Raw genomic sequence first — 57,671 nt, 5'->3', positions numbered from 1 at the left:
TGACAGGCAGTCAGACGCAAAAATAATCTTTACAATGTCTTCTTTTTTACATCCCATTCCTTTTGAAAGCGCGGTAGAGCTGCCGCGCTTTCAAACCAAAAACGGTGAGCAGGCCATTGAACTCAACCGTATCCTATACCTCAGTGCGCAGGGAAATTACACCCGTTTTCACCTTGACGGCGGCGAGACGGTCGTTACCTCGCATTCGCTCAGCATCTACGCCCGGCTGCTGGAACAGCGGGGCTTTGTGCGGGTGCACAAATCGCACCTGCTCAACCGTGAGTTTCTCAAACACTGCCGCATTCAAAAGTCGCAGTGGCTGGTGCTGCCCGACCGGCAAACCCTCGAAATTGCCCGAAGAAGAAGGGCCAAGCTCAAAAAAACCGTCGCCGCGCTGTAAGAAAAACGCCTACCTTTGGGTATGCGTCACATCATCAATCTGATCGGGCCACCCGTTTCGGGCAAAAGCACCATCATCCGGGAATTGAAAACCCTGCTCCCTGTTTATCACGTACTGGCCATTAATGATTTTCGGCGGCGGCAGGAGGAAACCACTCCCGACCGAGAAACCACCGCCTGGAATCAACTGTGGCTGGAGGCGCTTAAATCTGAATATTGCATTATTGAAAGCACCGGCACCTCCCCCCACCTTGGCATGATTCTGGACCGCCTTTGGCGCGCACCGGGCACCAACATCCTTACCGTTGCTCTGAAGGCAACGCCCCGTATCCGGCGACAGCGCGAAGAGCAGCGCCGGTGGAGCGACTACCAACAACTTCCGCACTACGAAGCCCCCTCGGGCCGACCTTGGCGACCCGTTTCGGGTATGTCTATCGCCATCAGTGTAGACACGGGCAAGTTGCTTCCCGCCCAAACGGCCGCCCTGCTTTTCGAACAATTACCGGCTGATTTTTTGGAATGATTTCAACACCTTCATCGACTCAACGTTAGAAAAGCCAGTAGAAACGGATACCAACGGCATTTATACTTACGTTAATTAACCTTCAATGCAATGAACCGTTTTTACATAATCACCTTTCTATTCTTTGTTCTTGTCATGTCTTTTTCACCTGCCAACAGCCAAACGGCCGACGCGCCCAAACTGATTGCCGAAGGAGCCACGCTTCAGTTGGTTTCTGACCAATTTTCTTTTACTGAAGGCCCTACCGTTGATAAGAAGGGGAATATTTTTTTTACCGACCAACCCAACGATAAAATCTGGAAGTATGATATTGATGGCAAATTGTCCCTTTTTATGGACAAAACGGGGCGCTCTAATGGTTTGTTTTTTGATAAAAAAGGCAACCTGATCTCTTGTGCCGACGAAAAGAATCAGCTTTGGTCGATCAGTCCGAAAGGCAAAATTACTGTTTTATTGGATGGCTATCAAGGCCTTAAATTTAACGGTCCCAACGACTTATGGCTCGACTCAAAAGGAGGTATCTATTTTACCGACCCTTATTACCAACGTGATTATTGGGAACGTAAAAAACCGGAAATAGAAGGTCAGAAGGTGTATTATCTGCCCAAAGGCAAAAAGGAAGCGGTTATTGTCGATGATGCGCTGATGCAACCCAACGGAATTGTGGGAACCCCCGACGGCAACTACCTGTACGTAGCCGATATCCGAGCGAGCAAAACCTATAAATACAAAATCAACGACGACGGCACGCTCTCCGATCGTCAGCTGTTCATTTCCCAAGGTTCTGACGGCATGACGTTGGATAGCCGAGGTAATCTCTATATTTCCGGAAAGGGAGTGACCGTCTATGATCCTTCAGGCAAAAAGATTGAAACAATTCCCGTACCTTCGGGTTGGACAGGTAACCTTTGTTTTGGCGGCAAAAATCGTGATCTACTGCTAATTACGGCCTCCAAATCTGTTTTTACCTTGCAAATGCAGGTAAAAGGGGTGGAATAGAAGTCTTTCTCTCATTCAGGAAAGAACTGTTTTTCGGAAAAATTCCCTGTCGACTAAATTCATGGCGGCCGCAAAAGTATTTGCCACGTTGAAACCACTTTAAGAAGAGTAATACTACTAAACTGCGGCGTCAGTCGCTTGAAAACCCTTAATTTCTAATGGATAATTTTCAAATCAATCGTCGTCGCTTCTTACTGGGAACTTCGGCGTCTCTGGCTCTTACGGCGTTCAGTGCCAAAGGGTTGAATAATCTTAAATTGGCAAAAACCTATCGAGTAGCATTGATCGGAACGGGTTGGTACGGCAAAAGCGATCTTTTCCGCCTTATTCAGGTAGCATCTGTCGATGTCATTGCCCTCTGTGATGTAGATAAAAACATGCTCGAAGCGGCCGGCAAACTCGTGAGCCAGCGGCAAAAATCCGGCAAAGTGCCCAAACTTTACGGAGATTATAAAAAACTGCTGGCTGAAAACCAATTAGACATTGTGATTATCGGGACGCCTGACCACTGGCATTCATTGATGATGATAGATGCCGTAAAAGCCGGAGCACACGTTTATGTGCAAAAGCCTATCAGCGTGGATGTTATTGAAGGAGAAGCCATGGTAGCCGCCGCCCGTAAGTACAACAAAGTAGTTCAGGTAGGTACCCAACGCAAAAGCACGCCTCACCTTATTGAGGCCAAAAAGAACATTGTTGAGGCCGGACTGTTGGGCAAAATATCACACGTGGAAATGTGCTGCTACTATTCCATGCGCAACAACGGCAATCCACCCACGGAACCTGTTCCCGCTTTTCTGGATTATGAAATGTGGACAGGACCCGCTCCCCTGCGCCCCTACGATGGTCTACCGCACATCCGTTGGTGGCGTACGTTTATGGAGTACGGCAACGGCATTACGGGCGACATGTGCGTACACATGTTTGATACAGTACGTTGGATGCTGAAACTTGGCTGGCCTACCAAAATATCTTCTCAGGGCGGCATTTATGTGCAGAAAGAAGGAAAGTCGAATATTTCAGATACACAGTCGGCGGTCTTTGAATATCCTGAACTGAACTGTGTTTGGCAGCATCGTACGTGGGGGACTCCCAATAATCCCGCTTATCCTTGGTCGTTTACGCTTTATGGTGAAAAAGGGACTCTGTGGGCAAGCACTATGGCATACGATTTTATCCCACAGGGCAAGGGAGAAAAAATCCACATGGATGTAGTCTATGAAAAAGAGAAATACCCCGAAGACGTGAACGAGGAGCGCATTGAATTGAACGCCGCTCCTGCCACACGTCTGCATATGCTTGATTTTATAGCAGCAATAGAAAACGGAGGCCGCCCGGTAGCCGATATTGAAGAAGGTCATATTTCAACGGCAAGTTGTATATTGGCTAATATCTCAATGAAATTAGGTCGCCCCGTTGTATATGATTCTAAAAAGCGGGAAATTGTTGGAGACAAAGAAGCCACCGGTCTGCTGCAACGGTCTTACCGCCAACCTTACAAACATCCGGACCCGGCAAAAGTATAGGAATTGGTATCTTTAAATAGTTAAACGAAGGGTGAGGCAATGCCTCACCCTTCGTTTATCAGGACAATCTCGTTGATGAGTTTTTTAACGAGAAGAATTTCATCTTGTGTTTTCAGCAGCAGATCGGCCACTTTTTCAGGATCAAAATTATCTAAATGCTCAATTTTTTTTGCAAACGTTGCTAACTCCATCGTTCCCGCCGTCACGGCAGTTCCGTACAATTTATGCCCCAAGGCCTTCAACGCTGTAAAATCTTTTTCTTCGGCTTTTTCAAGCAACGCGTAATATGATTTTTCCAATTCAGTGATGGTCAATAACAAAAACTCATTCAGGATCTCTTCATCGTCGCCCACGTAGGTTTTCATCGTCTCAATGTTAAAATGGCTACTGACATCATTGAACGATTGGCCGGATTCCCTTGGGTCTTTCACCTGTTTTCCGCCGATCCATTTTTCAAACAGCTCAATAATGGCCCCTTCCACAAACGGCTTGGCAATAAAATCATCCATGCCCGCCTCCAGACATTTCTCCTTTTCCCCTTTCAGGTTCCCCGCCGTCAGCGCGATGATCGGAATATGAATTTCGTCCTGTAACTCCCTGATCTTCTCCGTGGCTTCGTACCCATTCATTTCGGGCATCTGCACATCCATCAGGATGATATCCGGCAATTGCCACTGACATACCTTCAGCGCTTCCAGACCATTCAACGCTTCCAGAATCACCGCATTCGGCGCCACCCGGCGAATGATCGTTTTGGCTAACAGCATGTTCACCGGATTGTCTTCCGCGATCAATACCCGAATCGGAGCCGATTCTGTTTTATTTTCAACCGATAAGCTGACAACTGACAGTGCTTCGCCTTTGCGATTCAACCGCGAAAGGGCTTCGTACATTTCCTGCATTTTGATCGGCTTCACCAACCGCTGATTGACCTTCAATTCCTCACATCCTTTGATGATGGTGCCGTCGTCCGAGGAGCTGTGCAACAGGATCACCGGCTGCTCTTCGGGCAATTTGTTGAAACTGCTGCGGATCTTCTTGATCGTCTCCAAACCATCCATGTAAGGCATGTGATAATCCATCATGATCACATCGTAGCGATTACCTGTTGCCAGGAATTGTAATGCCTCAAAGCCATTTTTGGCTTCTTCCGAAACGATCTGTTTTAACAACAGCATCTGCCGCAGGATCATCCGATTATTGTCGTTATCATCTACAATAAGCGCTTTTTTGATCAGGTCGATATTTTTCCAACTGACCGATTCTCCGACTTCGGTTTTGAGCGTCAGATCAAAATAGAACGTGCAACCCTGCCCGGGCACACTGATCAATTGCAGTTTGCTGCCCATCAATCCCAACAATTTATTGGAAATGGCCAACCCCAGACCCGTTCCGCCGTATTTTTTGGTGGTGGAAACATCTTCCTGCGCGAAGGCCTCAAAGATCTTCTCCTGCTTGTCGGGCTGAATGCCGATACCGGTATCACGCACTTCAAAACGCAGCGTGATGACTTCCTGCGTCGTGTCGGTCAATGGCTCGACCTTCAACTCAATTTCCCCCTCTTTGGTAAATTTGATGGCATTGCTTAAGAGATTGACCAACACCTGCTTGAGGCGCACTTCGTCGGTCCAAATGAAACGGGGCAGGTCCAGGGAAATGTTCAATAACATTTCCAATCCTTTGCTTTGGGCCTGATAGGTGATGATGTCGGCTGCCTGGCTTCCCAGTTCAAAGAGGTCACATTTATCAATGTCCAGTTCGAGTTTGCCGGCTTCGATCTTGGAAAAATCAAGGATGTCGTTGATGATCGTCAGCAGGGAATTGGCCGATTGGTTGACGATAGAAAGGTATTGTTGCTGAGTTTCGTTGAGGGAGGTTTTCAGTAACAGGTCCGTAAACCCGATCACGCCGTTGAGGGGTGTTCGGATCTCGTGGCTCATGTTGGCGACAAACTCGGATTTTGCCACGCTGGCCTGTTCGGCCTGCAGTTTGGCTTTTTTGAGTTCTTCGCGTTGCAGGCACATTTCGGTGATGTCCTGGGTGAACATCATGATGCCGCCGATGGAGCCGTCGAATTGATACCAGGGGCGTACTTCCCAGCGCAAAAACTGATCGTGGTCCCAGCCTTCGGGGCGCCAGCGGTCTTCGTCATTCTTTTCCACGGCTCCCAACAGGCATCGTGAATGGATGTCTTTCCATTCTTGCGAGACATTCGGAAAAACTTCATAATGGCTCAACCCCAGAATATTCCTTCCTTTCAGTTGGTATTCTTCCATCCAGCGATTACTTATTGCAATATATTTAATATCGCTGTCAAACATTGCCACCGCAGCGGGAGCGTGTTCCACAAACGCCATCAGGCGCGCACGCTCGGTAGTCAATGCCTGCTCCGTTTTTTTGCGGGCTGAAATATCGGTAGCAATACCCAGAAAGCCCGTTATGACATCTTCACTGTTTTTGATTGGGTGCAAAACCAACGATACCATAAAACGCGACCCGTCTTTACGGACATAGGTCCACTCCCGTTGATCAAACCCATTGCGCTCAGCCGGATATACCATGGTCTGGGAAAGAGGAATGAATTCATCATATTCCTTCTTAAGTTCTTCGTTACGCAGAAGCATCTCTTCGGGAGCATGAATAATAGCCGGTGTTTGATGACCGATCATTTCTTCGGCGGTATAGCCCAACATCTGTTCGGCACCGCTGTTGAAAAGGGTAATGAGTCCATTGGCATCGGTAGAAATAATGATTACTTCATACGCCGACTGGAGTACATCGTTGAGTAATTTTCGGGAATTGTTGACTTCAATGAGCGCTTTTTTCTGAACATCAATATCCTGAAAGGTGCCATAAACCCTCTTGCATTTACCTTTTGCAAACTCAACATTTCCCCTTGCCCTTACCCAACGCTCATTGCCTTTGGCGGTAACAATGAGCAATTCCAGATCCCAAGGTTGTTGGTTCTCTATGGCATTTTTAACGGCCGCGGTAATTTTAGCGCGACTGTCACCCTCTTTGTAAAACGAAATTGCCGTTGATAATTCCGGCTCAAAGTCAGGCGCAACCTCGTGAATATCTCTGGTAATTTCCGACCAAAAAATCTTTTTAGTGCTCCAATCCATTTCCCAACCACCAACACAGGCGATCTGGTTGGTTTGCTCGAGCATTTCTTTGGTTTTCTTTAGATCTTCCTCCAGTTGATGTCTTTTGGTAATATCCAACGAATTACCGATCACATAGTATTCTCCATCCGGTCCTTTCTCACAAATGTTGTTAAATATCCATATCCGCAGCGAGCCGTTTTTATCCAACGTATGCATCAATCCGCTGGATCGGCCTTCCTTTGTGATGTTTTTCAGGTAACGTCCCAACGAATCATGAGAACTTTTGGGCACGATATCGTAGAGGCTCATACCCAAAATTTCGTCTACTGTGTATCCTATAATACCGGCCCCCGCCTCATTGACCGACAGAAAATTCCCCTGCAAATCGTGCGTACACATCAACCCCTGCGAATTCTCAAAAAACCCTCTGAACCGATCTTCACTGAGTTTCAGTTGCCGTTCTCTTTCTTTTTCCACCGAAATATCTCTGGCAATGGCAAAAACAGTCCCGGTAGATTTTTCGAGCGTAGACACCCACTGCAAATATTTATACGAGCCATTCGGAATTCGGAAGCGATAATTAACGCTGCCGGGCTCTCCGCCTTCTCGCAACACGACCATCCGTTGTTGGCTTATTTCGAAGTCATCGGGATGGAGAAAATCAGACAAGGGGGTTTCCAGCAGCGTTTTTTCTTCCCACCCAAGTACTTTCTGAAACGCAGGGTTGATCCGTTTGAAATAACCATCCGTTCCTGCCACACAGATCAGGTCATTGGATGAGTTAAATAAATTTTCAAAATACTTTTGTTCTTCCCGCTGTCTGCGTTCTACAATTAAAGCAACGGCAGCCTCTCCCAACAATCGTAGAGCACGTTGCTGTTGTTCCGACAGTCTGCGTGGTTTATCACCAATCACACAAATAGTGCCCAACGCATAGCCATTGGGGTCAATCAGCGGATAGCCGGCATAAAAACGGATAAAAGGATCTGAGAGAACAAATGAATTATCTTTGAATCGTTCATCTTTGGTGGCATCTTCCACTTCCAGAATCTCCGTATCCATGATGGTATATTGACAAAAAGTCAGACTTCTGTCTTCTTCAGTTATATCAAGTCCTATTTTAGCTTTAAGCCACTGTCTGTGTTCTTCGATCAAAGAAACATGTGAGATGGGAGTACCACATATTATAGACGCAAGTTCGGCTAGCCGGTCAAATTCAGCCTCAGGTAACGTGTCTACAATTTGGTAATTTAATAATGCTTTTAATCTCTCTTTCTCATTTAGGGGTATTGGCAGTTGTTTTTCCATCACGGGTTATGTCAATTCTCAAAACGTTAAATAAAGCCATTAGCTCGGGCTATCTTTCCTACAAAACCGGTAGTATTCTCAGAAAGAATTTCAACTAAAAAAGAACCGCTTTGAAACTTTCTGAAAAAGGGGAAAAACACGCACTAATAGCCCTCAAATACCTATTGGTATTAGGCAAATGTAGCGACAACACGATAGATTTCAGAGGAATTTATAGAAAAATTTGTAAAATATTTCTTGCATTAAAAACTGCTTTGCCACATTTAGTAGCAAGCAAAAATTGTGCCTGAAAGTCAGAAAACGGCTATACTGAATTATCTTTTTAAAATACAAGCCCCGTTCAGTTACATAATTATAGAGCTGCGGCCTAAAATGCTGACAGTAAGGCTTTTTTTATTGATTAACAACTAAAAAGGCTACTCAAAACAAATAATACATCTGCTGTTCAGCTGTTTATTGTATGTATCAACATTTCATCAGGCTGACCTTCTAAAACAGTTGCCATTATCACTTTACGCTATCAAAATGCTTACAAATGATGCCTTACACGATATTCTGATTTACTCTCCCCAATGAATCATGTGCCATACGTCACACTAGACATGTTCATCTAAATTATATCAGGAGAATCTACTCAATTGTCTGCATTTTCGCCCAATTCATTCGCCGGAATCAGTTGCATGACGCCGCTGTTTTCGCAGGGTGTTCTCTAAATTGTTTTTAGCTTATTACCTTATCGGTTTAATTGTATTGACCTGTCAGAAAGGCCTTGATTTCCGGATTTCGGCCGGCCGGTTCTGACAGGAACTGTTTTTCCAATAAGCAACTCACACCCTCAAAAGCTTGCTTCCCTTCCTCGATAACTTGATACGCCAGTATTTTGTTTTGGCGGTCTTCCAATATCCAAACTGCTGTACCGGAAACAATACCACGACCTATAAAATAGCCTCCATACTTCATCAAATCTGAAATGGAAATACATATAAATTCACTTTTCATAACAAATAATGCTGTTGGTAGAATTAAGTGTAGCAAAAAAACAGGAAAATAACTTAGGTTAATTAGCTCAATCTAACTCTTTTCATATGATTATTTACAAAAACAAAACAAAATAAACAGTTTTCTCTTGAAGACGAACAGCCGTTTGCACATATAAGGCTACTTTAATTGATAATTTTTTCCGGTTTTTACCGGATAGGCTGTCCGAAATTGTAGACAATATAATTGATTTAGCCTTTAAATGCTTCAACTTTTTCACTCGGAACATATTGATTTTCAAAAATCTATGAAATACTCACTATCACAGTGATACCTATTCCGATTACAATTTCAAAACCGATGTATACCACTCAATAACATTGGTCCATGAAAAGGGAGTTCTCTAACTCTACATTATATACGTTACCTGATATGTATATTTTATTTTTATCAAGGCAACTGCCTGATTGCTTCATTTCAAACCGTAAGAATAGCTATAATTACTTGATCGTACCTTTTTCCAAATCAAACTTCATGCCTGTTTTGTTTAGAAGGAAGAGCACAAAAAACCCCGTAGTGTCAAGAAACTACGGGGTTTTCAACTAATTGTACATAGACAAGAAGTAAACTCAAGTCATGCGGTACTAACGTTGTATATTTTGCTTTCTTGCCCAAATGGCATTAAAATTGAGTTTTTAGCTAAAAAGTTCTTTCAAAATGCCATTGTTGACATGGGGCTACCGGCCTGTTTGATGGCATTCAGGTCTTTTTTGCTTACTTTTGCGTCGATAAGTGCTTTTTCGGCTACCGGTAGAATTATGTTGCTGATGCACCCGGGAAGCGAGTTGCGGGACAACATTATCCTATTTTTGATGAATCATCTGTGTAGCTACAATGTTGGAGCGCAGTTGACCGTTAGAAATTACAGCCGCCCACACAAAAGATTATATGGCTACTATAGTTGTCGTTTCGATTTAAATTTTGTTAATTGTTATTTGTTACGGGTTAAGTGTGAATGAGTTATTCACTAAAACATTTAACTGACTATTCGCCAAGCGGCCATGAAGCGTTTTCTCTGGTACATAGGCAATGCCATCTTTATCCTGCTTGTCGCGGTTATGCTGCTGACAGAAGTAGTGATATTGGGCATTCAGTTTCCGGCGATACAAACTGAAGTTGTCAACCGGGTGGCAAAGTGGCTCTCTCATGAATTACAACATCCTACCTCGGTTGGGCGCGTAAATGTCCAGTGGTTTGATGCGGTTTCGTTGGAAAATGTCACCATTCTGGACCGAAACGGTCGCCCAATGATCGATGTAGCGCGTATTGATATTAACCACGATTTTTGGTCACTTATATTCAACAATGACACGAAGAGTTTTGGGACAACCCTGGACGAAGCCACACTTTACAAACCTTCCGTTTGGCTCGTCAAAAATCCTAAAACGGGCGAATTGAATCTGGACGCATTTATTGAACGGATTGAAGAGCTTACGGCCAATCCCAATGCTCCCGGCAAAAAAGATCAAAACGTTCCGTTTGTCATCAAACAGGTGCATCTCATTGATGGTTCGTTCCGTTGGGACGATCCTCGGGAGAAACGGATGCACGGAAAAACCTTTGACTATAATCACTTCACCCTTAAAAGCATCAATGGCGAAGCCAAAAACTTTTTGGTTCTGGGGGATACTATCGCGCTCAATGTCAGAGGCCTTCGCACTTTTGATAAGCGCACCAATCTAACCATCAAGAAGTTAGACAGTAAAGTATTGTACTGTCGCACCAAACTTGAACTGGCAAATCTGAACGCGCACATCGGCAGTTCAGTAATTGGCAATTATATTTCCTTCAACTATGATTCGCCCGCTGCCTTCGGCGATTTTAACGAAAAAGTATTGATGCGGGCACATTTGGACAGCACGCGCGTACGCTCCGAAGATCTGGGTTGGTTTGCCGATTATCTTTTTACGCTTGATGAAACGTGGCACGCAAACGGCAATTTTGTGGGGACGGTCAATCATTTCAAATTGTCAGAAACCAATTTACGGTTTGGGAAAAACAGCGTTTTACGCGGTGACATTGCCTTTAAGGGCGTTACCGAATTTGAAACGTCGGTCATGGCATTTGACCTTAAAAATACCCGAGTAGACGCCGCCGATCTACGGCAATATTATCCCGAAAAGGCATTCAATGATTTGGTTCAAAAATTTGGCGTCGTTGATTTCTCCGGTAAATACAACGGTACCATTGACCGTTTTAAGCTCAACGGTGACTTCAAAACCGCGCTGGGGCAGGTCAATGTAAAAGAGCTTCAAATGAATTTGGCGGCCAAAACGCCTACTTATACCGCTGACATCAGTACACAGGATTTTGATCTGGGTAAGTTGGTGGACGATGATGATTATTCAAAATTAGACCTCAACGGAAAAATCAGCGGCAAAGGGTTTTCACTTAAAACCGCCTCTCTTAATCTCAACGGTCTTCTGCCCCGCTTCCGATACAATGGCTACGATTATCGAAACGTATATTTGAACGGCAACCTTCAGAACAAATTTTTCAAAGGATCGGTCATTGTCAAAGATTCCAACCTTATTGCAGATGTGGATGGAGCTTTTGACTTTTCGAAAGATAAGTATGCTTACCACGCCGAGGGATTCATCCAACGCGCCGATCTGCGCGCGCTCAAATTCGTCAAAGATTCGTTGCTGATACACACCGAATTGAATGTTGATATGGAAGGCAACACCATGGATGAGATCGTAGGGAAAGCCAAATTTCTAAACAGTTACGCTACCCTCAAAAAACGCAATATCGTCGTTGACACACTATTAGTGGACTCGCGTCTGGCGAATGGACTTCGTCGCCTCTTTATTTCATCTGAGTTTTTCGACTTTCAGGCAAACGGAGTATTCCAACCCACCAAAGCGGTCAAAGATCTGGCTCAATTATTTGATGAATATCAGATGTATTTCTTCGGTGATGAAGGAACTCGGGTGCAATATTACGAAGACAAAAAAGCCAAGAAACCCTTTTGGCAGCGATACAGCATTGATTACCACATTCGTACCAAGAAGATGAATCGGTTGCTGGCCTTCCTGTATCCTGATGGTTACGTATCAGAAGGCGCAACGGCCGAAGGAGTATTTACCGTTGATAATACGTCCATTTTTTCCATGAGCGGCCAATTTGATACGCTCAAAATCGGCAACAATTCATTTTATAAATCCGAACTTGACCTCAATACGTCTAAATTCACCAATAGCCCGGAGGTTTTGGCATCAGCCATCATTAACTCGGAAAAACAGCAGTTGGTAGGGATCGCTCCCACCGAAAAACTGGGCATTGAAGCCGCTTGGGAAACAGACCATATCAATTTCAGAAGCAATCTGCGCCAACAAAAAATGACTAACCGAGCTACCTTAAACGGTGAACTTCGGTTTGTGGGCGATTACCTTTATTTACAATTTAAGAAATCAAAACTCCGCCTGTTGGAAGAAGATTGGAATGTGGATGCCGACAATCTTATTACCATCACCGGTCCCAACGTAATTTTCAGCAACGTCAATTTAAAACCAAGCGGGAAAGACCAACTTATTGCCCTCAACGGCGAGATCTCAACTGACTCAGCGCGAACCCTTACGTTTGAAACCCGTAATTTCGAACTCGCCACGCTAACGCCTCTTATCAATATCAATTTGGCAGGAACCGCCAACGGCAGCGTAACAATGCGGGACCTCTATCGTACATTGATCTTTGACAGCAAAGCTGATGTCCAAAAATTAACGTACAATAACTTCCTGATGGGCAACCTGACCGGCAACGGCGAATGGGACCCTATCGACAAGCACTTGCACGTCGATATTCACCTGGACTCAAAAGCCAAACGCGAGCTTTCCATTAAAGGCACCTACACGCCCAATTTGGCAAATAATGAGTTGGATTTGAAAGCCGGTTTCAACGAAACGAATCTGCAACTATTGGAGCCTTTTGCCCGTGGCTTGGTGTCCAATCTGAGTGGCCGTGCATTGGGAACCGTTTCCATTACAGGCCCCGCCACAGCACCTGTGCTGGACGGAACGGTGGATGTAAAACAGGGACGTCTTACCTTTGATTATCTTAAAGCCGTATTTTCATTCGAAGACAAAGTGTATTTTGGAGAAAGCGATATTCGCGTCCGAAATTTACGCCTGACCGACCCCGAAGGCAATACCGCCACGTTGCGGGGCGGTGTGTATCATGACAGTTTCAATAAGTTCTCCATTGGCTTTGATGCCGACATGCGTAACTTCAAAATCCTGAACACCAACATTCGGGACAATGAATTGTTTTATGGAAGTGCTTACGCTACGGGTAAAATGGAAGTGTTCGGGCCTATCAATAATCTCAAGATCAATGCTGATCTGACGAGCAATCGCGGAACCAAGATATACATTCCACTCGACGGCGCGGCCGAAGTAGCTTCCGAAGACTTTGTTCAATTTGTTTCTTCTTCGCCCGATACCGCCAACAAACAAATAGCCGGCAAAGACAAAATCGTTCCGGCCGAAGAAAGCATCATCAAAATGGATTTTCGGTTAAACATGACCCCTGACGCTTACTGCGAGATCCAGTTTGACCGCCAAACCGGCGATGCCATCAAAGCCTACGGGCGTGGTTTGATCAATCTTAAGATCGATACGCGCGGCGATTTCAACATGAGCGGAGCGTACGAGATTCAGAACGGAGACTACCTCTTTACGTTGCAAAACGTTATAAACAAGAAGTTTCAGATACAGAAAGGAAGCCGAATTTCGTGGACAGGTGATCCCTATGGTGCGGCACTTGACGTGAAAGCAAGCTATACATCCAACGTGTTGCTGGGTCCGCTGCTGCAAACAGGTACTACAGGCACCACCAATGAACTTGCCTCCAGACGCTATCCGGTAGAAGTAACGATTGCATTGAATGAAAAAATGCTCGCGCCGCAGATCTCTTATTCGCTCAAATTTAAAGAATATCCTTCCAACTATTCGTTATCGATTACAGCCGTTGAAGAGCGCCTCAAGCGTGATGAACAGTTCTTATCGCAGCAGGTTAGCAGCATGTTACTGTTTGGGCAATTGATTTCCGATCAGAACAATATTTTGTTGCAATCGGCTTCCGGGCTCTCCAACAGTCTCAGCGAAATGGTGACGAGTCAGTTGAGCAAATGGGGATCTTCCATCAATGAAAATTTGGAATTGGGGGTTTCGGGATTGAACTTCAATTTTAACGAAACCAACCCCAACGCTATTAATAACCTTCAATTACGTTTCTCGTACCGGTTCCTCAACGACCGCTTCCGCATCACCCGCGACGGCCGACTTTCGTACGGCCAAAACCAATACGACGCCACAAGCTTATTGCTGGATTGGACCCTTGAATATTGGCTCACCGACGACGGCAGCCAACGCCTCCGCATGTATAATCGAAACATTCAGAACCAATTCAACTCCACTACAGGCACGCCCAATGCCATTTCATACGGTGCCAGTTATCTGTTTACGCGCAGCTTTAACAATTTCCGATTCTTCGGCCCGAAAGCTTCTCGTCCCGAAACCACGCCGATCCAAACCCCTAAGACCAATTCAGGGCGGTTGACAACCTATCGTAATTTGGAAGAAACGAAGAATTAGGCATAATTGCTTTTGCTTTTATTTCCTGCACTATTCAGCTTCTTATACCGACTATTTTAAGTAGCCGAGCAAAAGTTTTCGGGTTTTTTCAAGGTAATATTACGGACGGGTCGGCCGTTGCCGTTGCTCACAACCCGACTCGTCCGCTCGAAGAATGGCCTACTGTTTCAAATACTCTAAAATTTATGCTCAAGTACTTAAAAGCTACGACTTCCGGAAAAGATTATACCCATGCTCAACACCTATTGAATTTTATTTTACACTTTGCGTCGTTTAGTACTTTTTTGATTTCCGGCGCATGGAAAAAATAACTTACGGAGAAAAGCGTTTTTGATTCATAAAAACTATCCTTAGTTAAGAATTACAATCAGGCAAAAACCGTACAGCAGCAATATTTTTTAATCCGACGATTATACCTTTGCCTCTTGCGACTTTGCGTGATTAAATCAACCTTACATGTCGTCACTCATTTTCTGGAAAAACTGGAATCCCGGTCAACGTTTTTTATACATTACTTCACTTGGCCTGCTTGGGTTAGGGTTAGTTGCTTTGCTGTTCTTTCACTATCGAGGCATTGAAAATACCGTCCGTTGGGAAGTATTGAGCGAACTGGACGAAATTCCGATGCCGTTGGATACGCTAAAGTTATCCGGAAGTGCGGAACAGGCAACCGTCGGACCGGATACAACTCAGGCGCAGTCAAAAATCATTCTTCCGGGAAAAGGTTATTTGCTTAAAGAGCAATTTGTTCCTGTTCGGTCAGATATCCCTGAGTGGCTTGTATTTGGCTACTGGGGCATTGTATTAGCAGGGCTGGTGTTACTTTTGAGTGCCGTTACGGTGCTGTCGCGCTGGTGGTACATCGGCGTAATGATGGTTTTTATCGGAGTGTTGGCTACTTCTCATTTAGAAGTTTTACAGCTTTTCGGTTCCGATAAAGCCCTTGGGTTTGGTATTGCAGCCGCGCTGCTCGGCAGCGTCAGCTACTATTTACACGCTTTCAGAGATGACATCACCATTGAGCGACGTATATTTATCTTTACAGTTTTGGTGATAGGAGTCTGCGTATTTTTCTCATTTTTCTCCAAAATACAGTTTGTCGCGCTTACGGTTACCTCTTATTCTTTATTACCGGTAGTAATTATTGCCATTGGATTTATCGGATGGTTGTCCATTGAGATCATTGCCGGTTTTGTCTACGTTGTTACTCATCCACGTACCGGTTTTGGCAAGAACAGCCTACTCAATTTTCTGTTTATCACCGGCTTATACTTGTTTAGCCTACTGTTATTATACTTCAAGATCACCCGGCAAACTGACAGCAGCTTATTGTACCTCAGTCCTTTTGTGCTATATGTTGTGAGTGTTACAGTGGGAATTTGGAGTTTGGCCAAACGAACCGAAAACAGTCTGCCTTTTCGCGAAGCTGCCGTCTGGCTGTATGCGGGATTAGGATTGGTCACAACGGGTGTAATGGCATTTGTGCTGTTTACCGACAACAATCCATTGATCGAGGTCTTTGAAGATGCCATTATCTATTCACAATTGGCCATAGGAACCGTGTTTACCGGATACATCGGTCTCAATTTTTGGCCATTGTTCAAACAGGGCAAAGCAGTCTATAAAGTCATTTATAAGCCCATGCGCATTGTTCAGTCGCAGGTTTGGCTGATCGGGGGTATGGGGGTAGTTACATTGATATCCCTCAATCGTTTTCATAGTATAGATCAGGCACAGGCAGGGCATTATAATGGATTAGGAGATCTGCACACCGCCACACAGGAATACGTGATTGCCGAGCAATATTACCAATTGGCGCTTGATATGGATTTTCAAAACCATAAATCAGGTTTTTCGTTGGCTTCGCTGGCGTTGCGTCAGGGCGATCGCCTCAGCGCGGGAGCTTACTTCCAACAGGCATTACACAAAGACCCTACCCCGCAGGCTTACGCAGGGCTGAGTCAGGCACTGTTAAATGAGAATCTGTTTTTTGATGCTGTCTTTAATTTGCGAAAAGGCATCGATCAATTTTCGAAAAGCGGCGAGTTGCAAAACAACCTCGGTTATCTTTATACTCGAACGGCTATTGCCGACTCTGCTTATTATTATTTTGAACTGGCCCGTCAGAATTCCATCAACATTGCTGTACCCGAAACAAACCTGTTGGCATTTTGGGGGAAAGCATTGGCGGCGGTCGATTCTGCCAACTCCCTGTCGGCGCTTGGCCTTACAAAAGCAGAATTTAAAGAAACGAAACTGCTGGAAAGTAGTAAAATTTCACTTTCACACGAAGCCAATCGAATTGCATTGGCACAACTCACGGGCGAAAGAACACAGGTCGAAAAAGTAGCCCTTGCTCTTTCCAGTGATTCGACCCTAAGTGTAAATAACTTTGCTTATTTATATAACGTAGATCAATATACGCAAGATACAACATTGGCGCCTTTATTGAGGCAATTGATCAATACAGGGAACAACGGGAATTTTTACAATGAACTGCAACTCGCCCACGCTTACGCTGAATACAATCGTGATAAAATAAGCGCTTTTGATATATTGGCCGCCCAAACCGTGGCTGATACCTCGCAAAAAGTTGCCTTGGCACGCCAAACACTGCAATTTTGGTTATTGAAAGAACGTACTGAAGAACCTGCCGCCACCGCTTCAGTCGCTTCTTTGAAATCTGAATCAGATTTCAAAGAAGCCCTTCGCAGACACCCTTTCAGTATACCTACCCTGCAGAAAGTAACGGCCTATTTTAACCAACGGAATCAGCCCAAAACGGCTTACCAATTCATTTTAAATGCGCTCCGATTTCGGCGCGATTCTCCTGAATTACAAAAAATGTATATCCTTCAATGTCTTCATCTGCGCCTGACAGAGTTTGCCGAAGATGGACTTCGAGACTTGTTCTCCCTGACCTCTTTTACCGACTATCAAGCATTTCTGAAAATCTATCAGGCACAACGCGCACTCATCGAAAAAGAACGTGAAAGTTTTAGATGATTATCGTACTTTTACTTATTCATTTTGCCCTATAACTCTTTTCTACCATCATAAAAAAATAACCACTCTTTATGTGGAAAGTACTGGCCACTGGCTTAGGAATCTTAGCTGTATTATTCAGTTGTGTGTTTGCTTACTTTTACTTTAAATATTTGCGTTATGAACAGGACTTTGTAGCTGAATACTTGCTTAAAAACCCTAAAAAGTGCGCAATATATTGGGTACGTAATGATTCCCTGTTGGTCAACCATCGTGCGGACACACTCATGCCATTGGCCAGCACAGTCAAGATCATAGTTGCTATTGAGTTTGCTCAACAGGCAGCGGAAGGAAAAATCAATGTTGAGGAACGTGTTCCGATAAGCGAGCCGGGACGGTTCTATATTCCGGATACCGATGGCGGTGCGCATCCAGCCTGGTTGGAAAGTTTGAAAAAGGAAAAATTGTTGATCAAGAATACTGTTTCATTGCTGGAGATTGCCAAAGGCATGATGCAGTTCAGCAGTAATGCCAATACGGAATATCTGATGTGGAAATTGGGGCTCAATAATATCAACGCCAATCTTCCAAAGCTTGGACTTGTTAAGCATCAATTGCTGTATCCGTTTGTATCAGCCCTTTATGTATGCTCGGACGAACACTCAGCTACCGGATTAAAAAAAATGCCTATGTCGCTGTATCTCCAACGTACCAATAAGTACTTTGAGCTGATGAAAGTGGATACCGGCGCCAAAGCCACCTTTAACATGGCGAATGTTCCGCTTCCCGTACAGCGGATTTGGTCGGATAGATTGCCAAGTTCAACGGTGCAGGAATACGCCGGGTTGATGAAAAAAATAAACAGTCGCACGTATTTTAACCGAAATACGCAAGCTGTTTTGGATCAGTTGATGGAGTGGCCAATGCGGTTCGATCCTGCCAACAAAAAACGGTTTGTACATTTTGGGGCAAAAGGAGGGTCAACGGCATTTGTTCTGAACTATGCACTTTACGCTACCGACAAGCAGGGAAACAAGACTGAAATGGTCATATTTACCAATAATCTCGGTGTTTTTGAACAAACGCTGTTACAGGCAGAATTTCAAGTCTTTATCCAAAAAATACTGATCAACAATCCGGACAACAAAGCCATATTATCTATTTTGAAACAACTCAACTAACATGTCATCATTACCGGGCAAACTTAAATGGGTCAATGCCGCTTTCAGCCGCATTACTCAAATCATTGACAATGAAAATGTGATCGGCGAAATGAAACGGGAGCTTTTCAGCTCTGATGTGACGGCTCACCTCAATCAGACTACCCTGCGCTTTGATGTTCACGGTTTTTTGACAAAACAAGTCAATGTGCATGACCGAAACGATACCATTATTGCAACGATCGAACTGCATTTTGGCAGAAAAGCAACGCTGCATTTAAACGGAGAAACCTACCTTTTCAAGAAAAATGGGTTTTTATCCCGTGAGTGGTCGCTTATTCATGACCTTCCCGGTACGGACCAAGACCCTGAAATAATCCATTATACAACGGTTCGTACTTTTTTCAAAAAAGAAGGTGAACTTACTGTTTTGGAATCGTCTCCCCAAAATGATATATTGATCCTGACGGGGTTGTTTTTACGTAATTATTTTGTACGGCGTCAAGCCAAAAAAGCGGCAGTGATCGCTGCTGCCGGATAATACACTAATCCTTTATTTATATTCATAGACATCTATTCATTCAGGAGAAATATAATCAGTCATGAAAATCATTGAAACCTCCCACATTGCCAAACGCTACGTAATGGGTAGCGAAGTAATTGAAGCGCTCAAAGACGTAACAATATCGGTCAATAAAGGTGAGTATGTTGCTTTTATGGGACCGTCAGGTTCGGGCAAATCTACCCTAATGAACATTATTGGTTGCTTAGATACGCCAACTTCGGGAAAATATGTTTTGAATAATAAGGACGTAAGTGATATGAGCGAGAACGAACTCGCCGAAGTACGTAACAAGGAAATCGGGTTTGTGTTTCAGACCTTTAATCTTCTTCCACGCATGACTTCGCTCGAAAACGTGGCACTTCCCCTGATCTATGCAGGTTTTACCAAGGCTCAACGAACCGAAAAAGCCATGCTTGCTCTTAAGAACGTAGGTCTGGAAAACCGCGCCGGACACCGCCCTAACGAGCTTTCCGGGGGGCAGCGCCAACGCGTTGCGGTAGCCCGGGCGTTGGTCAATGATCCCAGTATTTTGTTGGCCGATGAGCCAACAGGGAACTTGGACTCAAAAACATCCTACGAGATCATGGATCTGTTTGAACAACTTCATACCAAAGGCAATACTATTGTGGTTGTTACGCACGAAGACGATATCGCCAACTATGCTCACCGCGTGGTTCGCCTCCGTGATGGTTTGGTAGAAACCGATACGATCAATAAAAATCCAACAAAAGCGCGATTAATGGCGCAGGGGTTGGGAAGTCATTAAATTGAAAAGGCATGGCCTTTTAAGAAAAATATACGCAAACGGTCGGGTTGTGAGCAACCCTCTGCACGGATAAGGTGTAGAGGGTTGCTCACAACCCGACCATCCATTTATGCTTAAGCCCTTAATAAACGTTGATCTCTTTACTTCAAAAAGGGCTTATCTACCACCATTTCGGTTTCGATCAGCGAAGGCGCAATTTTAAGGCGGTCGCTGTCCGGTGTTTCTGAAACAGCTCTACGGGCACTTCGATTGCCCGTGATTTGAAAATAGGCTTCCGACAAAAGCGGCTCCCTCAAATCGCCAAAGGCGTAAAATGGTACGCTTAAATCTTCTTTAATTTGAACATTTGGCTTAAAACCTGCCGTATAATCCGACTGTCCGGCCGAATTGAAAACTTTGATCACAATAGGCATCATGCCTTGTGCGAATCGGTTTTTACTGTCTTTGATCAGAATAGACCCTACGTTTTTTCCAACAGTCACATCACCAATTAAAAATACATCCATAAAAGGCTTTAATCCATTGATAACCAGTTCGCTGGCTGAAGCAGTACGGCTACTGACCAAAACATAGACGCGCTGTAAGTTTGCGCCAATATTTTCCGTTTTGGGTTGGAAATAATTGAGATTAAATTCTTTTCCTTGGTTTTTCTCAAGGTCAGGCGTCGCTTTTGAGTTGTATTCATCGCGCGAGAAAACGGTCTTATCCGTTACGCCTTTGGCAATAAAACTTCCCAATGTTCTGGCCGTGGAAGTATATCCACCGCCATTATACCGCAGATCCAGAATAAATTCGTTGATTCCTGCGGCTTTGTACTTTCCGAAAATGGTAGCCATTTTTTGGTCATACAAAGGCTGATCGCTGTTATTAGGTTTTGAATAGAACCGATTATAGACCAAATAACCGATTTTTTTCGTGCCTTTGGTGTACACAGTATCCAGCAACATCGGATCTTCCTGCAACGCCTGCGCAACAACCGTTTTGGTTTGATCGGCAGATACAAACGCCTTGTTTTCATAACGTCCCACGGTGTATATATAGTTGGTACCTTCGGCAAAAAGCGCGGTATAATTGTCAACCGTAGCCAATTGTCCATCCACTGTGACTTTAGCAAAAATATCTCCGCGTTTGATGCCTGCCTTTGCCGCAGGAGAGCCTGGAAATACGTACATGACAAAGCCCGCAATGGTGTTATTACTGTTGTATAAAGCCATTCTCGCGCCTGTCGTTTTGCTTTCTCCCGATAAGGAAGATTCGGTTTCCTGTGCATTTGACAGGAAACGTGAAAAACGGTCGCCGTCAGGGCGGGCCGTTGCATCGAAAGTATAAAGCAGTGAGTTAAAATAGGTCTCGGGTGCCAATGTCTTATTGTCTAACGCACCTGCGGGAATTTTGTCTCGCCAATAGTACCAATAATCCATGTTGACCGAGAGAAAGTCATTCACTAAAGCATCTCCCGACGATACATCTCCCTGTTTACACGCATTCAACCCGGTCAACAAGGCAACGATGCCGAAAAGGAATGTTTTTGAAATTAATTTTTGCATATTTGTTGAGAAGGTTTCGACGTACAAAAACGTGATAAACTCAAATTTATTTTAAATAGCCTGCTATCCCAAACTTTACGCTGCTTTTTACTATTTACGACAAAATACCCACTCAAATGTTTCTACGCATTGTTATTTTTTCCACACTCCTTCTTCCTTCTCTTTTGCTTGCCCAATGGCTTCCGCAAACAAGCGGTACAGAATCTCATTTCCGCTCTATTTCGGCCATCAATGAAAAAGTCCTCTGGGCCGGCGGCACCAAAGGTACGGTTTTGTACACCGTAAATGGCGGCGAAAATTGGACAGTTTTACAGGTAATCGGTGCCGAAAAACTGGACTTTAGGGGAATTAAAGGGTTGAACGAAAAAACCGCCGTTGCCGTCAGCGCAGGGCTGGCCGAGGAAGGGCAAGCACGTATTTATCGGACCGAAGACGCCGGCAAAACGTGGCAACAGGTATGGGCAACTGACCAAAAGGGCGTTTTTCTGGACGGAATTGCTTTTTGGGATAAAAAAAACGGTCTCATTTTCGGTGATCCTATTGATAATCATTTATATCTGCTCAAAACAGCCGACGGCGGCAAAACGTGGGAACGTCTCTCCCCTACTGCACTTCCCGCCAACTTGCCTAATGAAGCGTCCTTTGCCGCCAGTAATTCGACCATGGTGGTACAGGGCAGCAAAAATGTTTGGGTAGGAACGGGCGGTGCCGATCATGCTCGTGTATTCCGCTCTAATGATCGCGGCGCTACGTGGCAGGTAACCGATGCACCCATGAAAGCCAATGCTTCTTCGGGTATTTTTGGCTTACACTTTTGGGGCGCTATGCACGGCATAGCAGTGGGCGGTGATTACAAAGCCGACAAGGAAGCCTTTGAAAATGTTATCCTGACACAGGATGGCGGTAAAACGTGGCAAAACAGTACTCCTACAAACCCCGCAGGGCTCAAAGAAGCCGTTTATAAATTAAAGAACGGCACACTGATTGCCGTAGGTCCTGCAGGAAGCTGTATTTCAAAAGACAATGCGAAAACGTGGCAACCACTTTCCGGAGCACCCAATGGGCTGCACGCTATGGCTTGTGCGGGCAATACCTGCTGGGCCATTGGTTCGAAAGGGCAAATTGTAAAACTGTCAAATTAATCTTTACATTTGCACTAAAATAATGGCATCGGGGTGCCTCCTGTGAGGCTGAGATCATACCCGTGAACCTGAACCGGTTAGTACCGGCGTAGGAAATGCATCATACTGAAATCATTCATATCATCCATAGCCACATTTCCCTTTTTCGGGGAGATGTGGCTTTTTTTATGCTTCAACTATGAGCTTTGAAATCGTCAAAAAAGACCTGACCAACTGGCAAAACCGCAAGGAGTGGTTTTTTAATCGGGAGTTTACCGATACCTACGAGCAATGGTACGAGGGGCCTTACAAACGAGCCGAAGTGTGGCAAAAGAAAGTCATTGAGCAACTTGTAAAAAAAGATCCCCGCATCAAAACCCTGCTGGAATTTGGGTGTGGTACCACTCGTTTTACCCGATGGTGGCATCAAATAGACATTGAAGCTTCCGGCGGCGACATTTCGCCTTTTATGTTGGCGCAGGCAGTGCATTTGTTCAAGGGCGATCTGGTCATGGCCGACTCCCATTTCATGCCGTTCAAAGACCACACCTTCGACGCCGTGGCATTTATTACGACCTTTGAATACTACCGCGACCCGGTAAAGGTAATTCGTGAAGCGGCTCGGGTGGGCAAAAACGGCATTATATTTGGCATGATGAACCGCAATTCTCCCAAGGTAGTCCGCCGCCGCATTCAGCAGGCTTTCGGAAAAAATCCCTTTTACGTTACGGCTACGTTCTACACCCCCAATCACCTCATTTCTGTCATTGATGAAGCACTCAAAGGCCGCGAATACAGTATTGAATGGACGTGTACAGGCCTGCCAAAGTGGTTCCCGGTACAGCAATGGAGCGTTCCGTACGGCGATTTTTTTGGGTTGTACGTAAAGCTGTTGTAAGGGCTGAAAAGTTTAGCCCGGCATAATTTCCAAGTTTAAAAGCATCCTAAAACAGAAGTTATGAAAAACAATGAGACAGGTAAAATCACGGACGAAGATTTCAAGAATCTCATTTACCCTTTCTGCGGAACTACTCGCAAAGAGGTAAAAGTCGGTCCCGGTTTTGGCACCGACATTTCCATTATTGATTTACCCAACGGGTTTGAGATGGCTCTTACCAGCGACCCGCTTTCTTACATTCCGAGCCTTGGATTGGAAGAATCAGCTTGGTTGTCGGTGCATCTCATGGCCAATGATATGGCCACTACCGGCATTGCACCTCACTACGCTCAGTTCATATTAAATCTTCCCAATCACGTTTCGGAGGCCGATTTTCAGACGTATTGGCAACACATTCACACTTTTTGCCAAACCATCGGCGTAGCCATTACGGGAGGACATACGGGTCGGTTTAAAGGAATTGATTCGACCATAGCCGGAGGCGGTACAATGATAGCAGTGGCCGAGAAAGGCAAGATGCTGTGCAGCCGATTTGCCCAACCGGGCAACGACATCGTCGTGACCAAACAAGCCGCGCTGATTGCCACATCCATTTTGGCAAGAAGCTTTCCAAATACGGTAAAGAATAAATGCGGAACAGAAGTTTTTCAACAAGCCATTGAATTATTTTACCAAACGAGCAGTCTCAAAGAAGGGTTGACTGCCGCCGCATTTAATGAAAACGAAGGACCGGCTGTTACGGCCATGCACGACGTAACCGAGGGCGGAATTTTGGGTGCTCTATATGAAATGGCCGTAGCGTCTCAATGTGGGTTGGAAGTAAACGCTGATTTGCTGCCCATTGGAGACGCTGCAAAAAGCGTTTGTGCACTTTTCAACATCGCCCCCTTCTACTCTGTTGGAGCAGGCTCCATGATCATTGCAGTAAAGCCTGATAAAACGGCCGGATTGCTTCGAAAATTAAATGAAGAAGGAATTTCAGCGACCAAGGTCGGCAGCTTTACATCCATTGAGAAAGGCATTCAAATCCATGATCACGGAACGTTTTCTCCCCTTATTCCACCGCCAACTGACCCCTACTGGGCGGCCTTTTTTGACGGATTAACCAAAGGATTGACATGAAAAATACCAAGAAAATAACGGGCGGGGTGTATTTGGTCATTGACCCAAGTTGGGATCCATCGTTTACATTGCCCCGCTTGACCCAAGCTCTCAGCGCAGGGATCAGTTCGATACAGATTTGGGACAACTGGCCTATCCGGTCAAACAAAATTGGTTTTATAAACGAAATCATGGCCTTAGCCGGGCCCTTTCATGTTCCCGTTTTGATCAATAATGACTGGAAGTTGTTAAAAGAAACAATGTTGGACGGAGTACATTTTGATAAACCCTGTTCTACATTAAAACAAATTGAAAATAACATCGGAAGGACTTTTCTAAAAGGAGTCACCTGCGGCAACGATCTGACCACCGTTCAATGGGCCAACGATCATTTTTTTGATTATGTCTCTTTTTGTTCAATGTTTCCATCTTCATCAACCGATTCCTGTGAAATCGTCCGGAAAGAAATAGTAAGGCAAGCGCGAAAACTGACTGAAATGCCCGTTTTCGTCGCCGGCGGAATTTCTTTGGAAAACATTAGCCTTCTGCAGGACTGCGGTATAAACGGAGTAGCGCTTATCTCTGCCATTATGAAATCAGCCGATCCTTTTGAAACAACAAAACAATTCAATCACTATTTCTCAACATCCGATGAAACCAACACTCATTCATAAACTGTGCTGCCCGTTCGACAAACAGGATCTCTCGTTGACAATCATTAAGCAAGACGCTGACCAAAACATTATTGAAGGGCTGCTTACATGCGCAGACTGCCGGCGTTATTATCCTATCGTATACGGAATTCCTATCATGAACCCTGATGAATATCGCGAGAAACAACTTGAAGAACCAATTCTTCAACGGTGGTCTAAGCAGTTAGGAATTACACTCAATAAGAATTTCAGGCTTTCATAGGCAAGTCTCGTGTGGAGGGTTGCTCACAACCCGACCATCCTTTTTGTCAGGGCAAAAACTGTTTTTTTCACCCTGACAAAAATACCTTATCACTGTATTTACTTCTATTTTGTATTTACCCTTTCCCAATCATGAAAGATCTTTTGCTGAAGAGTCGTTACACCGGCAAGAGGCTTGATCGGAAAATCCCGCTCCGATTTTTGCTTTGTTGTGATTGATTTCGACGTTTGAATCTTATTCCTCAACCCTAAAATTTCAAGGGTTTACCTATTTGTCCGGCAGCGAGCGCTTTTCTCTGCGCACACCTGCCTGCCACGCCGGTGCCCTATTTTTTGGCGGGAATTTCACCTAAATCTACGCGATTCGTGTCTTTATTCCAATAGAGACGATAGTTTTTGCCTGAATCGATTTTATACTCTTCTGTTACTTTATCGAGGGTGCTCACGCGCATATACACTTGTGTATCAGCCAATTTAAACTCAGCTTTTTTCTTGGAAGGAAGAAAGAATGCCTGCCAATTGGTGCGGTCGCCGCTAACTTCGTAGGAAACCTCACCGCTCAATTCGTTTTGAATGGAGAACGGGAAACGGTCGTTGATGGGGTCTTCGGCTACATCGGCCAGCGCCACTATCTCTATTTTTACCGTTACCAATTTGCCTTTGTCTTTTTTCTTAACGCCTACGTACAATTCTTCTCCTTGGCAACTCAAAACACCCACGGCGCTTTTGGTGCTGTCTACTTTTTGGCAAGGTGTGGCGTCTTTTCCGGCATCAAACTTGTCCGCGGCCGATTTATCCGTGAAAAAATACACCTCTACGCCCACGGCCCCATTGGGTTCGGAAAGATATGGCGTAAAGTCAAAGCCTGTTTTCAGCAGCGTGTCGGGGTTGGTAACACGGAGGCTTTTGTAGAATGTATCGGATGTATTTACCTTTTCGTTCTGGTAAACCGTGACTCGATAAAAAGCCGATTTTGTTCCTTTGGGAAGCGAAACTTTGATGGGCTTATTCTTAGCCAATAGCTTATTTACGGTAGTATTGGGACGAAATACAACATAGTCCACAATTACTTCCTGAAGCATTTTTTGGGCGGCAGCGTCGATGGTCATCAAAAACGTGCTCAGCAAACCTAAAAGGAATATCTTTTTCATAGAAATGGAAAGTTGTAAACGCATACACAACGTAAATGTAGTGGATTTATTTTTCGACAGTCTATCTTTGTGCCATGAACCTGTTTAAATTACTGCGTGCCAACTCCCCGTTTATCATTCCTTATGGTCTATTGCTGATCGTATTGGGCATATATCAAATTCTTTATCGTCAGGGAATTATCAGTTTGGAAGTCAATCGTTATTACAGTTCGCTTGCCGACCCGTTTTTTAAATACGTCACTCACTTGGGCGACGGTGCCTTTTGCATTGGCGTTGGGCTTGTGATGATGTATTGGTCGCGGCCAAAGGGCATTTTAATTATTTTATCGTATGCCATTTCGGGAATCTTTGCACAACTGATCAAAAATTTCGGATTTCCTCATGAGCCTCGCCCGGCGGAATATTTTTCGGGAATGATGCAGCATTTACATACCGTTACAGGTGTTGAATTGAGTCATTGGAACAGTTTCCCTTCGGGGCACACAACCTCTGCATTTTCTTTATTTGCCCTGCTCGCAGTTTGGGTTAAATCTCCTTTTTTGAAATTTCTTTGTCTGGTGATGGCCGCAACAATTGGATTTTCCAGAATGTATTTAATGCAGCACTTTTTGATCGATGTCTATACAGGCTCACTTTTAGGGACTTTGACGGCGTATGCATTGGTGTTAAACAGTCCTCGGTTCAAATTGCCTTCCACTTTATAATTATTGATCATCAGCACATTATTCTTTAAGTGCTTTATAAAATAACGCAACATTGAAAAGTCACTCTTCTTTCAGTATCGAAAAACCGTGGGTCGTCACTTTATTGGCGCTTGTATTTTTTGTTCCGTATTTAGGCGGCGTTCATTTATTTGATTGGGACGAAATCAACTTCGCTGAATCAGCGCGGGAAATGCTGGTAACGAAGAATTATCTACGCGTACAAATTGATTATCAGCCTTTTTGGGAAAAACCACCCTTATTTATCTGGATACAGGCACTCTCAATGAAAATATTCGGCGTAAATGAATTTGCCGCACGATTTCCTAACGCCATCGTTGGAGTCATTACGCTATTGACCTTTTATTTTGTTGGGAAACGTCTGATCGACGCCCGTTTTGGATTCCTATGGGTTTTGGCCTATTTAGGATCGGTCACACCGCATCTTTATTTCAAGTCAGGCATTATTGACCCATTATTCAACTATTTCATGTTTTTGAGCGTGCTGTACCTCACCCCCTCGCTCCGCTCGACCCCTCTCCTTGGTAAGGAGAGGGGAACGCCGAAGGAAGGGGTGAGGTTCTTTCTTGCCGGGATTTTTGCGGGTTTGGCCGTTTGGACCAAAGGCCCCGTGGGTGTTGGAGTGCCAACATTGACGTTGGGCGCTTTTTGGTTGATCAATTATTTTCAATCAAAATCAGTCGCCAAATCATCAGACTGCCTCAGCTATTATTCATTCAAAAACCTCTCTATTTATGCTTTAACGGCAGGATTGCTTACGGCAGGTTGGATGTTGGCGATCATTTGGGAAAGCGGTTGGGCTACGTTTGTCGCCTTTTTGGAATACCTGTATCGACTCGGTGCCACTTCGGAAGCAGACCACGGGCAACCATTTTATTACCATTTTATAGTGGTTCTGATCGGTTGTTTCCCCATTTCTGTGATTGGGCTTCCTTATGTAAGTCGCATTTTTAATCCTTTGCTTCGGAAAATCGGAAAATCTTCGAACGGGATTATAAATCCCTCACAGTCAGCGTTCAGGATTACAAATCCTGAACAGCGGTCGTTTATACTTATGATGCTTTGTTTGTTTTGGGTGGTGATGATCGTTTTCTCAATCGTAAAAACCAAGATTGTTCACTATAGCTCCATGACCTATTTTCCATTATCTTTTTTAGCGGCATTATGGATACATCGTTGGCTGAAAGGAGAGATCGTATGGCCGCGTTGGATGACCGTTTTGTTGCTTATTATTGGATTTATTCTGTCATTGGTGCTCACTGCGGTTCCGTTGATCGGTATGTATTCAGCCATTATTGCACCTTATATTGACGATACGTTTGTTGTAGCCAATCTTCAGGCACCCGTCGAATGGGCGGGGTATGAATGGTTGTTCGGCGTTATTTATTTTGGTGCCATTGTATACGCAGCAGTTTTGTGGCAGAAGCGAAAGTTATTGGCTGTCAGAACATTGTTTTTTGCTACGGCTATTTTGCTGTTTGTTTATGGTGCCGTCGTTGTTCCAAAGATTGAAGGTTATACCCAACGAACAGTCATTGATTTTTACATTTCAAAGCGCGGTCAGGATGTATACGTATGGCCGATTGGTTTTAAAAGTTATGCTCAGTTGTTTTACTTTAAAAAACCCATCGGTGTACGCGCTGAAGCAAGCGATGAGGGTTGGCTTTTAAATGGCCCCGTAGACAAACCTACCTTCCTTATTTCCCGCGTTGACCGTGCCGAGGAGTTCAGAAAACACCCGAACCTGGAATTGATCAAAGAAGAAAATGGCTTTGTATTTTTTCGTCGAAAGCCTGATTATCAGAAAATTTCTGAATCTATGACCAAATGAAAAATGCAACGGGAAGCACTGATCATGCTTCCCGTTTTTATTTTTCTTCCTGATTTATTTGGAAAATTGAATTGTGAACTATTCTTTTGTATCAAATTTAACCAAATGGTTAAACCAAAAGTTAAATATGCCGGAAGCAGAGCTATCCACCGAAGAAAAAATCTTAAAAGCAGCCGAAGAAGTGTTTATGCGCGACGGCTACGATGGGTCACGTATGCAGGACATTGCCGATGTGGCGGGCATCAATAAAGCGCTTTTACATTATTATTTTCGCTCAAAAGACAAGTTGTTTGAGAAAATATTTGATGCTAAGATCCAAGTATTTTTTCCGCGCCTTGAACAGGCTTTTTACCAAGATCTGCCTTTTATGGAAAAGGTTGAATTTTTCATTGAACAATACATCGGATTGTTGAGGAACAATCCTTATTTGCCGCTTTTTGTCTTGAATACCATCAATAAAAGAGATAATTCGGATTTCATTAAAAAGGTACCTGCCGAGCTAAGTCAGCGTCTTATTATGAGTTATAATGCTGATTTTCAGCAGGGAAAATTACGAGCCATCAACCCGCTTCAGTTTGTAATCTCGGTCATGGGCATGTGTATCTTTCCGTTTCTGGGGCGGCCCGTTTTGCAAAATATGTTTAAGGCCGACAGCAACGCCTTTGACAAACTAATGGAACAGCGCATTGAGGAACTTAAAGTGTATATTCGATTGATTTTGACCCCGTAATATTTTTTTATCCTATTTTTAACCAATTAGTTAAACTGTAAGGTTATGCGAAGTTGTATTCTATACGTTGGCTTATTGATGGTACTCAATCACATCAGCCACGCACAAACCACTTTATCGTTGGAGGATTGCTACCGGCAGGCCGAAACACACAGTCCGCAAGCGGCACAAATGCCACTCATTCAGGAAGCTACCGATTTACAGATCAAACTGCTGAATCGCGGCTATATGCCTCAATCGCGCCTCAACGGACAGGCTACCTGGCAGTCGGATGTGACGAGTGTGCCTATTTCTTTGCCCAATTTTGAAATTTCACCGCCGCCTAAAGACCAATACAAATTGACGCTGGACGTGACCCAAACGATTTGGGACGGCGGCGTAACCGAAAAACAAAAAGCGGCGGCACTGGCCAATCAGCAGGTAGAAAAACAACGAGTGGCGGTGGATATTTACCAAATTCGGGAGCAGGTAAGCAACTTGTTCTTTGGTGCCATTTTTGCCGAACGCCAACTCCTTAATTTTGAAATTCTACAAAAAGAAGTGCAAGTCAAACTCACCAAGACCCAAGCTTCGGTGCAAAACGGTACGGCGATCCGCTCCAATGTTCTGAGTTTGGAAGCACGATTACTGGAGTTGGAACAACAACAACTGGAAACCCAAAAGCGGCGAGCCGCAGCCTTAGAAGGTCTTTCTCTGCTGACAGGAACAGCAATAGACCTTTCAACGTCACTGCAACCTCCTGCGGCCACCGCTATTGCGGCGGCCGTAATTGCTCGTCCTGAACTGCGTTTGTTTGATGTGCAAAAACAAAATTTGGCGGTCAACGAGCAACTCATAAAAGCAAAGAACCTTCCAAAACTTTCGGCCTTCGCAACAGGTGGTTACGGCCGACCCGGGCTTAATTTTTTGGCAACTCAATTCAAAACGTACTTCATTGGAGGGCTGCAATTACAGATTCCGTTGGCGCATTTGTATACGAATAGCCAAGGATTGGAAATCCGACAGTTGAGAGTAAATCAGCAACGCATTGAACGTCAACGGGAAAGTTTTTTGCTGGCTACCCAAATTCGCTTGGCAAGTCAGCGGCAGGAAGTGAGTCGTTTGCAGGCATTGGTAGAAAGCGACCGCAAATTGATCGAGATTCGCGGTACAATTCGCAAAGCTTCTGAATCTCAACTGGAAAACGGCATCATCACCGCCAGCGATTATCTTACCGAACTCGACAACGAAGATACTTCCCGCCAGAACCTGATCTTACACGAAATTCAATTGCTCCAGGCACAAAATAATCTGCGCCTGACAGCAGGAAACTGAATAGTACGCTCAAAAAAACCTTATAGGTTTATGACAGCAATCAATTATTGCAAACCTATAAGGTTTTAGTATAGCTGCTCAGGCAAAACAAAATCAATCATTCAACACCCATTGATTACATCCAAACATGAATCGTACATACTTCTCTCTTTTTTTACTTATTGTCTTGACAGCCTGCAAGGGCAGCGATCAGGACTTTGATGCCAGCGGCGTTTTTGAAGCCGACGAAGTGGTGATCTCATCGGAAGCGGCCGGAAAAATTACCCGCTTTGAAGTGGAAGAAGGCAGCGACCTGAAAGCCGGCCAAGTGATCGGCAACGTAGATTGTAAAAATCTCTCGCTGCAAAAAGCCCAAATCGAAGCCAGTATTGACGCCTTAGGCCAAAAAACCAACGATGCCGCTCCGCAAACGCAGATCGTGCGGGAGCAGCTCATTTCGCAACAGCGTCAGATCGCTACCCAACGCGAACAATTACGGGTACTCGAACGTGAACGTAAGCGCATAGACAACCTCGTAAAAGCCGAAGCTGTACCGGCCAAACAATTGGACGATATAGACGGACAAATTGACATTCTCAAAAAACAGATCGACGCCACTGAAAGTCAGGTGGCCGTTTTGAATCAGCAGATCAAATCGCAGCAACAGCAGGTATCGATTCAAAATCGCGGGGTGTTGAGCGAGCGTAAACCGTTGCAGGAACGCATTGCCCAAATGGATGACCAACTCCAACGCTGCAATATCACCAATCCGATCGACGGTACAGTATTGGTCAAATACGCCGCTGCCGACGAGATGACCGCTACGGGCAAAGCATTGTACAAAATTGCGAACCTTTCAACCCTCACATTGCGGGCTTACATTACGGGCGACCAACTCGGAAAAGTCAAATTGAATCAGCCCGTAAAGGTATTTGTGGACAACGGCAAAGACGCCTACAAAGAAGTAAGCGGAACGGTGACGTGGATCGCGAGTAAGGCCGAATTTACGCCCAAAACAATCCAGACCAAAGACGAGCGCGCCAACTTGGTCTATGCGGCCAAGATCAAGGTTAAAAATGACGGTTATCTCAAGATCGGCATGTACGGTGAAGTGAAATTATAAATAGCCGGAACGCTGATTTTTAAGATTGCTATGATTCTTTATGAACATAATTTTATCATAAAAACCCTAAAGATCAGCGTTCCATTTTAACCGGAAACAATGGCAACAGTACGCGTAGAAAATATCAAAAAAACGTACGAAAAAGGCAGCATAATAGCCCTTGACGACGTCAGCTTTGAGGTCAAATCGGGCGAGTTGTTCGGGCTTATCGGCCCCGATGGTGCGGGCAAAACCTCTCTTTTTCGCATTCTTACCACTCTCCTCTTGCCCGATGGCGGCAATGCACAGGTAGCGGGCTTGGATGTGGTCAAAGACCTGTGGGAGATACGACGCATTGTCGGCTATATGCCCGGCAAGTTTTCGCTCTATCAGGATCTGAGCATTGAAGAAAACCTTACCTTTTTTGCGACAGTCTTCAACACCACCGTTGAGAAAAATTACCACCTGATCGAAGACATTTACGTACAGATCGAGCCGTTCAAAAAACGATTGGCGGGCAAGCTTTCGGGCGGGATGAAGCAAAAACTGGCGCTTTGCTGTGCGCTCATTCACGAACCCAAAGTGCTTTTTCTGGATGAACCCACCACCGGCGTTGATCCGGTATCGCGCAAAGAGTTTTGGGACATGCTCGACCGCCTCAAAGCACGCGGTATTACCATTGTGGTTTCAACCCCTTACATGGACGAAGCCGGCCGTTGCGACCGCATTGCGCTCATTCAGAAAGGGAAGATATTGGAGTTGGACACGTTGGCCAAAATCATTAAGCGCCATAGTCAGAACCTCTACGCCGTGGATGCTGACAATCGCTACCAATTGATGAAAGACCTGCGCATTCCTGCCGAGATCGAAAGCTCTTTTGCTTTTGGGGAAGAACAGCACGTTACGCTTCGTACGAAGGAAAACAGCGAAGCGTATTTAACCGATTATCTCGCCCAACGGGGTCATACCGATATTAAGGTCAGAAAAATTGCACCCAACATCGAGGATATTTTCATCAAACTCATGCTCGAAAATCAATAGAATTTATGACGGGACCGGTGATTCATACGCAACAGCTCACCCGACGATTTGGTGATTTCGTGGCTGTCAATGCCATTACGTTTGACGTGCAGGCGGGTGAAATATTTGGTTTTCTGGGCGCAAACGGCGCCGGAAAAACCACCGCAATGCGCATTTTATGCGGGCTGCTTTCTCCTACTTCGGGGCAGGCTACCGTTGCGGGCTTTGATGTGTATCGTCAAAACGAAGAGATCAAGAAGCACATCGGTTACATGAGTCAAAAATTCTCGTTATACGAAAACCTCACCGTTCGTGAAAATATTCAGTTTTTCGGCGGCATCTACGGCCTTTCGCGCAAAGAGTTGAAAGAAAAAACCAATGTACTCATCGAGCGCCTTGGATTGCATAACGAAGCCGACAAGCTGGTGGGTTCGCTGCCTTTGGGTTGGAAGCAGAAAATCTCGTTTTCGGTTGCTATTCTCCACCGCCCCAAGATTGTCTTTCTCGATGAGCCCACGGGCGGCGTAGATCCCATTACCCGTCGGCAGTTTTGGGACATGATCTATGAAGCGGCCCACGACGGTATCACGGTGTTTGTCACCACTCACTACATGGATGAGGCCGAATACTGCGACCGCGTCTCCATCATGGTGGATGGCACCATTGCCGCTCTGGACACGCCCGCCAAGCTGAAACAACAATTCAATGTAAACAATATGGAAGAAGTGTTTTTGCAATTGGCTCGCGGAGCAAAGCGCAGTGATGGGTAACCCCTATCCCCAACCCTTTCCGCGCGGCGGTCCGACCCCGTAAGGGAAAGGGAGTTGTTGTCCCCCTCCCTCACAGGGGAGGGGCTAGGGGTGGGGTGTAAATTAATAAATCAGCATAAACTATCAATATGAAAACCTTTTTAGCTTTTATCCAAAAAGAATTTCGGCACGTGCTGCGCGACACACGCAGTTTGGTGATTCTGTTAGGCTTACCGGTGGTGATGATGATCCTGTTTGGGTTTGCTCTGTCGAGCGAAGTAAAGAATTCCAACGTTGCTATTCTGGATTATGCACAGGACGATGCCTCTCATCTGCTTATTGACCGTATCAATCAAAGTCAGTATTTCAGCGTACAGCATTACCTGCATTCAGAAGCTGAAATTGAAAAGGTCTTTCGCAAAGGTCAGGTGCGGCTGGTGGTCATTTTTCCGCAAAACTTTCAGGAAGATCTGTTGCACAGTAATCACGTGCAGGTGCGGCTCATTGGCGATGCCTCCGACCCAAATACGTCCAACATCGTCATCAACTACGCTTCAAGCATTTTTCGGGATTACCAAAACGAATTGAGCGACAACAAAAAACTGCCGTACAGCATCGAAACCGAAACCCGAATGTTGTATAATCCTCAGTTGAAAAGTTCCTACAATTTTGTTCCGGGCGTTATGACGCTGATCCTGATGTTGTTGGGAGCCATGATGACGTCGGTTTCGATTGTCAAAGAAAAAGAAATGGGCACGATGGAAATCTTGCTTGTGTCGCCCATGCGGCCTTTGTTGGTCGTGTTGAGCAAAGCAATTCCTTATCTGGTGCTATGTTTTATGGATGTTGTGATCATTCTGTTGCTGGCGGTTTTTCTGTTGGAAATGCCTATTCGCGGCAGTTTATTTCTGCTGTTGGCCGAAAGTCTGTTGTTTATTCTGACTACACTGTCGTTGGGATTATTGGTTTCGACGATTGTTGATTCGCAGCAAACCGCCATGTTTCTGTCGTTGGTGGGTTTTCTGATGCCGGCGCTGGTATTCAGCGGGTTTATGTTTCCGATTGAAAACATGCCGTTGCCCTTACAGATCGTCAGCAACATTGTTCCGACCAAATGGTACTACAGCATCGTTCGGGCGGTGATGGTCAAGGGTTTAGGGTTTTCGTATGTTATCAAACAAACCCTGATCCTGTTCGGCATGACTGTCTTTTTTCTGGGCATTGCCATTCGAAATTTCAAGATACGTTTAGCATAGAAAGAAAGACTTGCCAAGGCTGGGCGCCCCCGTTTTAAAACTTGGCAAGTCTGATAACGATTCCCTATTTCAAATGAGAAATCTTCTCTTTTTACTCCAAAAAGAATTTCGGCAGATCTTTCGAAATCAGACCATTTTGCGGATGATTTTGTTGATGCCCATTATTCAGCTTATTGTAATTCCATTGGCCGCGGATTACGAGATCAAACAGATTTCCATCAGCGTGGTAGATCAGGACAATTCGCCTTATTCGCGTAAATTGGTTCATAAACTTACCGCCTCGGGCTATTTTCAACTGGTCGAATACACCCAATCGTATGCTCAGGCAACTCAAACGGTGGGCAACGGAAAAACCGACCTCATCCTGACCATTCCCCGGTATTTTGAACGCGACCTTATCAAATCAAGCAAAGGCCAATTGCATTTAGCTGCTGATGCTGTTAACGGCGTTCGGGCAGGATTGGGAACGGCGTACGCTTCCCAGATGATCGGCGATTTTAACCGTGAAGTGCGTGAAGAATGGATGCTATTGCCGAAATTCAACGAAATACCGCAGATAGAGATCACATCGGCCAATTGGTTCAATCAGCACTTTGATTATCACCTGTTTATGGTTCCCGGCATTTTAGCCATTTTGGTCACGATGGTGGGTGCGTTTCTGACGGCGCTCAACATCGTAGCCGAAAAAGAAGTGGGAACCATTGAACAGATCAATGTAACACCTCTCAAAAAACACGAATTTATTTTGGGAAAACTGATCCCGTTTTGGGTGTTGGGCATGGTATCCATCACGCTCGGAATGGTGTTTGCTTTTCTGATATTCAGAATTTTACCGGTCGGTTCTTACCTCACCATTTACGCTTTTTCGGCGGTGTATCTGTTGGGCGTTTTAGGGATAGGCTTACTTATCAGTACATTTTCCGATACACAGCAGCAGGCTACACTTTTCGCTTTCTTTTGCATGATGGTTTTTATCCTGTTAGGTGGTCTGTACACACCCATTGAGAGTATGCCCGATTGGGCCCAATGGCTGACGAGAATAAACCCGCCATCCTATTTCATCAAAGTTATCCGGGCTGTGTTTATCAAAGGAAGCGGTTTCAGTGACCTTCTCCCCGATTTTTGGGCGATGGTTGGTTTTGCCATTTTATTCAACGGATTGGCGATCTTCAATTACCGCAAAAGAAGTGCGTAAAAAGTACCTATTGGCCGGAACATAAATCCCTTTTCAGGAATTATCTTTAAAAAGGATTTCAGATTTTCAGTCAACATTCATTCGTATGAGCCATTTTGATATTTTAGCCATTGCCAAACAACATTTACAAGCCATCAGCGAAGGCAAAGCGGGGCAGGAATTAGCTCCTTACTATGCGCCCGCCATTCTACAGATCGAATATCCCAACGCGCTGAATCCCAACGGCGGAACCAGTGATTTTCAGACGCTGATCGAGCGTTCGGAAAAGGGAAAGCAGATCATTGTTCGCCAAACCTATGACATTCAAAAAGAATACGTGGCAGGGAATACCGTTATTTTAGAAGTTATTTGGAAAGCCGTGCTTTCGATACCTATCGGAAAAACCCCGCCCGGCGAAGAATTAAAAGCTAACTTTGCCCTTTTCCTGGAATTTGAAAACGGACAGATCAGCAACCAACGAAATTACGACTGCTTCGTTCCCTTTTAACGTTACACAATTTATGAATGTCATCATTCGAAAAGGAACACCTGCGGACTTTCCCGCCATTTTCAGGCTGATTCAGGAATTTTCGATCTTTCAGAAAACGCCCGAAAAAGTGACCATCAACCTTGACCAAATGCTGGAAAACAGGGACCTTTTTCAGTGTCTTGTGGTCGAGCACTAAGATACTTCCATCATTGGCTTTGCTTCTTTTTTCATGGCCTACTATTCATGGTCGGGCAAGGCATTGTATTTGGACGACCTGTACGTGAAGAAAGAATTCAGAGGCCACCAGATCGGAACACAGTTGCTTGACAAACTGGTTGATCACGCCAATTTCGAGAAGTGTACGAAAGTCCGTTGGCAAGTCTCTGATTGGAACAAAGACGCCATCGAATTTTATAAGAAAATGGGTGCCAAAGTGGATGATACCGAGATCAATTGTGATTTATACCTTTAGCGACAAGTTAACCAAACCTATAAGGTCTGTTTACTGCGATAAACAGACCTTATAGGTTTAAGGGTTAGATTATGCTTATTTATACACCTTCTCATAATACTCCGCCGCCATACGATCAGAGTTGAAAAAGCCACCGACCTCGGTCATGCTTCGCAAAACAGTCTCGTACCAATCATTGCTGCGCTCGTAGTACAAAGGCAATATCTCATTTTCCAATACATCCAACATATTCGAAATATCCTCTCCGTCACGGTTTGACTCTGACGCCACCGGAACGATAAAAGAATTTTCGCCATGCCGCGAGAACTCACACACCCAACCATCGTAGGTCGAGAAGTTGAGGCTTGCGTTCATGGCTGCCGTCATGCCGCTTGTGCCCGATGCTTCGCGCGTCACAACAGGTGTATTGAGCCACACGTCGGAGCCTTCTTTCAACTGCTTGGAAAGTGCCAATTCGTAGCCCGTCAATACCGCCATGTTGGGATACAAATGACTCAGGTAAAACAGTTGATTGAACGTATAAATGGCACTGTCGTCTTTGGGGTACGGTTTTCCCGCCCAAATAAACTGAATCGGAAAATCTTTGTTGCGCATGATGCGGTCAAACCGTTCACGGTCACGGGTCAGCAGGTCGGGACGTTTATAGCCCGCAAAGCGTCTGGCCCATACAATGGTCAGGATGTTTGGATCAAATAATTTACCCGCCTGATCGGCTACCGTTTTGAAAAGCTGCCCTTTCAGTTCTTTTTTACGTTTCTCAATTGCGTCCAAATCACCTTTACTGCGTGCTTCTTCGAGTTCGGCATCAGCCCATGAGGCTTTGTGCTGTGAATTGGTCACGTGCGTGATGTCACAGATGTCCGGTGCCCAGCTCCACATTTGTCGCGATACATCTCCGTGCAGCTTGGAAACGGCGTTGGCCTGATGGCTCAATCGCAATGCTGCCAACGAATGATTGAAAACGGTTTCTCCCGGTCCAAAGCCCGTAATTTTTCGAACTGTCTCAAGCGGCACTCCCGAAAAGAAACTCAGATCATTCAGAAAGTAAATATTGTGCTTTTCGTTCCCCGCTTCTTCGGGGGTATGTGTCGTAAATACCAATCGTTTTCTGACCGACTCTTTCTTGCCGAATTTCTTGTATAAATAATACACCGACGATACCGCATGGGCTTCATTCAGGTGATAAATGTCCGGTTCGTAACCGAGCTCATCCAAAAACTTTGCGCCGCCAATGCCCAAAAGCATGCACTGCATCACTTTCACAGACGCGTCGGCGTCGTAAAGATGATAGGAGATTTGGCGAGCCCATTGGTCGTTGCCGTCGGTATCGGTGGTCAAAAAGAACATCGGCACCGTCCCGAACAGCTTCGGGTCCAGAAAATACGAAGCCACCCAAACGGGTTGATTGGCAATGGTGATCTGAAACCGTATGCCCGTGTCTTTCAGGAAGCTGTACATTTTTTCCCGAAACTGCGGCACCATACTGTTGTCGGTGGCGCGGGTCTGGTCATAGTAACCGTGTTTCCAAAGGATGCCGATCCCGATGAGGTTTTGGCGCAGGTCGTGGGCGCTTTTCATGTGCGAACCGGCCAAAAAGCCCAACCCTCCCGAATAGGTTTTGAGGGCTTGATCAATGGCGAATTCCATGGAAAAATAAGCGACCGATTTCTTGTAACGTGAGTCGATAGCGTACGGGTGGGCATACGCCGAAGGAAGTTTTTTAGCCATAATTAAGGTACGATCATAGGTTGACAAAGGTGCTAAACTAAGTAAATTTCCCTTTATATCAGGTAATACTATAATTTTCTTAGCACAAGCCCCAAGGTCTCCCTGTTGTTAATGAGTGTGGATAGTGTGATTTTAAAAGCTATACCGGCCATTGTTTCCGTTGAAAATAACTACAGGTGGGTTGTTTTTATTTCACAACGTGCTTTGGGAGTCATTCTTCTACTCCCGATCTGTTAATGAAATAAATTCCTAAAAAATCATTCCACACGCCCTGTTTTCAGTACTCTTGTATAATTATGCGGTTGAATAATGGCTAAAATTTTGCAAATCCAGTCGCATTATTATACTTTTGCACCCACAAAATACAAGGCTTGCTCTTTCATTGATCCAAGCCTACAAGATTTGCTAAAACCCTGCAAATTCTGTATTTTGAGAAGTACCGGGCCCATAGCTCAGTTGGTTAGAGCATCTGACTCATAATCAGGGGGTCGTAGGATCGTGCCCTACTGGGCCCACACTCAAAATCGTAACTGACTTATTTATAGACAGTTACGATTTTTTTTATCTTCTATTCTTTGAAACTGTAGTGTTTTATGTATTTCCAAAACACTAGAAATCATCTTAAACACTTAATAATCAAACACTTATCTGTACATTTGGTTAAAAAAGTGTAATTTGATTTTTTTTAATAAATCTTTCGATAATTACTAATGAATTAATGCTTAGATTACTCTTCAATGATTCACATATTAATAGATACCTGTTCCTTACTTAAACTGGTTCATGCTACAGAATATAGCTCTTATTTGTTAGAGCTAGAAAATTATGTAAACAATAATACAGTGAGGCTGTATATGCATAAGCATATACAAGCTGAATGGAATAAGCATGTACAAAAAGAAACAGTAAGGAAAGAGAAAATTATTGCAAAAAATTTATTAAATAATCAAGCAGAATCTATTTCATCTACGAATACATTACAGGCACTTGTAAATACATCTCATATCACTTCGCAAACTGAGCAAATAGAAGCATTTTTAAAAAATTCGATTAATATTCCTACAGCAAAGATTATAAGCGATGAAGTAGTAGAAAGGCTTAGAAATAGGCTACCTCCTTTTCACAATAAGCCTTTAAGTGTTAACGACTGGGAAATTCTTGGAAGCGTATGTATATACTGTGATAATCATAACATAGATGAAATAATTTTTCTTTCCCATAATCATACAGATTTTGGTGAGTCTAAAGATAAAATCCACCCAACTATACAAGAGCGTTTCAAAGTAAATATTAAATACTTTAGTGATTTTTGGCCTTTTTTTGAAAATTTAAGAAATGCTCCTTCTGCATATACCTTCCCATCTCATTTACATGAGTCTTCTAATTCAAAATATTCTTACAAAGGAAACATCAAAGCAAATGATTTAGATAGTATCCAAAATTTATATAATAATCTTTATAAAGAAATCTCCTTTATTCCAATCAATATTTTAAGAAAACATTATCCCTTCGCTGTTTCAGATGACGAGGGCGCATATTATAATAATTTCACGCTTTTCAAAGTCAATGACTCAGCAATAGAAGCTCTGGAAAGCAGTACAAATAAAGATGATATTTCAAACATTTTAGCAAACAACTTAATATTCTATTTAAATGGCAGAGAAAAATATAAGAATTTTCGATTAGATATTAAAAAAAGCTTAACAGCTTGTCAATGTTGTAGATGTATGTTTAATAGGCTGGATTTTAGTAAACTATTTGAGGCAATCCAAACCAATACCAATCTACATGCTGAATTCAAAGACAAGTTAAAGGTTGCATATATAAATTTTCAAGTTGGAAATGTTTATACTTCATATAGGCAGTTTTTAGAAATAAAAAACAAAGCTTTAGAACAGCAATTATATATCACGTATTTTATATCATTATACAATTTAAAACAAATAGGAAGCTTTCTAGGCCATTTAATTTATGATATTGATGGTACCGAAAATATTTCAAAAGAATTAAAAAAAATAGACCTTTTTAGTAAAGCTGTTGAACTTAAACTCGAAACGGATTATAATTTATTGATTTATATAGCCGAAGAAAAATTTTTCAGTGAAGCATTTCAGAGCATGAGCGCCCATCTAAATGACATAAAAAGCCATTATAGAACCCAATTAAAAGGCGGATGGAGTGTTAATAAACATATTTGGTCACTACAAAATTCTTTTTTAAAGCTTTATTATTTTCTAAATCAAAACTTTATTATTTATGATAGGTACATCGACTTTGAACGTATTTTTGAAATGCTTATTGAAGGATTTCTTTGTTCTTATGCTATTAATGACACTCAAGGCGACAAAATAACCTCACTCGATGATTATTGGGTACACAAGTTTTTGTTTCATGGAAACCCTAAAACAATTTTAAAATATGTTAATTTATACCATTTAAATTCAATAAAATACAAAACTGATATTGACAAAAATGAGTCCTTTCGTTCTATATCTTTATCATTTTTAACTAATGAATCAGATTGTATATTAAGTTTCAATTCCTATGCAGATAAAGACAATAAATACTTCTCAGACAAGTACAATTCTATTTTCGAAAATATAATCACAATGTCTTCTCTTTTAGAACTTGAAATTGATTATATAAATATATTTGCCGAACATTTGCTTAACTTTCTGCAAAAAACAATTATAATAAAAAATTCGGCTTATGAAATTTTATCACTTTTTTTCTCTCAAAAGGGTCGTTTCATAGAGTCAAAATTATTAGATAAATATTTGAGCTATTTTTTAAACACGAAAAAGGGACATAACGACAAAGTTATAGATGATATTCTTGACTCTTACAGCAACAATTCTTTATTAGTCAGTAATGACCAACTAATTCAAATTCTAGAAAATTCCCTTCAAACATGTAAAATTTGTTCTACAAGGCATACTACTGAGACATTAAATACATTGTATAAAAAAGTTGAGAGCAAGTCCAAAAAATTCATAAAGAAATACATTCAAAATAGTTTAAAATCAAGTTTTGAGTTTGAGATTTTCGACTATTGTACAATGTATGGTATAATACCAAAGGATAAAGCTCTTGTTTTATCATTTATAAATAAATTAAATATAGAAGATTCTTCAAAAGGCGCTCCTATTGATTCATACAACAACCAATATCGTTACCTAGACAATTTACTAAACCTGTGCTTTAAATTAAATATTAATACAAATTCAGCCAGTTTTCAAAAATTCGCAAAAATATCTGATTATTATGAATGGATAATTGATATGGACAATTTTGATTATTCAAAATTTAACCCTGAGTGGATTTTGCATTTCCAAACTTTACATTATTCAATCAGGATGTCTAAATCAAGAAATCTTAAACGTGCGTTGGTTAAATATCTTAGAGACAATACTCATAGTGGTATTGAGAAAAGACTAATTGAAATCACTTATTATTCAAAAGAAGAAAGTAACCACTAGAGGGTTCAAAAGAATAAAAATTCAGACAAACAGGTATATTCTCAAGTATTGTAAGAGCTCTAAAATGGCAGAAGAGTGGTTTACCTTTTTCGTTTCCTAACATATGGCTTTTTTACTGTCACACTTTCAACCTCTTCTTTCCTTATGTACTTTGACGGCGGGGAAAGGCCATATCTTTTTGCGATAGCAATTTGTTCATCTGTAAACTCCAATTCAAATTCTACAGACATTCTTTTAAGCAATTCGCACGCGAAATGAAAGTCGTCATCGGCAATGGAAATTATTCCGGGCATTTGTGTTGTCTAGTTTTAGCATTACTACACAACATGAATGCCAATCTATGTCTAGCTTACTTCTTTTCTGTAATAAAGACTGCTACAATGGCACTTACCCAAATTTTAAGTTTACGTTTTGACTTGAACTTAGGAATTTGATTTATAGGCATTCTGCGTGGTATTGGCAAAAACTGTGGACTACGTTGGGGCAATAGCCCTTCTACAACGTTCAACATATCTCTTATTCTAACATACCCTTTGTTATCTGTATCAAACCATTTATTCGCCTCATACTCCATTGAGGGACTTTTAAAGATAATAGTGTCCCGTCTTTTATTTAACAGATGGGGGAAATAGATCGCTAAAAATAATTCCCGAAAACTTCGAATACGTCCTTTAAGATTATACCGATTGAAATACAGAGCAATATACATCAACTGTTCAAAATGGTTTAATTGTAAGTATCCCTAAAATTCAGCCATTTTCGAAGTTGAAACTTCTATAGAGGTATTTTCCTTCTCTACATCAATCGTTTCAATACAAACAGTATTCATACCACTTTTTTGAAACCGGATTTTTCCCTATTATTATGCTTGAATAAACCGGCATACCATCATGGCAGAGCAACAAAAATCGGACAGCAAAAAACTTACCAAAGTAGAGCGTGCGGAAGTGGAAAGGGAAGATATTTTAAACCGCCTGAAAGGCAAAATACTCGAAACTACCCGTGACAAAGTAGCCTTTCTGCTCAATGATTCCGGCGAGGCCCGAAACTCCGATATTGACTTGGCTTGGGCGTATTGGAATACGTTTGAAGGAGATAAATTCGAAGGACCGTTCCTTACCAAAGAAACCCTACGGCAGCTCACAAGGTATTCAACGCTGACCCGTATGCGGCGAAAAATTCAAAATGACTACAAGCTCTTCGAAGCAAACGACGAAGTGAAAAAGCGCCGAGGCATATTGCAGGAAGGCAACAAAGAGATCGTTTAGTAGCCCTTTTGCCGCTAAAAGCACAAAAATACAGGTTTCCCTGTAGCCAAAATGCAGGTATTTCCGGATTTACGGGCTTTCTGTTTTAGCGGAACTTTGCAGCATCAACTTATAAAAAATACAAGTATGAATGCTGTTGCTGCAAACGCTGTTATAACACCCGCTTCCGACACTCCGTCGGCCCCTTCCTTCCCTGAGTTAGTACCTCTCTCATCCAAAGAGATGAAAAAGTTAAAAAGAAATGCTCTTTGGGCGCGCATTGTGTGGACAACGGCAAGCTTGTCCCTTTTGCTGTTTGGAATCGGAAATTGGTACGATAGACTTCAGAAAATCACCTATGGAACAATGACCTCTGAAGAAAAATCGCTGTTGGTGTTTACAATGACCGGTTCGGTTTTGATCTGTTTGATTTACATTTTCATTGCCCGTTATCACATCCGTAAAAACAGTATTGACATAAAAAACGCAACCAAGCAGGTAGGAATGATCAAGGTCATTTCGAAAGAGTTTGTTTATCATCGGGAAGCCTCAGACGCTTATTTTGTCTTCTTCAAATGGCTGTCTGACCCCAAAAGTGAGTTGATCCAATGGGACGATTCCGGAATGTACCATCAACTTCGGGAAGGCGATACCGCTTATGTAGAACTGGTGCCTCATTCTCAAAGCGTTCTTGTGTGTAAAAAAATACAGGAGGCGCAGCCGACGGAGGAGAGCGTCAAGCGCGGTTATTATTTTTAGGAGTGGCAGAAGAATAACAACTTGCCGAGGTAAGTTGTGCCTACTTCCGGCATCTTGCTGCATTGCCGGAAGATGGATGGTCCGGAGGGTTTTATTTCAAGAATGAAGCAATGGTAATCAACTATTCCGGGCTTTAACTGAAAAAGGGTGAGCTATAAACACTCACCCTTTTCTATCAGTGCTTCATGTGACTTCCTTCAGCTTTTTTGGCCATGTCCTTGTGGAAACAATGAACGGCACAGGCAACCCCTTTCAGGCTATCGTGTACATTGCCGACCACATTTCCTTTAACATCAATGATATCGCACGTTTCGTCAGGATTATCCTTGATCTTCAGTACCAAAACACCTGATTCATCATAGAATTCACTGTTGTTTTTTGCCATTTTCCCGAGCGTCTTTCCGTTGGCATCCTTCAATGTACCATCAGCCGCCAGAAAAGCTACTTTTTTGCCGTTGGCATCTTTAATGATTTGGTCTTTGGTTACTATACCGACACCCACGCCTTTTTCATTTTTTACCTTGCCGTCTTTGCCGATACTTAGCGACTGTTTGTAATTGGTCTGGGCAAATATAAGTGTAGAACTGAATACCAAAAGAGCAGCAAAAGCCGCGAATTTAAGTGATTTGATCGTTTTCATTGTATCTAATAGTGGTTATTTCGTACTCAAAAGCTACGAAACAACCACCGATAACGACATGATAACAATCAGTAAATCCATGTACTTTTCCCTTTGTTTAGACGCCGATTATTTTTCTTTTTATAGAGCAAAAAGCACTCCACTCATTTCTGATCTCCCATTAAAATCATTCCTTTGATAGTTTCTTTGTCTTCCCATACACAAAACGCCTGCTGTTCATTGAGCGTTAGCAAGCGGGGAAATCGGCCGGTACCCAAATTGACCGGTGGGTTTTGCGGCGATTGGCGCAGCCAAATTTGGCCCTGATCCTGCCACGCGATCATGGTGTATCGGTTGGTTGTGGCAATGGAAGCATTTCGACCTTGCCCGAGGAGTTGCTCGGACTCTCCCGGTTTGGAGGTAAAGAGCTGATTTTCCCGCCGCCAAACCGATGTGAGTACGCCGCTTTTTGTCACGCTCATTCCGCCGCCATCCATGGGGCAGGCGTTGAGTTTCCATGTTCCTTCGCCCATTTTCACGGCGGGCAAAAATGTATTTCCGCCATCTTCCGAGGTCGTAACATACATGTCCCGTGATCCGTTGATCCAATTTCTGAACATAATATACACGCGCCGGTCGCGCATGAGGATGGATGGCTGGCAACATTCACAAACCGTCGCGTCGGGAGAGTGGTAAATGAGTTTATTTTTACTCCACGTCAGGCCACCGTCGTTGGACGAAGCGCCGAATAGCTTGTTTTGTTTGTCGTCTCTCAAATCGAGCCAAATAACCATAAAATTGCCCTCTCCATCGCTCGCCAAGGCGTTAAAACCTTCTTTCGCAATTTCGGGCACATCATTGACCATACGTTTATTTTGCCATTTTCCGGTGGCCCGGTTGCGTACAAAGACATAGACATCCCCGCGTTTATCAATAGCCGTTATGACCGTAGCAAGACGGGAAGCTGCAATCTGTGGCCCCCGCGAAACACCCAAATGCAACCCCTGAAGACTGTCCACCAATAAGGGCAATGAAAAGGTTTGCCCTTTGTCTTTGGAGAAAGAATAGTAAAACGCATTACCTTTTCCAAAGACCATTTCGATGGTCCCGTCTTCACCCACGCATAGAGCAGGTTGAAGGCCTTTCGTTTGAAAAAGCGCTTGTTGGCCGTGGGCCGCCGAAAGGGTAATAAAGAGGAAAACGGTTATTTTTTTGAACATTGAACTTCTTGTTTTACATATGATATAAGGCTGTTTCAATTTTTTTTTAACCGCAAAGAACACAAAGTACCTGCACAAAGGGCGTAAATTAAAACGTGAACGAAAACTTTAGGCCCTTTGCGCTATTCTTAGAGTTCTTTGCGGTTAAAAAAATAGATTCTATTTTAAACAGCACCTTACCAAATATGCACACGCAAACTATCCGGGCGGTAGAGTTTATTGGTTGGTTTTACGTTGAATGCTTCATAAAACTCCGTCATGTTGGCCAATGGGCCGTTTACCCTGAACAATTCGGGCGAGTGTGGGTCCATCGTGATGCGCATACGCATGGTTTCGTCGCGGCTCTTGATGCGCCAAACTTGGGCAAAACCCAGAAAAAAGCGTTGCTGCGGCGTAAATCCATCAATTTTCTTTCCGCTTTTGGCCTGTTTTGTTTTCATAAATGCCTCATAGGCAATGGAAAGACCGCCGATATCCGCCAGGTTTTCACCCAAGGTCAGTTCACCATTCACACTCATGTTGTCCAGTACTTTATATGCTCCGTACTGCTTCACCACTAACATCGCTTTGCGTTTGAATTTATCGCCATCGGCGGGTTTCCACCAGTTTTTCAACATTCCCATGTAATTATATTGACGGCCCTGATCGTCGAATCCGTGCGTCATTTCATGGCCGATCACGGCACCGATGGCTCCGTAATTGATGGCATCGTCGGCGGCATTATCGAAAAACGGAAATTGCAGAATACCCGCCGGAAATACGATCTCGTTGAACGTTGGATTATAGTAGGCATTCACAGTAGGTGCCGTCATCCCCCATTCGGTTTTATCAACGGGTTTGCCAATTTTGACCAAGTCGCGCTTGCCGTTATAAATTGCGATCTCCCGTTTGTTGGCAAAGTAGTTGTCTTTTACAATATCCACTTCGGCGTAGTCTTTCCATTTGTCGGGATAGCCGATTTTCTTGATGAACGCATCCAGTTTTTTGACAGCCTCGGTTTTGGTCGAATCCGACATCCAATCGAGGCGTTTGATGCGGTCGCGGTATACATCCTGCAGGTTGTTGACCAGCTCATTCATGCGGTCTTTGGCGTCGGCGGTAAAGTATTTTTGCGTAAAGAGTTGCCCCAACAAATCGCCCAAACCACCATCCACGGCGTTGGTGATCTGCTTCCAACGCGCGTCCTGCACCTGTTGGCCATTGAGGGTTTTACCATAAAAATCAAATTGCGCATCCCGAAATGCTTTGGTCAGCGAAGACGCCGCGCCTGATAAAACCGACAGTTTCATGCGGTCTTTCAACACGTCGATGGGCTGCGTTTTCAGCAATCCGTTCAATGCCTTGTAATAATCCGGCTGCCCAATGATGAGCGTATCCGTTTTTGCACCCATTGTTTTTACAAATCGTGCCCAATCAATGTTCGGCGTTATGGCCGCTAAGTCTTTGATGGCAAACTTATTATAGTTCAATTCAGGATTTCTTAAATCAACGGGACTGCGGTGCGACTTAGCAATTTCAGTTTCCAATGCCAATATCGTTTCCGCTTTTTTCTTCGCGGAAGTCGAGTCAAGGCCTGAAAGGGTAAACAGGGTAGCAATGTATTTTTTGTAGGCATCCCGTACTTTTTTGGTTTCGGCATCGGTGCGGAAATAATAGTCTTTCTCGGGCAAGGCAAGGGCCGTTTGAGCGAGTTGCAGCGCATTGTAGCCCGGATTCTTTTCGTCAGCTGCTACGTAATATCCTACCCATACGCCACCGGGTGACTCCAATTTGGCGGTATAGTCCATGATTTCCTGCGGCGTTTTGAGCTTGTCGATTTCCGCTAAATATGCCTTGATCGGCTCAATTCCCTTCTTTTCGATAGTAACGGTATCCATGCCCGACAGGTAATAATCACTTACTTTCTGCTCTAAACTGCCTTTGGGATGCGTCGTTTTGGTACTTTCTTCCAAAATCCCGTGAAGTTTGTTGAGGTTTTCTTCATAAAGTGTATAAAAAGACCCCCAACCCGTTTGGTCAGCGGGAATTTTGGTGTTTTTCATCCAATTGCCGGAAGCATAACTAAAAAAATCATCGGCAGGATTTACGGTGGTATCCATGCCCGATGCATCAAAAAATGTCGTTCGCGTCGATTCATTTTTATCGGTTTTGCAGGCTGCCAATAGAAGGCCGAAAAGTCCAAGGCAAAGGAGAGAAGTGAAGGGTTTCATGAAAGGCTGAGTTTGGTTTTTTGTGGATTTAAAATAAATAATATCGCGGAATGCTAACAAGAGAATTTACTCGGGGAAATTTACTTATTAAGTGCATGAAGAAGGCTTGAATGGTCAAATTTCACATTATCTGAAAAGTGTACCTACAGTTTAATCCACAAAGCTTGTCCAACACACACAAATCTCAAACTATACAATGATGTTTACATTATTGACGGATTGAGTATTTTAAGTCATGCTAAGTTCTTTTCGTGCTATCAATCATCTTCCTGAATCACTATGCATTTCTCCTCAAAGATCATTTGTTCGGCCCGCAACGTAGTCACTTTAAGCGTGGCTTCGGTACTATTGGCATTTATGTCAAGCTGTTCATCTACCAAAAACGAAACTATGTCTTCCACTGCAAACTCCTTCGGCGCTGACCTCGAATTTCTAAAAAAGCACCAAAAAACGCTCACGCTCACCGCGCCCGACGATGATTCGGCACAGGTAGCCGTGGTCGGCGACTTACAGGGTCGTGTCATGACATCAACCGCTAACGGTACTTCAGGCAACAGCTATGGCTGGCTTAATTATAAATTATTGGAATCCGGAAAATTTACACCACACATGAGCGCATTTGGTGGGGAAGATCGCTTTTGGATCGGTCCCGAAGGCGGGCAGTTTTCGGTTTATTTTCAGCAGGGCAAAAAATTCGTATTCGACGATTGGCAAGTACCCGCCGTTATTGATTGCGAACCGTTTGATTTGGTTTCTTCCGATAAATCCAAAGCAACCTTCCGCAAAACAACGTCGTTGACCAACTATTCAGGCACAAAATTCGACATCGTGATCGACCGAAGCATTGAAGCACTCAGCAAAGTGGAGATTGAAACTGCGATCAACTTTCCCCTCAAAGACGTAAAAACAGTAGCTTACGAAACCGTGAGCAAAATCACCAACCAAGGTCCCGACTGGAAAAAAGAAACGGGACTGCTTTCCATTTGGATCTTGGGAATGTTTAATCCTACCCCCAAAACAACGATCGTGATTCCGTTCAAAGGCGGTGCCGACCATAAAAGCAAGATCAACGACAGCTATTTTGGCAAAGTCCCTGCCGAGCGTCTCATCATCGAAGACAGCGTTTTGTACTTCAAAGCCGACGGCAAACACCGCAGCAAAATCGGTTTACCGCCAAGCATTGCCAAGCCTATCATGGGCAGTTATGATTCCGAAAAAGGCGTATTGACTGTTGTTTCTTACGATGTAGACCCCACCGGCGATTATGTCAATTCCATGTGGGAAATCCAGAAAGATCCCTTCAAAGGTGACGCCGCCAATTCTTACAACGATGGTCCGGTAGAAGACGGCACCCAAATGGGGCCATTCTACGAATTGGAATCCTCCTCTCCTGCCAAAGCCCTCAAAAAAGGCGAAAGCATCACCCACCGCAGCCGTACCTACCATTTTGAAGGTGATCAAAAAGCGCTGAATTCTGTCGCAAGGAGAATGTTGGGCGTGAGTTTGGAAGAGATTGAGAAGCATTAAATTCATTACTTTGTCACCCTATTTTGTCATCCGCATTTGTCACCCTGTAAGGGTCTATTGTCCGCTTTGCAGGACTCTTATTACGCGGTTTTAGACCCTTACAGGGTGACAAATCTTACCGAATTTCCTCTGCCTTAAATCTCCCCAACCTCATGAAAAAACTCCTTTTCCTCCTCTTCACGACCCAAGCCCTCGCCCAAACTCCCTGGAAACCGCAAAAATGGCCGATGTTGAAACACTACGACCAACAACACCTCACGCGGATTGCGATGCCCGTCGGCGGCATCGGTACGGGAACGGTATCGTTGGGAGGGCGCGGGCAGTTGCAGGACTGGGAGATCATGAACCGTCCCGGAAAAGGATTCAGTACTACATTGCCGGGCAATATGGCTCCGTTCTTTGCCATTTACGTCAAAAAACCAACGGAAACGGCACAGGCCAAAGCCCTCATCGGCCCGCTCGAAACGCATGAGTACCAACACATGGAAGGGCGGCCCGTCGACCATCACGGTCTGCCGCGTTTTGCCAAAGCGAGTTTCGACGCTGCGTATCCGTTTGGACAGGTGAATTTGTCGGACGAAAAACTGCCCGTTACGGTTCAGATAAAAGCTTTCAACCCCCTCATTCCCGGCGATGCCGAGCGCAGCGGGATTCCGATGGCGGCCTTGACCTACGAAGTCACCAACATGTCCAACCAACCGCTGACGGTTTCGGTGGCGGGATCCATGCGGAATTTTGTGGGAAAAGACGGCTCTAAAGGTTCCAAATCGTGGAAAGGAGAGTTTAATCCGTCAGGGGCGAAGAAGAATAAAAATCAATTTCGACAGGGAAAAGCAGGCCAAGGCATTTTTATGTATTCCGACGGCGTGGACAAAGCCGACCCCGCTTGGGGCACCATTGCGCTGAGTACCAACGCCGTTGGCGACGTAAGCTACCGTACTTCTTCTGTGAGCAATGCTTGGGAAAATGCGTTGTTGGATTTTTGGGATGATTTTACGGACGACGGAAAACTGACCGAAAAAACCACCGTTGCCGACGATGATCCGATGGCATCATTGGTCGTAAAGAAAACCATTCAACCCAAACAAACAGAATCCTTTACGTTCTTTATTACATGGCATTTCCCAAATCGCTTTGCGTGGTCGAAAGAGCGCGTGGGCAACTATTACACCACTCGCTACGCCGACGCTTGGGACGTGGCCGAAAAGTCTGTTCCGCAATTGCCCCAACTTGAAAACGAGACGTTGCTCTTTGTCAACAGCTTCCTCAAAAGTGATTATCCCGAAGCCGTCAAAGAAGCGGCGCTGTTCAATCTCAGCACGTTGCGCTCCCAAACGGTGTTCCGTACCGAAGACGGACGGATGTTTGGTTGGGAGGGTGTCATGGACAGCGAAGGCTCCTGCGCGGGTTCGTGTACGCACGTCTGGAACTACGAGCAGGCCACCGCCTTTTTATTCGGCGACTTAGCCCAAACCATGCGCGATGTGGAGTTTAACTACGCCCTCGACAGCACTTCGGGTATCATGCAGTTTCGGGTAGGCCTGCCACTCAACAAAGGCGCAGGCAACGGCATGGCCGCCGCCGACGGGCAAATGGGCACCATCATGAAGTTTTACCGCGATTGGCAACTGTCGGGCAATACGGCTTTTTTGCAAAAAAACTGGCCGAAAATAAAACGGGCGTTGGCCTTTGCGTGGGTGCCCGACGGTTGGGACGGCAACCTCGACGGCGTCATGGACGGAGCGCAACATAATACGATGGACGTAGAATATTTCGGTCCCAATCCGCAAATGCAGATTTGGTATTTGGGGGCGTTGAAAGCCGCCGAAAAAATGGCCGAAGTCCTACACGATGCCGCTTTTGCGCAACAATGCAAAACCCTGTTTCAAAGCGGCAGTACGTGGGCCGACCAACAGTTGTTCAACGGTGAATATTACGAACAACAGGTGATCTCGCCCGTAGGACGCAAATTTGCGAAAGGGACACTTTCGGGTTGGAACAGCATTCAGGGCGATTTTCCCCCGTTTCAGTTGGCCAAAGGCTGCTTGGTAGACCAATTGGTAGGGCAATTCATGGCGCACGTGTGCGGCTTGGGTTATTTAGTGAAACCGCAAAACGTGCAGACCTCGCTGAAATCCATTCTGAAATACAACTACCGCGCCACGCTGACGGAGCATTTCAACAACATGCGCTCCTACGCCCTGGCCGACGAGCCTGCGTTGCTCATGGCAAGCTGGCCCAAAGGCCGTCCCACGGTGCCGTTCCCGTATTTTGCCGAAGTGATGACGGGTTTTGAATACACCGCCGCCATCGGAATGCTCTACGAAAACATGACGGACGACGGCCTCAAATGCATCCAAAACATCCGTTACCGCTACGACGGTGCCAAGCGCAGCCCCTTCGACGAAGCCGAATGCGGCCACCACTACGCCCGCGCCATGATCAGTTGGGCTTCCACACTGGCACTGAGCGGTTTCCAATACTCAGGCGTAGAAAAAACCCTTCATTTCAACGACCAACCCGGCACGTTTTTCTGGTCCAACGGCTACGCGTGGGGCACCTGCACGAAGCAAAAACAGGGCACGCAACTCAAAACCACCCTCACCGTTTTACACGGTCAATTACCCGTTCAAACCGTACAGATCGGTAATAAAAAAGTGCATGAATTGGCGTCAAATGCGGTTTTGAAGGTTGGGGAGAAGGTGGAGTTTGTGCGGTAGAGGGTGCTTTTACTAAACACAACCCTCTCCTTTAACTTTATTTGTTAGTTGCCCTAAAATGTAATAGCATTGCGGTTGTGAAGTAAGGCCCCTTTTGAGACAAGAGCAATAGCATCCATACAAAAAGTACAATCTAATCACGGAATTTCAATTTGATGTCGTTCCCCCGAATAGCTGCTTAATATATGAATAAGGAATTAGACAATCATTTTTTTGAAAATATTCGAACACTTTTACGCAAAGCCCAAGAAACTTTAGTAAAGCAGGTAAACGCTGTAATGGTACTTACCTATTTCGAATTGGGGAAGCAAATAGTAGAGCAGGAGCAACAAGGAAAGGATTATGCCGATTATGGTGCTTTTATTCTCTCCGAACTTTCCGAAAAATTGACTGCTGAGTTTGGAAAGGGCTATTCTAAAAGAAATCTGGAGCTTATTCGTAAGTTTTATGTCACTTTTAAGAATGCGAAATCACCGATTTCGCAAAGTTTGAGCTGGACACATTATATCCATCTGATGCGGATAGACGATGAAAAAGAACGTACTTATTATCAAAATGAAGCCGAACAAAACAACTGGAGTGTAAGAGTACTCGAAAGACAAATTAACTCAGCGGCCTATCATCGTTTACTGATTTCTAAAGGTACTACAGAAAATGACAGTCGCCCTCAAACAGACGCCCCTAATCCTTTAGGAACCTTAAAAGACCCTTATGTATTAGAATTTCTGGACCTGAAAGAGCAACCCAATTATTCGGAAACACAACTGGAACAAGCCATCATCGACCGTTTAGAACATTTCCTGTTAGAACTGGGGAAAGGATTTACGTTTGTGGGCAGGCAGGTACGCTTTACCTTTGATGAAGAACATTTTCGGGTAGATTTGGTTTTTTACAACCGTTTATTGCGTTGTTTTGTGCTGATTGACCTCAAAATTGGAAAACTCAAACACCAAGATTTAGGACAAATGCAGATGTACGTAAACTACTACGACCGTTTTGTAAAAACAGAAGATGAATTACCAACCATTGGTATTATACTCTGTAAAGACAAAAAAGATGCGATGGTAGAAATCACCTTACCTAAAGACAACAAACAGATTTTTGCCAGTAAGTACTTGTTGTATTTGCCAAAAGCAGAAGAATTGAAAAAATTAATAGAGGAATAAAGTATGCTATCACCCGAATTAAAATCAAAAATCAATAAGCTTTGGGATAAGTTCTGGAGCAGAGGTATTACCAACCCTATCACAGCCATTGAGCAAATTTCATACTTGCTTTTTATGCGAAGGATTGATGATGCTGATGCTTTGGAAAAAGCAAAGGCAATATATGCTGAACAAGAATACACATCCATCTTTGAAGGAAATGAAGATTGTCGTTGGTCTCATTTTTCATTGCTTGAACCCGATACAATGCTGGAATTGGTTTCTAAAAAAGCTTTTCCATTCATCAAAGACCTAAACGACCCATCACAGCCTTATACGAGGTATATGGGCAACGCCCAATTTATCATCAGCAATGCTGCATTGTTAGATGAAGCAGTAAAAGCGATTGATGAACTTTTTGAGGATATTAAAAGGCAGCGAGATGAAGGCCAACAATTTCAGGATACACAAGGAGATATTTATGAATACCTGATTGATGAAATGGGGTCCGGTGGAAAAAATGGGCAATTCCGTACGCCAAGGCACTTGATTCAATTTATGTGTGAATTGGTTGACCCTGACCTGACAGACAAAATCTGTGATCCGGCTTGCGGAACGGGCGGTTTTTTGGTGGGTGCTTATCAGCACATTCTCACGAAATATACAAGCCCCGAAGAAATTACTGAAGATGAAAACGGCTTAAAGCGTTTCAAAAAATACGGGGGCGATAAAATCACTAAGCAAGAAGTTTGGGACAACCTGAACGAAAAGACTTTCTATGGCTTTGATATTGACCAAACCATGGTGCGGATTGGTTTGATGAACTTGATGCTACACGGCATTAAAATTCCACAAATTGAAAACACGGATACGCTTTCAAAGAAATATGACCAGCTACACCAAGACGGAGAGTACTCGGTGATTATGGCAAATCCGCCATTTACAGGGAGAATTGATAAAGGGGGAATGAGCGACAAACTTAAAATTGATGGCACGCAAAGCGAGTTGCTTTTTTTGATTCGTATTTCCAAAATGCTCCGCCCTGAAGGAAAAGCAGCTGTCATTGTACCCGAAGGTGTACTCTTTGGCGGTAACAAAAACCAAAAGCAAACCCGAGAAATATTGCTAAAAGACAACCGGTTAGAAGCAGTCATTTCTCTGCCCAGTGGTGCTTTTAAACCTTACACTGGCGTAAAAACAGCCATTTTGGTTTTTACAAAAGTCGAAGAAGACAGCCCAACTTGGCATACCGAAAAAGTTTGGTTTTATGAACTAAAAAATGATGGTTATAGCTTGGATGATAACCGCCGTAAACTGGCCGAAAACCCATTGCCCATAGCAGTGGATGCTTATAAAAACAGAGCCACCGATACACTGATTGAGCGAACCAATCACTTTTATGTACCCATCGCCGAAATAGAAGAAAACGGGTTTGACCTGAGTTATAACCGCTACAAAAAATTTGAATATGAAGAGCAAATCTACGAGCAACCGCAAAAAATTCTCGAAGCCCTGTTTCAGCTTGAAGCCGAAATACAAATAGATATGCAGGAACTTAAAAAATTGATTGGCTGATGGAAATGGTAAAAATATCAAGTTTAATCACAGATAAAATATCTGGTGAATGGGGTTCTGACGCATTAACAAGCAATGCTGTGAATGTTATTAGGACTGCGAACTTTACTAATTCAGGGATAATTACTTTTCATAATCTCGTAAAAAGGGAAATTGAAAGTAAGGTAGTAGAAAAGAAGAAGCTTATAGATGGCGATGTAATTATCGAGAAATCTGGAGGAAGCCCAAGTCAACCCGTTGGTAGGGTTGTCTATTTCGAAAACCCTGATGATTCAACATACCTGTGCAATAATTTTACAACTGTATTAAGACCAAATAGAAAAAAGGCAAATCCCAAATATCTATTTTACTTGCTTTACAATTTTTATCAAACTGATAAAGTTCTTGCATTTCAAAACAAGACAACAGGAATAATAAATTTAAAGTTAGACAGGTATTTAGATAGCGAAATATCATATGAACCTGACATCGAAACCCAAAATAAAATTGTAGCCATATTAGACAAGGCAAAAATCATTTCGGATAAGCGAGAAGCAACCATTAAGAAATATGATGAGCTGCTGAGGGCTACTTTTTTGGAGTTGTTTGGCAACCCAATGGAACGCCCAAACCGTTGGGGTATTGGTCAGATTCGAGATTATATTATTGATATTACTGCTGGTACAAGTTATGGAGGAGAAGATAAAAAAATACTAACTGAAGATGAATTAGGCGTTTTAAAAATAAGTGCTGTTACTAAGGGGATTTTTGACCCATTAGAATATAAAGCTGTAAAAAAGAACCTAATTACAAAAGATGTAGTCAATCCTTTAAAAGGTGACTTACTTTTTAGCAGAGCAAATACATTAGAACTTGTAGGTGCAACTTGCATCGTTCATGAGAATCATGAAAATTTAATTCTTCCTGATAAACTCTGGAAAGTAGTAACTAACGAGGCAAAACTAAGAAAGGTATTCCTTCATTTTACTTTAAAAAATAAAGATGTTAGAAAAACGTTTCTTTCCATTGCAACAGGCTCCAGTGGCTCGATGCTTAATATTTCAATGGAAAAATTCAAAAGCATAGAAATTCCATTGCCACCTATTGAATTACAAATGAGATTCGAAACTGCGTATTTGAAGTATGTAGATATTCGAAAAAAGCTACTTAGACATAGTGAGTTTATCAAGCAATTAAACAGATCATTATCAAAATTAGCTTTTGCTGGTGAGTTGAAATTTGAAGGAGGAATAGAGTTAGAGGTATTACTTGATAAAGATTACAAGTTCTTCTTTGATAATATCAAGAACATTTCAGTGAAAACAATCGGACAACTTATTAATCGATTGGATAAAAATGAACTTAACGAAGATCGCTTTTATGAACAGCAAACTTATGACAAAGCCAAGAGCTTTGTCTTTGACCTAATTAAAGACGGCAAAGTGAAACAAGTGTTTGATAAAAAAAGCAAAAAAGTAAAACTTAATGTTGAATGAAATTATTGAGACTCCAAATAGAAAACGAAGAGGGTTTCAGAAGCCTACAAAAGGGTTTTGAAATCAATTTCCATTCGTTGGCAAATACCGAAGCTATGGAACAGTTTCGTCCTTTCTGTTTCGCCGGTTTAAATGGTAGTGGTAAGAGTAATGTTTTAGAAGCAATGGCCAATATTTTCTATCATTTAGAGGTTTGTTCTGCTCGTTATCTTCCTGAAAGCGTCAAAGACCCAAATAACTTTAAACGAAATGAATGTACGCCTGATGCTTTTACGCTGGAGTATTTGATTACTGAGAAAGAGGCAAAACCCAATAACATTGAAGAGTTTTTCAAAGTGAAAATTTCCAAAGAAGAAGGTAAAGAGCCTGAGCTGTTTATTAAATCTTTTCCGTTTGACAAATCAGTAGAAGAAAGGGAAGTTTCGT

Annotated in this window: 46 protein-coding genes, 1 tRNA gene and 1 riboswitch (2 of these 48 only partly in view); of the genes, 37 read left to right on the top strand and 10 right to left on the bottom strand. The window is 43.6% G+C overall.

All coding sequences use genetic code 11. The features are described 5' to 3' along the window. The 5 genes from ACQY73_RS28180 to ACQY73_RS28160 form a co-directional block, all read left to right on the top strand. Nucleotides 1-26 carry the end of a right-handed parallel beta-helix repeat-containing protein gene (locus ACQY73_RS28180; protein WP_428657515.1) on the top strand. 5,269 nt of this gene lie to the left of the window's left edge, so 26 of the gene's 5,295 nt are visible here — the last part of the coding sequence; the start codon falls outside the window, past its left edge; the stop codon is at nt 24-26. 8 nt (nt 27-34) lie between these two features. Next, nucleotides 35-400, top strand: a complete 366-nt coding sequence (locus tag ACQY73_RS28175) for a LytR/AlgR family response regulator transcription factor (protein WP_428657514.1) — start codon at nt 35-37, stop codon at nt 398-400. 21 nt (nt 401-421) lie between these two features. Further along, the gene (locus ACQY73_RS28170; RefSeq protein WP_428657513.1) at nt 422-922 is read left to right on the top strand and encodes an AAA family ATPase; all 501 of its coding nucleotides are present in this window, start codon (nt 422-424) and stop codon (nt 920-922) included. A 90-nt stretch (nt 923-1,012) separates the two neighbouring features. Beyond that, the gene (locus tag ACQY73_RS28165; RefSeq protein WP_428657512.1) at nt 1,013-1,921 is read left to right on the top strand and encodes an SMP-30/gluconolactonase/LRE family protein; all 909 of its coding nucleotides are present in this window, start codon (nt 1,013-1,015) and stop codon (nt 1,919-1,921) included. A gap of 158 nt (nt 1,922-2,079) precedes the next feature. After that, nucleotides 2,080-3,447 carry a Gfo/Idh/MocA family protein gene (locus tag ACQY73_RS28160; protein WP_428657511.1) on the top strand — a complete coding sequence of 456 codons (1,368 nt, stop codon included), beginning with the start codon at nt 2,080-2,082 and terminating at the stop codon, nt 3,445-3,447. Between the two features lie 44 nt (nt 3,448-3,491). Here ACQY73_RS28160 and ACQY73_RS28155 read toward each other — a convergent pair whose 3' ends face one another. The 3 genes from ACQY73_RS28155 to ACQY73_RS28145 form a co-directional block, all read right to left on the bottom strand. Continuing rightward, the gene (locus ACQY73_RS28155; protein WP_428657510.1) at nt 3,492-7,862 is read right to left on the bottom strand and encodes a PAS domain S-box protein; all 4,371 of its coding nucleotides are present in this window, start codon (nt 7,860-7,862) and stop codon (nt 3,492-3,494) included. 741 nt (nt 7,863-8,603) lie between these two features. Continuing rightward, nucleotides 8,604-8,861: a hypothetical protein gene (locus ACQY73_RS28150; protein ID WP_428657509.1), complete on the bottom strand. Its 258-nt coding sequence runs from the start codon at nt 8,859-8,861 to the stop codon at nt 8,604-8,606. 691 nt (nt 8,862-9,552) lie between these two features. Further along, a complete protein-coding gene (locus ACQY73_RS28145) occupies nt 9,553-9,699 on the bottom strand; it encodes a hypothetical protein (protein WP_428657508.1) in 147 nt (48 codons plus the stop codon). 202 nt (nt 9,700-9,901) lie between these two features. Here ACQY73_RS28145 and ACQY73_RS28140 point away from each other — a divergent pair, with 202 nt between their 5' ends. The 5 genes from ACQY73_RS28140 to ACQY73_RS28120 all read left to right on the top strand — a co-directional run bounded on the left by ACQY73_RS28140 (nt 9,902) and on the right by ACQY73_RS28120 (nt 19,970). Next, entirely contained in the window at nt 9,902-14,494 is a 4,593-nt protein-coding gene (locus ACQY73_RS28140; protein ID WP_428657507.1) for a translocation/assembly module TamB domain-containing protein, read from the top strand. Between the two features lie 456 nt (nt 14,495-14,950). Further along, nucleotides 14,951-17,500, top strand: a complete 2,550-nt coding sequence (locus ACQY73_RS28135) for a tetratricopeptide repeat protein (RefSeq protein WP_428657506.1) — start codon at nt 14,951-14,953, stop codon at nt 17,498-17,500. Between the two features lie 71 nt (nt 17,501-17,571). Beyond that, a complete protein-coding gene (locus tag ACQY73_RS28130; protein ID WP_428657505.1) occupies nt 17,572-18,660 on the top strand; it encodes a serine hydrolase in 1,089 nt (362 codons plus the stop codon). Nucleotide 18,661: 1 nt separating this feature from the next. Further along, on the top strand, nt 18,662-19,180 hold the full coding sequence (locus ACQY73_RS28125) for a hypothetical protein (protein WP_428657504.1): 519 nt from the start codon (nt 18,662-18,664) through the stop codon (nt 19,178-19,180). A 61-nt stretch (nt 19,181-19,241) separates the two neighbouring features. Continuing rightward, nucleotides 19,242-19,970 (top strand): ABC transporter ATP-binding protein, encoded by a 729-nt coding sequence (locus ACQY73_RS28120; RefSeq protein WP_428657503.1) that lies wholly within the window; start codon nt 19,242-19,244, stop codon nt 19,968-19,970. A gap of 140 nt (nt 19,971-20,110) precedes the next feature. Here ACQY73_RS28120 and ACQY73_RS28115 read toward each other — a convergent pair whose 3' ends face one another. Next, complete coding sequence (locus ACQY73_RS28115; protein WP_428657502.1) at nt 20,111-21,517, bottom strand: S41 family peptidase; 1,407 nt, start codon at nt 21,515-21,517, stop codon at nt 20,111-20,113. A 116-nt stretch (nt 21,518-21,633) separates the two neighbouring features. Between ACQY73_RS28115 and ACQY73_RS28110 the strand changes: the two genes are divergently transcribed. The 5 genes from ACQY73_RS28110 to ACQY73_RS28090 all read left to right on the top strand — a co-directional run bounded on the left by ACQY73_RS28110 (nt 21,634) and on the right by ACQY73_RS28090 (nt 25,552). Beyond that, a complete protein-coding gene (locus ACQY73_RS28110; protein WP_428657501.1) occupies nt 21,634-22,659 on the top strand; it encodes a WD40/YVTN/BNR-like repeat-containing protein in 1,026 nt (341 codons plus the stop codon). A 19-nt stretch (nt 22,660-22,678) separates the two neighbouring features. Further along, nucleotides 22,679-22,771: riboswitch (TPP riboswitch) on the top strand. 66 nt (nt 22,772-22,837) lie between these two features. Beyond that, the gene (locus tag ACQY73_RS28105) at nt 22,838-23,536 is read left to right on the top strand and encodes a class I SAM-dependent methyltransferase (protein ID WP_428657500.1); all 699 of its coding nucleotides are present in this window, start codon (nt 22,838-22,840) and stop codon (nt 23,534-23,536) included. A 60-nt stretch (nt 23,537-23,596) separates the two neighbouring features. Continuing rightward, complete coding sequence (locus tag ACQY73_RS28100) at nt 23,597-24,658, top strand: AIR synthase family protein (protein ID WP_428657499.1); 1,062 nt, start codon at nt 23,597-23,599, stop codon at nt 24,656-24,658. After that, entirely contained in the window at nt 24,655-25,311 is a 657-nt protein-coding gene (locus ACQY73_RS28095; RefSeq protein WP_428657498.1) for a thiamine phosphate synthase, read from the top strand. The genes ACQY73_RS28100 and ACQY73_RS28095 overlap by 4 nt, the downstream gene beginning before the upstream one ends. Further along, nucleotides 25,289-25,552 (top strand): Trm112 family protein, encoded by a 264-nt coding sequence (locus tag ACQY73_RS28090; protein WP_428657497.1) that lies wholly within the window; start codon nt 25,289-25,291, stop codon nt 25,550-25,552. The genes ACQY73_RS28095 and ACQY73_RS28090 overlap by 23 nt, the downstream gene beginning before the upstream one ends. 325 nt (nt 25,553-25,877) lie before the next feature. On the opposite strand, the gene ACQY73_RS28085 is transcribed toward ACQY73_RS28090, so the two are convergent. Further along, nucleotides 25,878-26,702: a hypothetical protein gene (locus ACQY73_RS28085; RefSeq protein WP_428657496.1), complete on the bottom strand. Its 825-nt coding sequence runs from the start codon at nt 26,700-26,702 to the stop codon at nt 25,878-25,880. Nucleotides 26,703-26,776: 74 nt separating this feature from the next. On the opposite strand from ACQY73_RS28085, the gene ACQY73_RS28080 reads away from it, so the two are divergent. The 12 genes from ACQY73_RS28080 to ACQY73_RS28025 all read left to right on the top strand — a co-directional run bounded on the left by ACQY73_RS28080 (nt 26,777) and on the right by ACQY73_RS28025 (nt 37,541). Further along, nucleotides 26,777-27,406 (top strand): phosphatase PAP2 family protein, encoded by a 630-nt coding sequence (locus ACQY73_RS28080; protein ID WP_428657495.1) that lies wholly within the window; start codon nt 26,777-26,779, stop codon nt 27,404-27,406. Between the two features lie 52 nt (nt 27,407-27,458). Further along, nucleotides 27,459-29,255 carry an ArnT family glycosyltransferase gene (locus ACQY73_RS28075; RefSeq protein ID WP_428657494.1) on the top strand — a complete coding sequence of 599 codons (1,797 nt, stop codon included), beginning with the start codon at nt 27,459-27,461 and terminating at the stop codon, nt 29,253-29,255. A gap of 127 nt (nt 29,256-29,382) precedes the next feature. Then, nucleotides 29,383-29,985, top strand: coding sequence for a TetR/AcrR family transcriptional regulator (locus ACQY73_RS28070; protein WP_428657493.1), 603 nt, complete (start codon nt 29,383-29,385; stop codon nt 29,983-29,985). 45 nt (nt 29,986-30,030) lie between these two features. Further along, nucleotides 30,031-31,299, top strand: a complete 1,269-nt coding sequence (locus ACQY73_RS28065; RefSeq protein WP_428657492.1) for a TolC family protein — start codon at nt 30,031-30,033, stop codon at nt 31,297-31,299. Between the two features lie 127 nt (nt 31,300-31,426). Then, nucleotides 31,427-32,401, top strand: a complete 975-nt coding sequence (locus tag ACQY73_RS28060) for an HlyD family secretion protein (RefSeq protein ID WP_428657491.1) — start codon at nt 31,427-31,429, stop codon at nt 32,399-32,401. 99 nt (nt 32,402-32,500) lie between these two features. Continuing rightward, nucleotides 32,501-33,421 (top strand): ABC transporter ATP-binding protein, encoded by a 921-nt coding sequence (locus ACQY73_RS28055; protein ID WP_428657490.1) that lies wholly within the window; start codon nt 32,501-32,503, stop codon nt 33,419-33,421. A 5-nt stretch (nt 33,422-33,426) separates the two neighbouring features. Further along, on the top strand, nt 33,427-34,170 hold the full coding sequence (locus ACQY73_RS28050) for an ABC transporter ATP-binding protein (protein ID WP_428657489.1): 744 nt from the start codon (nt 33,427-33,429) through the stop codon (nt 34,168-34,170). A 128-nt stretch (nt 34,171-34,298) separates the two neighbouring features. Beyond that, nucleotides 34,299-35,405: an ABC transporter permease gene (locus ACQY73_RS28045; RefSeq protein ID WP_428657488.1), complete on the top strand. Its 1,107-nt coding sequence runs from the start codon at nt 34,299-34,301 to the stop codon at nt 35,403-35,405. 73 nt (nt 35,406-35,478) lie between these two features. Then, the gene (locus ACQY73_RS28040; protein ID WP_428657487.1) at nt 35,479-36,600 is read left to right on the top strand and encodes an ABC transporter permease; all 1,122 of its coding nucleotides are present in this window, start codon (nt 35,479-35,481) and stop codon (nt 36,598-36,600) included. An 85-nt stretch (nt 36,601-36,685) separates the two neighbouring features. Next, nucleotides 36,686-37,087: a nuclear transport factor 2 family protein gene (locus ACQY73_RS28035; protein WP_428657486.1), complete on the top strand. Its 402-nt coding sequence runs from the start codon at nt 36,686-36,688 to the stop codon at nt 37,085-37,087. Between the two features lie 13 nt (nt 37,088-37,100). Continuing rightward, nucleotides 37,101-37,265, top strand: a complete 165-nt coding sequence (locus ACQY73_RS28030) for a hypothetical protein (RefSeq protein ID WP_428657485.1) — start codon at nt 37,101-37,103, stop codon at nt 37,263-37,265. A gap of 9 nt (nt 37,266-37,274) precedes the next feature. Then, nucleotides 37,275-37,541 carry an N-acetyltransferase family protein gene (locus tag ACQY73_RS28025; protein WP_428668550.1) on the top strand — a complete coding sequence of 89 codons (267 nt, stop codon included), beginning with the start codon at nt 37,275-37,277 and terminating at the stop codon, nt 37,539-37,541. A 75-nt stretch (nt 37,542-37,616) separates the two neighbouring features. Here the strand turns inward: ACQY73_RS28025 and glgP are convergent, their stop codons facing one another. After that, a complete protein-coding gene (glgP, locus tag ACQY73_RS28020; RefSeq protein ID WP_428657484.1) occupies nt 37,617-39,269 on the bottom strand; it encodes an alpha-glucan family phosphorylase in 1,653 nt (550 codons plus the stop codon). 441 nt (nt 39,270-39,710) lie between these two features. On the opposite strand from glgP, the gene ACQY73_RS28015 reads away from it, so the two are divergent. The 4 genes from ACQY73_RS28015 (at nt 39,711) to ACQY73_RS28000 (ending at nt 44,754) form a co-directional block, all read left to right on the top strand. Beyond that, nucleotides 39,711-39,784, top strand: a tRNA-Ile gene (locus tag ACQY73_RS28015). 222 nt (nt 39,785-40,006) lie between these two features. Further along, entirely contained in the window at nt 40,007-42,748 is a 2,742-nt protein-coding gene (locus tag ACQY73_RS28010; RefSeq protein WP_428657483.1) for a PIN domain-containing protein, read from the top strand. An 890-nt stretch (nt 42,749-43,638) separates the two neighbouring features. Beyond that, nucleotides 43,639-44,016 carry a hypothetical protein gene (locus ACQY73_RS28005; RefSeq protein WP_428657482.1) on the top strand — a complete coding sequence of 126 codons (378 nt, stop codon included), beginning with the start codon at nt 43,639-43,641 and terminating at the stop codon, nt 44,014-44,016. Nucleotides 44,017-44,142: 126 nt separating this feature from the next. After that, nucleotides 44,143-44,754 (top strand): hypothetical protein, encoded by a 612-nt coding sequence (locus ACQY73_RS28000; RefSeq protein ID WP_428657481.1) that lies wholly within the window; start codon nt 44,143-44,145, stop codon nt 44,752-44,754. A gap of 175 nt (nt 44,755-44,929) precedes the next feature. Here ACQY73_RS28000 and ACQY73_RS27995 read toward each other — a convergent pair whose 3' ends face one another. The 4 genes from ACQY73_RS27995 to ACQY73_RS27980 all read right to left on the bottom strand — a co-directional run bounded on the left by ACQY73_RS27995 (nt 44,930) and on the right by ACQY73_RS27980 (nt 49,204). Next, nucleotides 44,930-45,394: a 5-fold beta-flower protein gene (locus tag ACQY73_RS27995; RefSeq protein WP_428657480.1), complete on the bottom strand. Its 465-nt coding sequence runs from the start codon at nt 45,392-45,394 to the stop codon at nt 44,930-44,932. 143 nt (nt 45,395-45,537) lie between these two features. Further along, a complete protein-coding gene (locus tag ACQY73_RS27990; protein ID WP_428657479.1) occupies nt 45,538-46,593 on the bottom strand; it encodes a sialidase family protein in 1,056 nt (351 codons plus the stop codon). 176 nt (nt 46,594-46,769) lie between these two features. Beyond that, complete coding sequence (locus ACQY73_RS27985; RefSeq protein WP_428657478.1) at nt 46,770-48,803, bottom strand: M13 family metallopeptidase; 2,034 nt, start codon at nt 48,801-48,803, stop codon at nt 46,770-46,772. 257 nt (nt 48,804-49,060) lie between these two features. Next, nucleotides 49,061-49,204 carry a hypothetical protein gene (locus ACQY73_RS27980; protein WP_428657477.1) on the bottom strand — a complete coding sequence of 48 codons (144 nt, stop codon included), beginning with the start codon at nt 49,202-49,204 and terminating at the stop codon, nt 49,061-49,063. Between ACQY73_RS27980 and ACQY73_RS27975 the strand changes: the two genes are divergently transcribed. The 6 genes from ACQY73_RS27975 to ACQY73_RS27950 all read left to right on the top strand — a co-directional run. Further along, nucleotides 49,194-50,330, top strand: a complete 1,137-nt coding sequence (locus tag ACQY73_RS27975) for a DUF6786 family protein (protein WP_428657476.1) — start codon at nt 49,194-49,196, stop codon at nt 50,328-50,330. The genes ACQY73_RS27980 and ACQY73_RS27975 overlap by 11 nt on opposite strands. A 152-nt stretch (nt 50,331-50,482) precedes the next feature. Further along, nucleotides 50,483-53,050 (top strand): GH116 family glycosyl-hydrolase, encoded by a 2,568-nt coding sequence (locus ACQY73_RS27970; protein ID WP_428657475.1) that lies wholly within the window; start codon nt 50,483-50,485, stop codon nt 53,048-53,050. Between the two features lie 185 nt (nt 53,051-53,235). Further along, nucleotides 53,236-54,216, top strand: a complete 981-nt coding sequence (locus ACQY73_RS27965; protein ID WP_428657474.1) for a PDDEXK nuclease domain-containing protein — start codon at nt 53,236-53,238, stop codon at nt 54,214-54,216. A gap of 3 nt (nt 54,217-54,219) precedes the next feature. Next, entirely contained in the window at nt 54,220-55,770 is a 1,551-nt protein-coding gene (locus ACQY73_RS27960; RefSeq protein WP_428657473.1) for a type I restriction-modification system subunit M, read from the top strand. Beyond that, nucleotides 55,770-57,245, top strand: coding sequence for a restriction endonuclease subunit S (locus ACQY73_RS27955; protein WP_428657472.1), 1,476 nt, complete (start codon nt 55,770-55,772; stop codon nt 57,243-57,245). Before ACQY73_RS27960 ends, ACQY73_RS27955 begins: the two co-directional genes overlap by 1 nt. Further along, nucleotides 57,242-57,671: the 5' portion of a restriction system-associated AAA family ATPase gene (locus tag ACQY73_RS27950; protein ID WP_428657471.1), read on the top strand. It continues 1,298 nt past the right edge of the window; the window shows 430 of its 1,728 coding nt (coding positions 1-430); its start codon is at nt 57,242-57,244; the stop codon falls past the right edge of the window. Before ACQY73_RS27955 ends, ACQY73_RS27950 begins: the two co-directional genes overlap by 4 nt.

The organism is Runella sp., assembly GCF_965279615.1.
Lineage (GTDB): Bacteria > Bacteroidota > Bacteroidia > Cytophagales > Spirosomataceae > Runella.
Note: the sequence above shows the minus strand (reverse complement) of the source record. Positions and strands in the feature narration are given on the sequence as shown.

Excerpts from the sequence above, each read along its gene's own strand:
- ACQY73_RS28035 (WP_428657486.1), top strand. The coding sequence starts at position 36,686 with ATGAGCCATTTTGATATTTTAGCCATTGCCAAACAACATTTACAAGCC.
- ACQY73_RS28000 (WP_428657481.1), top strand. The coding sequence starts at position 44,143 with ATGAATGCTGTTGCTGCAAACGCTGTTATAACACCCGCTTCCGACACT.
- ACQY73_RS28095 (WP_428657498.1), top strand. The coding sequence starts at position 24,655 with ATGAAAAATACCAAGAAAATAACGGGCGGGGTGTATTTGGTCATTGAC.
- ACQY73_RS27995 (WP_428657480.1), bottom strand. The coding sequence starts at position 45,394 with ATGAAAACGATCAAATCACTTAAATTCGCGGCTTTTGCTGCTCTTTTG.
- ACQY73_RS28145 (WP_428657508.1), bottom strand. The coding sequence starts at position 9,699 with ATGTTGTCCCGCAACTCGCTTCCCGGGTGCATCAGCAACATAATTCTA.
- ACQY73_RS27975 (WP_428657476.1), top strand. The coding sequence starts at position 49,194 with ATGTCTTCCACTGCAAACTCCTTCGGCGCTGACCTCGAATTTCTAAAA.
- ACQY73_RS28170 (WP_428657513.1), top strand. The coding sequence starts at position 422 with ATGCGTCACATCATCAATCTGATCGGGCCACCCGTTTCGGGCAAAAGC.
- ACQY73_RS28135 (WP_428657506.1), top strand. The coding sequence starts at position 14,951 with ATGTCGTCACTCATTTTCTGGAAAAACTGGAATCCCGGTCAACGTTTT.
- ACQY73_RS27985 (WP_428657478.1), bottom strand. The coding sequence starts at position 48,803 with ATGAAACCCTTCACTTCTCTCCTTTGCCTTGGACTTTTCGGCCTTCTA.
- ACQY73_RS27965 (WP_428657474.1), top strand. The coding sequence starts at position 53,236 with ATGAATAAGGAATTAGACAATCATTTTTTTGAAAATATTCGAACACTT.
- ACQY73_RS28110 (WP_428657501.1), top strand. The coding sequence starts at position 21,634 with ATGTTTCTACGCATTGTTATTTTTTCCACACTCCTTCTTCCTTCTCTT.
- ACQY73_RS28070 (WP_428657493.1), top strand. The coding sequence starts at position 29,383 with ATGCCGGAAGCAGAGCTATCCACCGAAGAAAAAATCTTAAAAGCAGCC.
- glgP (WP_428657484.1), bottom strand. The coding sequence starts at position 39,269 with ATGGCTAAAAAACTTCCTTCGGCGTATGCCCACCCGTACGCTATCGAC.
- ACQY73_RS28065 (WP_428657492.1), top strand. The coding sequence starts at position 30,031 with ATGCGAAGTTGTATTCTATACGTTGGCTTATTGATGGTACTCAATCAC.
- ACQY73_RS28040 (WP_428657487.1), top strand. The coding sequence starts at position 35,479 with ATGAGAAATCTTCTCTTTTTACTCCAAAAAGAATTTCGGCAGATCTTT.
- ACQY73_RS28010 (WP_428657483.1), top strand. The coding sequence starts at position 40,007 with ATGATTCACATATTAATAGATACCTGTTCCTTACTTAAACTGGTTCAT.
- ACQY73_RS28045 (WP_428657488.1), top strand. The coding sequence starts at position 34,299 with ATGAAAACCTTTTTAGCTTTTATCCAAAAAGAATTTCGGCACGTGCTG.
- ACQY73_RS28150 (WP_428657509.1), bottom strand. The coding sequence starts at position 8,861 with ATGAAAAGTGAATTTATATGTATTTCCATTTCAGATTTGATGAAGTAT.
- ACQY73_RS27990 (WP_428657479.1), bottom strand. The coding sequence starts at position 46,593 with ATGTTCAAAAAAATAACCGTTTTCCTCTTTATTACCCTTTCGGCGGCC.
- ACQY73_RS28140 (WP_428657507.1), top strand. The coding sequence starts at position 9,902 with ATGAAGCGTTTTCTCTGGTACATAGGCAATGCCATCTTTATCCTGCTT.
- ACQY73_RS28060 (WP_428657491.1), top strand. The coding sequence starts at position 31,427 with ATGAATCGTACATACTTCTCTCTTTTTTTACTTATTGTCTTGACAGCC.
- ACQY73_RS27970 (WP_428657475.1), top strand. The coding sequence starts at position 50,483 with ATGAAAAAACTCCTTTTCCTCCTCTTCACGACCCAAGCCCTCGCCCAA.
- ACQY73_RS28090 (WP_428657497.1), top strand. The coding sequence starts at position 25,289 with ATGAAACCAACACTCATTCATAAACTGTGCTGCCCGTTCGACAAACAG.
- ACQY73_RS28115 (WP_428657502.1), bottom strand. The coding sequence starts at position 21,517 with ATGCAAAAATTAATTTCAAAAACATTCCTTTTCGGCATCGTTGCCTTG.
- ACQY73_RS28055 (WP_428657490.1), top strand. The coding sequence starts at position 32,501 with ATGGCAACAGTACGCGTAGAAAATATCAAAAAAACGTACGAAAAAGGC.
- ACQY73_RS28100 (WP_428657499.1), top strand. The coding sequence starts at position 23,597 with ATGAAAAACAATGAGACAGGTAAAATCACGGACGAAGATTTCAAGAAT.
- ACQY73_RS28050 (WP_428657489.1), top strand. The coding sequence starts at position 33,427 with ATGACGGGACCGGTGATTCATACGCAACAGCTCACCCGACGATTTGGT.
- ACQY73_RS28120 (WP_428657503.1), top strand. The coding sequence starts at position 19,242 with ATGAAAATCATTGAAACCTCCCACATTGCCAAACGCTACGTAATGGGT.
- ACQY73_RS27960 (WP_428657473.1), top strand. The coding sequence starts at position 54,220 with ATGCTATCACCCGAATTAAAATCAAAAATCAATAAGCTTTGGGATAAG.
- ACQY73_RS27955 (WP_428657472.1), top strand. The coding sequence starts at position 55,770 with ATGGAAATGGTAAAAATATCAAGTTTAATCACAGATAAAATATCTGGT.
- ACQY73_RS28160 (WP_428657511.1), top strand. The coding sequence starts at position 2,080 with ATGGATAATTTTCAAATCAATCGTCGTCGCTTCTTACTGGGAACTTCG.
- ACQY73_RS28085 (WP_428657496.1), bottom strand. The coding sequence starts at position 26,702 with ATGAAAAAGATATTCCTTTTAGGTTTGCTGAGCACGTTTTTGATGACC.
- ACQY73_RS28165 (WP_428657512.1), top strand. The coding sequence starts at position 1,013 with ATGAACCGTTTTTACATAATCACCTTTCTATTCTTTGTTCTTGTCATG.
- ACQY73_RS28080 (WP_428657495.1), top strand. The coding sequence starts at position 26,777 with ATGAACCTGTTTAAATTACTGCGTGCCAACTCCCCGTTTATCATTCCT.
- ACQY73_RS28125 (WP_428657504.1), top strand. The coding sequence starts at position 18,662 with ATGTCATCATTACCGGGCAAACTTAAATGGGTCAATGCCGCTTTCAGC.
- ACQY73_RS28005 (WP_428657482.1), top strand. The coding sequence starts at position 43,639 with ATGGCAGAGCAACAAAAATCGGACAGCAAAAAACTTACCAAAGTAGAG.
- ACQY73_RS28175 (WP_428657514.1), top strand. The coding sequence starts at position 35 with ATGTCTTCTTTTTTACATCCCATTCCTTTTGAAAGCGCGGTAGAGCTG.
- ACQY73_RS28130 (WP_428657505.1), top strand. The coding sequence starts at position 17,572 with ATGTGGAAAGTACTGGCCACTGGCTTAGGAATCTTAGCTGTATTATTC.
- ACQY73_RS28105 (WP_428657500.1), top strand. The coding sequence starts at position 22,838 with ATGAGCTTTGAAATCGTCAAAAAAGACCTGACCAACTGGCAAAACCGC.
- ACQY73_RS28155 (WP_428657510.1), bottom strand. The coding sequence starts at position 7,862 with ATGGAAAAACAACTGCCAATACCCCTAAATGAGAAAGAGAGATTAAAA.
- ACQY73_RS28030 (WP_428657485.1), top strand. The coding sequence starts at position 37,101 with ATGAATGTCATCATTCGAAAAGGAACACCTGCGGACTTTCCCGCCATT.